44 protein-coding genes and 1 pseudogene are annotated in these 56,826 nt (G+C 46.3%); 27 read left to right on the forward strand and 18 right to left on the reverse strand.

What is annotated here, in order from left to right; genetic code table 11:
* Nucleotides 1-265: 265 nt before the first annotated feature.
* From QUA77_RS15530 to cruG, 9 genes are all read left to right on the forward strand, one after another.
* A complete protein-coding gene (locus QUA77_RS15530) occupies nt 266-883 on the forward strand; it encodes a Uma2 family endonuclease (protein ID WP_333042819.1) in 618 nt (205 codons plus the stop codon).
* 107 nt (nt 884-990) lie between these two features.
* Nucleotides 991-3,933: a two-partner secretion domain-containing protein gene (locus tag QUA77_RS15535; protein WP_333451018.1), complete on the forward strand. Its 2,943-nt coding sequence runs from the start codon at nt 991-993 to the stop codon at nt 3,931-3,933.
* 65 nt (nt 3,934-3,998) lie between these two features.
* Nucleotides 3,999-6,890: an S-layer family protein gene (locus QUA77_RS15540; protein WP_333451020.1), complete on the forward strand. Its 2,892-nt coding sequence runs from the start codon at nt 3,999-4,001 to the stop codon at nt 6,888-6,890.
* 65 nt (nt 6,891-6,955) lie between these two features.
* Entirely contained in the window at nt 6,956-9,847 is a 2,892-nt protein-coding gene (locus tag QUA77_RS15545) for an S-layer family protein (RefSeq protein ID WP_333042814.1), read from the forward strand.
* 65 nt (nt 9,848-9,912) lie between these two features.
* Complete coding sequence (locus QUA77_RS15550) at nt 9,913-12,804, forward strand: two-partner secretion domain-containing protein (RefSeq protein ID WP_333451022.1); 2,892 nt, start codon at nt 9,913-9,915, stop codon at nt 12,802-12,804.
* Between the two features lie 65 nt (nt 12,805-12,869).
* Nucleotides 12,870-15,779, forward strand: coding sequence for a two-partner secretion domain-containing protein (locus QUA77_RS15555; RefSeq protein ID WP_333451025.1), 2,910 nt, complete (start codon nt 12,870-12,872; stop codon nt 15,777-15,779).
* Nucleotides 15,780-15,897: 118 nt separating this feature from the next.
* A complete protein-coding gene (locus QUA77_RS15560; RefSeq protein ID WP_333451027.1) occupies nt 15,898-18,513 on the forward strand; it encodes a CHAT domain-containing protein in 2,616 nt (871 codons plus the stop codon).
* Nucleotides 18,514-18,691: 178 nt separating this feature from the next.
* Nucleotides 18,692-19,633: a gamma-carotene 1'-hydroxylase CruF gene (gene cruF, locus QUA77_RS15565; protein ID WP_333451029.1), complete on the forward strand. Its 942-nt coding sequence runs from the start codon at nt 18,692-18,694 to the stop codon at nt 19,631-19,633.
* A gap of 252 nt (nt 19,634-19,885) precedes the next feature.
* Entirely contained in the window at nt 19,886-21,097 is a 1,212-nt protein-coding gene (gene cruG / locus QUA77_RS15570; protein WP_333451031.1) for a 2'-O-glycosyltransferase CruG, read from the forward strand.
* A 306-nt stretch (nt 21,098-21,403) separates the two neighbouring features.
* On the opposite strand, the gene QUA77_RS15575 is transcribed toward cruG, so the two are convergent.
* The 7 genes from QUA77_RS15575 to QUA77_RS15605 all read right to left on the reverse strand — a co-directional run bounded on the left by QUA77_RS15575 (nt 21,404) and on the right by QUA77_RS15605 (nt 26,117).
* Nucleotides 21,404-23,656 carry a transglycosylase domain-containing protein gene (locus QUA77_RS15575; protein ID WP_333451057.1) on the reverse strand — a complete coding sequence of 751 codons (2,253 nt, stop codon included), beginning with the start codon at nt 23,654-23,656 and terminating at the stop codon, nt 21,404-21,406.
* A gap of 338 nt (nt 23,657-23,994) precedes the next feature.
* Nucleotides 23,995-24,117 carry a photosystem II reaction center protein J gene (locus tag QUA77_RS15580; protein WP_006635506.1) on the reverse strand — a complete coding sequence of 41 codons (123 nt, stop codon included), beginning with the start codon at nt 24,115-24,117 and terminating at the stop codon, nt 23,995-23,997.
* A 69-nt stretch (nt 24,118-24,186) separates the two neighbouring features.
* The gene (locus tag QUA77_RS15585; protein WP_015176850.1) at nt 24,187-24,309 is read right to left on the reverse strand and encodes a photosystem II reaction center protein L; all 123 of its coding nucleotides are present in this window, start codon (nt 24,307-24,309) and stop codon (nt 24,187-24,189) included.
* 9 nt (nt 24,310-24,318) lie between these two features.
* The gene (gene psbF / locus QUA77_RS15590) at nt 24,319-24,456 is read right to left on the reverse strand and encodes a cytochrome b559 subunit beta (RefSeq protein WP_006635504.1); all 138 of its coding nucleotides are present in this window, start codon (nt 24,454-24,456) and stop codon (nt 24,319-24,321) included.
* A gap of 20 nt (nt 24,457-24,476) precedes the next feature.
* On the reverse strand, nt 24,477-24,725 hold the full coding sequence (gene psbE / locus QUA77_RS15595; protein ID WP_006635503.1) for a cytochrome b559 subunit alpha: 249 nt from the start codon (nt 24,723-24,725) through the stop codon (nt 24,477-24,479).
* Nucleotides 24,726-24,781: 56 nt separating this feature from the next.
* The gene (locus QUA77_RS15600; protein ID WP_333042721.1) at nt 24,782-25,795 is read right to left on the reverse strand and encodes a photosynthesis system II assembly factor Ycf48; all 1,014 of its coding nucleotides are present in this window, start codon (nt 25,793-25,795) and stop codon (nt 24,782-24,784) included.
* Nucleotides 25,782-26,117, reverse strand: a complete 336-nt coding sequence (locus tag QUA77_RS15605; RefSeq protein WP_015176848.1) for a rubredoxin — start codon at nt 26,115-26,117, stop codon at nt 25,782-25,784. The genes QUA77_RS15600 and QUA77_RS15605 overlap by 14 nt, the downstream gene beginning before the upstream one ends.
* 162 nt (nt 26,118-26,279) lie before the next feature.
* Here QUA77_RS15605 and ndhC point away from each other — a divergent pair, with 162 nt between their 5' ends.
* The 5 genes from ndhC (at nt 26,280) to QUA77_RS15630 (ending at nt 29,854) form a co-directional block, all read left to right on the forward strand.
* Nucleotides 26,280-26,642 (forward strand): photosynthetic/respiratory NAD(P)H-quinone oxidoreductase subunit C, encoded by a 363-nt coding sequence (ndhC, locus tag QUA77_RS15610; RefSeq protein WP_006635500.1) that lies wholly within the window; start codon nt 26,280-26,282, stop codon nt 26,640-26,642.
* Nucleotides 26,633-27,358 carry a photosynthetic/respiratory NAD(P)H-quinone oxidoreductase subunit K gene (gene ndhK / locus QUA77_RS15615; protein ID WP_333042724.1) on the forward strand — a complete coding sequence of 242 codons (726 nt, stop codon included), beginning with the start codon at nt 26,633-26,635 and terminating at the stop codon, nt 27,356-27,358. The genes ndhC and ndhK overlap by 10 nt, the downstream gene beginning before the upstream one ends.
* Nucleotides 27,351-27,854, forward strand: coding sequence for an NAD(P)H-quinone oxidoreductase subunit J (locus tag QUA77_RS15620; RefSeq protein WP_333042725.1), 504 nt, complete (start codon nt 27,351-27,353; stop codon nt 27,852-27,854). Before ndhK ends, QUA77_RS15620 begins: the two co-directional genes overlap by 8 nt.
* A 150-nt stretch (nt 27,855-28,004) precedes the next feature.
* The gene (locus QUA77_RS15625; protein WP_333451033.1) at nt 28,005-29,498 is read left to right on the forward strand and encodes a hypothetical protein; all 1,494 of its coding nucleotides are present in this window, start codon (nt 28,005-28,007) and stop codon (nt 29,496-29,498) included.
* Nucleotides 29,499-29,605: 107 nt separating this feature from the next.
* Nucleotides 29,606-29,854 (forward strand): DUF4926 domain-containing protein, encoded by a 249-nt coding sequence (locus tag QUA77_RS15630; RefSeq protein WP_333451035.1) that lies wholly within the window; start codon nt 29,606-29,608, stop codon nt 29,852-29,854.
* A 337-nt stretch (nt 29,855-30,191) separates the two neighbouring features.
* Here the strand turns inward: QUA77_RS15630 and QUA77_RS15635 are convergent, their stop codons facing one another.
* The 4 genes and pseudogenes from QUA77_RS15635 to folD form a co-directional block, all read right to left on the reverse strand.
* On the reverse strand, nt 30,192-30,989 hold the full coding sequence (locus QUA77_RS15635) for a calcium-binding protein (protein ID WP_333451037.1): 798 nt from the start codon (nt 30,987-30,989) through the stop codon (nt 30,192-30,194).
* 73 nt (nt 30,990-31,062) lie between these two features.
* A pseudogene (locus tag QUA77_RS15640) lies at nt 31,063-31,212 on the reverse strand (bifunctional 5,10-methylene-tetrahydrofolate dehydrogenase/5,10-methylene-tetrahydrofolate cyclohydrolase); the annotation flags it as partial.
* A 314-nt stretch (nt 31,213-31,526) separates the two neighbouring features.
* Nucleotides 31,527-32,288 (reverse strand): calcium-binding protein, encoded by a 762-nt coding sequence (locus QUA77_RS15645; protein ID WP_333451038.1) that lies wholly within the window; start codon nt 32,286-32,288, stop codon nt 31,527-31,529.
* Nucleotides 32,289-32,361: 73 nt separating this feature from the next.
* Nucleotides 32,362-33,240 (reverse strand): bifunctional methylenetetrahydrofolate dehydrogenase/methenyltetrahydrofolate cyclohydrolase FolD, encoded by an 879-nt coding sequence (gene folD, locus QUA77_RS15650; protein WP_333451040.1) that lies wholly within the window; start codon nt 33,238-33,240, stop codon nt 32,362-32,364.
* A gap of 144 nt (nt 33,241-33,384) precedes the next feature.
* Here folD and QUA77_RS15655 point away from each other — a divergent pair, with 144 nt between their 5' ends.
* Both QUA77_RS15655 and QUA77_RS15660 read left to right on the forward strand, forming a co-directional pair.
* The gene (locus tag QUA77_RS15655; RefSeq protein WP_333061110.1) at nt 33,385-33,810 is read left to right on the forward strand and encodes a DNA-binding protein; all 426 of its coding nucleotides are present in this window, start codon (nt 33,385-33,387) and stop codon (nt 33,808-33,810) included.
* A gap of 304 nt (nt 33,811-34,114) precedes the next feature.
* On the forward strand, nt 34,115-34,537 hold the full coding sequence (locus QUA77_RS15660) for an NUDIX hydrolase (RefSeq protein WP_333042406.1): 423 nt from the start codon (nt 34,115-34,117) through the stop codon (nt 34,535-34,537).
* Between the two features lie 97 nt (nt 34,538-34,634).
* On the opposite strand, the gene QUA77_RS15665 is transcribed toward QUA77_RS15660, so the two are convergent.
* Nucleotides 34,635-35,183, reverse strand: a complete 549-nt coding sequence (locus tag QUA77_RS15665; RefSeq protein WP_333042404.1) for a LeuD/DmdB family oxidoreductase small subunit — start codon at nt 35,181-35,183, stop codon at nt 34,635-34,637.
* Between the two features lie 178 nt (nt 35,184-35,361).
* Between QUA77_RS15665 and QUA77_RS15670 the strand changes: the two genes are divergently transcribed.
* The 5 genes from QUA77_RS15670 (at nt 35,362) to QUA77_RS15690 (ending at nt 43,629) form a co-directional block, all read left to right on the forward strand.
* Complete coding sequence (locus QUA77_RS15670) at nt 35,362-36,237, forward strand: hypothetical protein (RefSeq protein WP_333451043.1); 876 nt, start codon at nt 35,362-35,364, stop codon at nt 36,235-36,237.
* Nucleotides 36,238-36,766: 529 nt separating this feature from the next.
* Nucleotides 36,767-38,992 (forward strand): ATP-binding protein, encoded by a 2,226-nt coding sequence (locus QUA77_RS15675; protein ID WP_333451044.1) that lies wholly within the window; start codon nt 36,767-36,769, stop codon nt 38,990-38,992.
* 441 nt (nt 38,993-39,433) lie between these two features.
* Nucleotides 39,434-41,113 carry an AarF/ABC1/UbiB kinase family protein gene (locus QUA77_RS15680; RefSeq protein WP_333451047.1) on the forward strand — a complete coding sequence of 560 codons (1,680 nt, stop codon included), beginning with the start codon at nt 39,434-39,436 and terminating at the stop codon, nt 41,111-41,113.
* A 224-nt stretch (nt 41,114-41,337) separates the two neighbouring features.
* The gene (gene galT / locus QUA77_RS15685) at nt 41,338-42,423 is read left to right on the forward strand and encodes a galactose-1-phosphate uridylyltransferase (protein WP_333451049.1); all 1,086 of its coding nucleotides are present in this window, start codon (nt 41,338-41,340) and stop codon (nt 42,421-42,423) included.
* Nucleotides 42,424-42,516: 93 nt separating this feature from the next.
* Nucleotides 42,517-43,629 (forward strand): M24 family metallopeptidase, encoded by a 1,113-nt coding sequence (locus QUA77_RS15690; protein WP_333451051.1) that lies wholly within the window; start codon nt 42,517-42,519, stop codon nt 43,627-43,629.
* Between the two features lie 279 nt (nt 43,630-43,908).
* On the opposite strand, the gene QUA77_RS15695 is transcribed toward QUA77_RS15690, so the two are convergent.
* From QUA77_RS15695 to QUA77_RS15710, 4 genes are all read right to left on the reverse strand, one after another.
* Nucleotides 43,909-44,160 (reverse strand): TIGR02450 family Trp-rich protein, encoded by a 252-nt coding sequence (locus tag QUA77_RS15695; RefSeq protein ID WP_242725377.1) that lies wholly within the window; start codon nt 44,158-44,160, stop codon nt 43,909-43,911.
* 759 nt (nt 44,161-44,919) lie between these two features.
* A complete protein-coding gene (locus QUA77_RS15700; protein WP_333042394.1) occupies nt 44,920-45,144 on the reverse strand; it encodes a hypothetical protein in 225 nt (74 codons plus the stop codon).
* 565 nt (nt 45,145-45,709) lie between these two features.
* A complete protein-coding gene (locus QUA77_RS15705) occupies nt 45,710-45,865 on the reverse strand; it encodes a hypothetical protein (RefSeq protein WP_333042391.1) in 156 nt (51 codons plus the stop codon).
* A 764-nt stretch (nt 45,866-46,629) separates the two neighbouring features.
* On the reverse strand, nt 46,630-48,468 hold the full coding sequence (locus tag QUA77_RS15710; RefSeq protein ID WP_333451052.1) for a caspase family protein: 1,839 nt from the start codon (nt 48,466-48,468) through the stop codon (nt 46,630-46,632).
* Between the two features lie 276 nt (nt 48,469-48,744).
* Between QUA77_RS15710 and QUA77_RS15715 the strand changes: the two genes are divergently transcribed.
* The 5 genes from QUA77_RS15715 (at nt 48,745) to QUA77_RS15735 (ending at nt 52,566) form a co-directional block, all read left to right on the forward strand.
* Nucleotides 48,745-49,446, forward strand: a complete 702-nt coding sequence (locus QUA77_RS15715; RefSeq protein ID WP_333042387.1) for a V4R domain-containing protein — start codon at nt 48,745-48,747, stop codon at nt 49,444-49,446.
* A 94-nt stretch (nt 49,447-49,540) separates the two neighbouring features.
* On the forward strand, nt 49,541-49,807 hold the full coding sequence (locus QUA77_RS15720; protein ID WP_333042386.1) for a hypothetical protein: 267 nt from the start codon (nt 49,541-49,543) through the stop codon (nt 49,805-49,807).
* Between the two features lie 170 nt (nt 49,808-49,977).
* Nucleotides 49,978-50,448, forward strand: coding sequence for a phycobilisome protein (locus QUA77_RS15725; RefSeq protein WP_333042384.1), 471 nt, complete (start codon nt 49,978-49,980; stop codon nt 50,446-50,448).
* A 50-nt stretch (nt 50,449-50,498) separates the two neighbouring features.
* Nucleotides 50,499-51,161 carry a V4R domain-containing protein gene (locus QUA77_RS15730; RefSeq protein ID WP_333042382.1) on the forward strand — a complete coding sequence of 221 codons (663 nt, stop codon included), beginning with the start codon at nt 50,499-50,501 and terminating at the stop codon, nt 51,159-51,161.
* Nucleotides 51,162-51,399: 238 nt separating this feature from the next.
* Entirely contained in the window at nt 51,400-52,566 is a 1,167-nt protein-coding gene (locus QUA77_RS15735; RefSeq protein ID WP_333042381.1) for a pentapeptide repeat-containing protein, read from the forward strand.
* A 17-nt stretch (nt 52,567-52,583) separates the two neighbouring features.
* Here the strand turns inward: QUA77_RS15735 and QUA77_RS15740 are convergent, their stop codons facing one another.
* A complete protein-coding gene (locus QUA77_RS15740; RefSeq protein ID WP_333042380.1) occupies nt 52,584-53,054 on the reverse strand; it encodes a phycobilisome protein in 471 nt (156 codons plus the stop codon).
* 38 nt (nt 53,055-53,092) lie between these two features.
* Entirely contained in the window at nt 53,093-53,575 is a 483-nt protein-coding gene (locus QUA77_RS15745; RefSeq protein WP_333042379.1) for a 2Fe-2S iron-sulfur cluster-binding protein, read from the reverse strand.
* Between the two features lie 499 nt (nt 53,576-54,074).
* Between QUA77_RS15745 and QUA77_RS15750 the strand changes: the two genes are divergently transcribed.
* Nucleotides 54,075-56,012, forward strand: a complete 1,938-nt coding sequence (locus QUA77_RS15750; protein WP_333451055.1) for a serine/threonine-protein kinase — start codon at nt 54,075-54,077, stop codon at nt 56,010-56,012.
* The last annotated feature ends 814 nt before the right edge of the window (nt 56,013-56,826 follow it).

The raw sequence follows: 56,826 nt of genomic DNA on the forward strand, positions 1-56,826 counted from the left end.
CTTTTCTTGTTTTATTGACCCTACATTAGATTCTTCTGAGTCCTTGTGTCAAGCCTAATTGAGATGCTCTTACCCTGACTTCTTGTGTAAGTTATTTAATTCTCATTCCTAATTCTCTCGGCGACAACAATTTGTATGTTTTTTTGAGTGATAGCTCAACCGCATATCCAAGGCAGATAACGCAGATCAACGCAGATATTTTAAGGATAATTTGCAATTTTTGCAATCTTGTCTTATAACGTAGTTAACACAAGAGGATTGTCTTATGATTCAGACAAAAACTAAACTAACATTTGCAGACTTCCTGCAAAATTACCCAGATGGATCTGGTATCTACGAACTTGTAAATGGGGAGATTGTCAAAGTGGAAGCAACCATATCTCATAAAAATGTGGCACGATTTCTTGTTAAGTCTTTCGACAGAGAAAGCGAGCGCTTGGGGCTTGACTATATCGTTGACAAAGATATAGTTTTAAGAACTGTAACAGCTTCAGGACAAGAGCAAGGCAGAAATCCTGATGTCGGCGTGGTTAAGGCATCAGTATGGAACAGCAATGTACGTGGCTACGGAGCCCTTACCGAACCTATCCAATTAGCAGTAGAAGTTACCTCAACTAACTGGGAAGACGACTATGTGGATAAACTAGATGAGTATCAAAGGCTCGGCATTTGTGAGTATTGGATTCTGGACTATTTAGCGATCGCTTCTAGGGCTTATCTAGGAAATCCCAAAATTCCCACAGTTTTCGTTTACTCTTTGGAAAATGGCAGTTATGTAATTCAAAGTTTTACAGGTAATGAGCGCATTATCTCTAAAACTTTTCCCGAACTAGAAATCACAGTCGAGCAACTTGTACTCAGCAGCCAAATTCAAAACATTTAGAGAAACGAGATGAGATTACACCGAAAAAAAATTATCTTGGAAAGAGTGTTTTTATGCCTCCCTTCCATTACTCTTTACTATTTTCACCCTTCTCAAAAACAGGTAAGATGCCTGTTGCAAAAATACTATATTGGACTGTAGTGTGGGCATCTTGCCTGCCCGTAAGTTACTCCCTACTGTTTGCTTTCCTGTTGCTATTTTCCTCGAAAACCTTCGCCCAAATTATTCCCGATAATACCCTGGGCCCGGAAAGTTCGCGGACAGTTCCCGATACTATCAATAACATACCCTCAGATAGAATCACTGGCGGCGCAACTCGCGGCGTTAACCTCTTTCACAGTTGGCGCGAATTTAACATCCGTGAAGGGCGGGGAGCTTATTTTGAAAATCCCAGCGGAATTACCAACATATTCACCCGCGTTACTGGCGGAAATCCTTCTAATATTTTAGGAACTCTGGGAGTTTTGGGAAACGGCAATTTATTCTTAATTAATCCGAAAGGAATTATATTCGGACCTAATGCGCGGTTAGATTTGCGCGGTTCGTTTATCGGTTCAACCGCTGACAGTATTGTGTTTAATAACGGCTTTGAATTCAGTACCACCAACCCACAAACATCTGCCCTGTTAACCGTTAATATTCCCGTTGGTTTAAGATTTAGAGACAATCCCGGTGCAATTGTCAATCAATCGACGGCTGTAGGGAAGGTAAATCTCCCAGCCTCTGCTGTGCCAATCCCAATTAGCGATCGAGTTGGTTTAGCAGTAGAACCAGGTCAAACTTTAGCACTGATTGGTGGCGACATTCAACTGCAAGGCGGCAATTTAACCGCCAGCGGCGGACAAATTTTACTCGGTAGCGCAGCCAATCCCGGTTTAGTTAATTTTGCAATGACAGCGGGGGAAAAGGGAAATTTAACTTTAAATTATGACAATATTCAAAACTTCGGCAATATTCAAATATCCGATGGAACACTCATCAACACTAGCGGCATCGGTGGCGGCAGAATAGAGTTAAAAGGTGGAAATGTCGCCCTCAGCGGGGCGCGAATTTATGCGCTGACACTGGGAAATATTGATGGTAGAGGTATCGATATCAGCGCCCAAAAGTTGCGAGTGGAAAATGGCACGCAATTTTCTACTTTGACTTTAGGAGATGGTGCAGGAGGTAATATCAACTTCCGTGCTGCTGATTCAGTAGAAATGATCGGGCTGGGAGTGGAGGGCTATCAACAGGTTGCAATTAAATATTTAGTATCGGGAACTACAGACCCATTTGACCCGCTAATGACGCTGTTTAATGCTAGTGCTGGTGCTGGTTCGGGGGGGAATATTACGATCGACACCGGCCGCCTGCTCTTCAACAATGGGGTAGTAGGTAGCGGCATTGCTTTTGGCGGTGGAAATGGCGGCAATTTAATTATTCGTGCCAATACTTTTGAGATGGTGGGTTCTGGAATTAACAACGGGACAGCTAAAGAAAGTAGCGGTGCGGGAGGAAGCATTAGTCTTGATGTCGCGAAATTAATTATGCGCGACGGTTCTATTCTGGGTAGCACAAGCTACAGCAGCGGCCCGTCGGGGAATATTAACATTAATGCTGCTGAATCAGTAGAATTGTCTAACAGCGGCCCGACAACGGTTGTGTCAACCGGAATTAGCACCCTGAGTATCGCATCTAACGGCAGGGCGGGGAATATTAACGTCGATACCAAGCGGTTGACTCTCTCTGGAGGTTCGGCGTTTACATTAGGAACGGGTGTTTTAGTTGGCAGGTTTTTGTTTTCTCAGGAGGGCGGGCCTGCTGGAAACTTAACAGTTAGGGCTACTGAATCAGTAGAAATTTCAGGCATTTCTCAACTTTTGAGCAGCGGAATTCAGAATGCGAGTGCATTGACTTCTGGAACTTTGAGTTCGAGTCGGGGTGGGGATATTCGTATTGATACGCCAAGCCTAACCGTGCGGGATGGGGGGATAGTTTCTACGAGTTCTTTGGGGGTGGGAGATGTGGGGAATATTACTGTTAATGCCGATCGCATTGAGGTCAGCGGCAGCGGAAATAATGGTCTGTTTGTCAGTACAATTGATGCTTCGGTGGGCAAGATATTTGGGACTAATCCCCAGGCGACGGCAAATGCCGGTTCGTTGAATCTGAATGCCGATCGACTAATTGTCAGAGATGGAGCTACAGTGACAGTGCAGGCTACGGGAACCGGACGCGCTGGTAATATTAATGTTGTCGCAAATTCGATCGCTCTTGACAATAAAGCGATGATTGACGGCACGACTGTATCCGGTACAGGAGCAAATATTAACCTGCAAGCGCGAGACATCCAATTGCGCCGCAACAGCCGAATTACCACCGATGCAGGCACTTCTGACGGCGGCAATATCAACATCAACAGCGACATTCTTGTCGCCCTCCCGCAAGAAAACAGCGACATTACAGCCAACGCCCGCACAGCAGGCGGCGGCCGGGTGAATATCAATGTTCCCAATGTTTTTGGTTTTACAGCAGCGAGTCGCGAACAAGTCAGAAACAGGTTGGGGCTCAGTGACGCCGAATTTGCAGCGTTGCAAGTAAGTGCTACATCTCTGCTTCCCAGCAGCGACATCGCGGCGATTTCCCAAAGTGGCGGCCCGGCTTTGCAAGGGGCGGTAACATTTAGTTCTGTTGGAGTGAATCCCGTTCAAGGTTTAGTGGAACTGCCACAAAATGTGGTCAATCCGGCTGCGTTAATTGCTGCAAATCCCTGCATCCAAGGCGCCGAGAGCGAGTTTACTGTGACGGGGCGGGGGGGATTGCCACCGAGTCCTAATGAAGTTCTCAGCAGCCATTCTAGCCAGTTTAATTGGGTGGAACCAGCGGTAGGTGGGAGTCAGCAAGTAGAAAGCCCCCTAGCATCCATAGAAGTTCGGCCAACAGAAATTATTCCCGCTCAAGGTTGGGTAATGGACGATCGAGGACAAGTAAGGCTGGTAGCCTATAATTCTATTGGTGGTGCATCTATTCGCAGTCCGAAACCGACGCGTGTTTGCGTACCTCAATAGGTACTCTTCAGGTTTTAGCTAATCCCTCGCTATTTTCCTAATACCAAATTAACCAGACTTCAAAGATGTGCCGCCAATCTTCCGCCCTATTTTTTGCATTCTTGCTGCAGTTTCCTTTCCCCGCGATCGCTCAAATCATCCCCGATAATAGCTTGGGTGCAGAAAGTTCGCGTACAGTGCCCGATACTATCAACAACTTACCCTCAGATAGAATAGAAGGCGGTGCAATTCGCGGCGTTAACCTCTTTCACAGCTTGCGCGAATTTAACATCCGTGAAGGGCGGGGAGCCTATTTTGCCAATCCTAACGGGATTGCGAATATTTTTACCCGCGTTACTGGTGGCAACCCTTCTAATATTTTAGGAACTCTGGGAGTTTTGGGAAACGGTAACTTGTTTTTAATTAACCCAAAAGGGATTGTTTTTGGTCCCAACGCTCGGTTAGATTTGCGTGGTTCATTTTTAGCAAGTTCTGCTGATAGCGTAGTTTTCGATAATGGTTATCAATTCAGCAGCCGCAATCCCGAATCAGTACCCCTATTAAATGTCAATATACCTATCGGTTTAAATTTTCGAGAAAATTCGGGTAAAATTATTAACTATTCAGCAGCACCAGCTTTTAATTTACCACAATTACCCCCAGAAATTCCGCCGATTTTCAATAAAATGGGCGCTTCAGTTGCTCCCGGACAAACTATCGCTCTAGTGGGCGGAGATATTGAATTAAATCAGGGAACACTCACTGCATCTACCGGACAAATTTTGCTGGGTAGCGTCGCTAGTCCGGGGATGGTTGGATTGGGGGCAACGCCATTTGGATTAAGTTTAAACTATGACAATATTTCTAACTTTGGTAATATTGAAATAACCAACGGCTCACTGATAAATACCAGTGGAATCGGTGGTGGCAAAGTCGATATTCGAGGTGGAAATGTCAACCTCAATAATGGGCGAATTTATGCACTGACTTTGGGAAATATTGATGGCAGGGCGATCGATATTAACGCTCAACAGTTTCGGGTCCAAGGTGGAGCGCAAATCTCCACGCTGACAGCAGGAAGTGGTGCCGGAGGCGCTATCAACATCCGCGCTACCGACTCAGTAGAAATGAACGGAATTGGATTAGATAACTATAGAGTGTTTGGTGGTAACTATACGGTATCTGGCTCTTTCGACCCTTTTGACCCACAACTTCTGCTGATAACTGGCACTAATAGCATGGGAGCCGCCGGAAACATCACGATCGACACGGGACGATTGCTGATGGACAATGGAAGCGCATTGACTACCACCACGTTAGGTGCTGGCAACGCCGGAAATATAACCATCCGTGCCGGGGTTTTAGATATGCTCGCTTCTGCAATCCACAGCGGCCCACTTTTGGGGAGTACCGGTAGGGGAGGAAATATCACCTTTGAGGGAAAACGTTTAACCGTAAGCGATGGTGCTAGTGCGATCAGCATCACCCGCGGTGAAGGAGGAGCGGGGAATATCAACATTAAAGCTTCGGAATCAGTAGAAGTGCTGCGGACTCCCACTGGAAGTCCCGTAGCAAGTTTAATTGGCTCAACTGCCAGCGGTGTGAATGGGGAAGCTGGGGACATTAATATCGACACGAAGCGGTTGAGGATTTCTGACGGAGGCGGGATTAGTTTATCTAGCGGAGCAGTTGTGGGCAACCAACCCTTGAATACAACTGGGGGGCCCGGAGGTAATTTGACAGTTAGGGCCACTGAGTCAGTAACAGTCGAGGGTTTTTCTGGAGTTTTGGCGAACGGCAGTCGGAATCCCAGTTTCATCTGTGCTGATGCCAACACTGCTAATCGGGGAGGGAGTATCAACATTTCTACACCTGTACTGACTCTGCGGGGTGGGGGAGTTATTAGCACTGCATCTTTAGGCAGCGGAGAAGCGGGAAGCATCACGATTGATGCGGGGCGTGTAGAAGTTATTGGGAATGGGGGTCAAGGTGAATTTAACAGTCAAATTCAGACTTCCGTTGGGATTGCCTCTGAGCTTATAGATCCTAATGCTACGGCTAACGGAGGTTCGTTGAATCTAAATGTCGGGGAGTTGATTCTTCGCAATGAAGGAACACTCAATCTGCAAGCTTTGGGATCGGGACGCGCTGGTAACATTAACGTCAAAGCAGACTCAATTTTTCTTGACAACCAAAGCAGCATTGACGGTAGAACGGCATCCGGTCCCGGAGCAAATATTAACCTTGAAGCACGAGATATCCAGTTGCGCCGAGGCAGCAGAATTACAACGGATGCAAGTATTTCTGAGGGTGGTAATATCAACATTAAAAGCGATATTCTGGTCGCCCTCCCGCAAGAAAACAGCGACATCACAGCCAATGCGCGATCGGCTCAAGGTGGTAGGGTTAATATTAATGTCCCCAATGTTTTTGGGTTTACATCAGTCACTCGCGAACAGGTGCGAGCGACTTTGGGATTAACAGATGCTGAATTTGCAGCGTTGCAAGTAAGTCCTACATCTTTAATTCCTACCAGCGACATCGCCGCGATTTCCCAAAGTAGCGGCCCGGATTTGCAAGGTAATGTAACATTTAGTGCTTCTGGGGTGAATCCTGCTCAAGGTTTAGTGGAACTGCCGCAAAATGTGGTCAATCCGGCTGCGTTAATTGCTGCAAATCCCTGCACGCAAGGGGCCGATAGCGCATTTACGGTCACTGGGAAAGGAGGAGTGCCACCAAGTCCTAATGATGCCCTCAGCAGCCCTCTATCGCCGTTGCCTTGGGTGGAACCAGCGGTAGGTGAAAGTCAGCAAGTAGAAGGCCTCATAGCATCCATAGACGTTCGGCCAACAGATATTATTCCCGCTCAAGGTTGGGTAATGGACGATCGAGGACAAGTAACGCTGGTAGCGTATAATGCTGGTGGTGGTGCATCTCTTCGCAGTCCGAAATCGACGGGGGTTTGCGTACCTCGATAGGTACTCTTCAGGTTTTAGCTAATCCCTCGCTATTTTCCTAATATTAAATTAACCAGACTTCAAAGATGCAGCGCCAATCTTCCGCCCTATTTTTTGCATTTTTACTGCTGTTTCCTTTCCCCGCGATCGCTCAAATCATCCCCGATAATAGCTTGGGCGCAGAAAGTTCACGGACAGTTCCCGATACTATCAAAAACTTACCCTCAGATAGAATAGAAGGCGGTGCAACTCGTGGCGTTAACCTCTTTCATAGCTTGCGCGAATTTAACATCCGTGAAGGGCGGGGAGCCTATTTTGCCAATCCCAGCGGAATCACCAACATATTCACCCGCGTTACGGGTGGCAATTCTTCTAATATTTTAGGTGTCTTGGGAGTCCAAGGAAATGCCAACTTATTTTTACTTAATCCCAAAGGAATTGTCTTTGGTCCCAACGCTCGGTTAGATTTGCGCGGCTCATTTGTCGGTGCAACCGGTAGCGGAATTCTCTTTGATAATGGCTTTGAATTTAGTGCAGCTAATTCTAATGCAGTGCCATTGTTAGCAATCAATATTCCTGTGGGTTTAAGATTTAGAGACAATCCCGGTACAATTGTCAACTCTTCCCAAACAAAGGCTCCTACCTCAGCCTTACCACCACTACCCATAGAAATTCCTGCTTTTGAAAAACTCGGTTTGGCCGTAGATCCCGGTCAAACTTTAGCATTAATTGGCGGTGACATTCAACTCCAAGGAGGAAATCTAACTGCTTATACCGGACAAATTCTTCTGAGTAGTGTCAATAGTCCAGGTTTAGTGCAATTTGAACCAACAGCTTTAGGTCTGAATTTAAACTATAGCAGTATTCAGAACTTCGGCAATATTGAAATGAACGGTGCATTTATAAATACCAGCGGATTAGGAGGTGGGAAAGTCGATATTCGAGGTGGAAATATTAATCTTAATGGTTCAGGAATTTATGGACTGACACTCGGAAATATAAATGGTAGAGGCATTGACATCAATTCCCAAAACTTGCGAGTAGAGGGGGGGTCGCAAATTTTCGCCTCCACATTAGGAGAGGGGAGAGGAAGCGATATCAACATCCGCGCTACTGACTCAGTAGAAATGATCGGGTTGGGAATTGAGGGCTATCAGCAGCTTACAGAAAATTTTCAGACATCTGGAACAGGCAACCCCTTTATTTCGCAAATTGTTCTGTTCACTAGCACTATTGGCAGTGGAGCAGCCGGAGATATTAACATTGAAGCCGGACGGCTGTTGATGAGCAATGGGGTAGTGGCTGGTGCCCCCACCTTTGGTGCTGGGAATGGCGGAAATTTGACTATCCGCGCCAACACGGTCGAACTCATCAGTTCAACGCTCTATAACGGAACAACGAACGAAAGCACTGGTCAAGGCGGAAACATCTCTGTTGAAGCGCAACGGTTAATACTGCGCGATGGCGGTGCGTTTGCCAGCTTCAGCCTTAGTGATGGAGCATCGGGGAATATCGCGATTAAAGCGAGTGAATCGGTGGAATTATCGGGTAGTCTTCCTGTAGGTCTAGGGCAAACTCGGCTCGGCACGAATACTTTTGATGGGAATGGAAAAGGTGGGGATATTACGATCGACACTAAGCGGTTGAGTGTTTCTAATGGAGCCACAATTAGTTTAACGACTGGTGCAATTTTTGGCGAAGCCGTGTTTTCTACAAGTGGGGGGACGGGAGGAAATTTAACTGTGAGAGCCTCCGACTCTATAGAAGTGAGTGGTGAGTCACGATTTTTGGAGAATGCGGGCTATGTAGCAAGTTCTTTTGTTACTCAAACTGCAAGTTCTGGTAGAGGTGGAGATATCCGCCTGTCAACACCTAAACTAACTGTGCAGAATGGCGGCGTTATTTCTGCGGCTTCTTTGGGTATAGCAGATGCAGGAGATATTACAATTAATGCCGATCGCTTACAAGTGCAAGGTATTGGGAGTAACAGTGGGTTGAGGAGTGGAATTGAGGCCTCGGCTGGTAGGGCGTTTAATGCTGTCAATTCCAATGCTAGCGGAAATGCAGGCTCGTTGAATTTGAATGCTAATCAATTGATTCTTCGGGATAGTGCAGTTGTTAATGTTCAATCTTCAGGAACAGGTAGGGCTGGCAATATTAACGTTGTAGCGAACTCCATTGCCCTGGACAATAAAAGCATAATTGATGGCACAACGGTCACTGGTTCCGGTGCTAATATTAACCTGCAAGCGCAAGATATTCAGTTACGGCGCGGTAGCCGAATTACCACCGATGCAGGTGTTTCTGAGGGCGGTAATATCAGAATTAATAGCGATATTTTGGTAGCTTTACCGCGAGAAAATAGCGATATTACAGCTAATGCTCGCACAGCTAGGGGCGGACAAGTTACGGTCAATGTACCAAATATATTTGGCTTTACAAGCCTTAACCGCGAACAAGCCAGGAGTAATTTGGGATTAACAGATGCTGAATTTGCAGCGTTGCAAGTAAGTCCGACTTCTCTAATTCCTACTAGCGATATTGCGGCGATTTCCCAAAGTAGCGGCCCGGATTTGCAAGGTAGTGTAACATTTAGTGCTTCTGGGGTGAATCCTGCTCAAGGTTTAGTGGAACTGCCGCAAAATGTGGTCGATCCCGCTGCTTTAATTGCCGCAAATCCTTGCACGCAAGGGGTCGATAGCGCATTTACCGTCACTGGCAAAGGAGGAGTGCCACCGAGTCCTAATGATGCCCTCAGCAGCGCAGCATCGCCGTTTCCTTGGGTGGAACCAGCGGTAGGTGGAAGTCAGCAAGTAGAAGGCAAAAGAGCATCCATAGACGTTCGGCCAACAGAAATTATTCCTGCTCAAGGTTGGGTAATGGATGAGCAAGGAAAAGTGACGCTGGTAGCGTATAATTCTGGTGGTGGTACATCTCTTCGCAGTCCGAAATCGACGGGTGTTTGCGTACCTCGATAGGTACTCTTTAGGTTTTAGCTAATCCCTCGCTATTTTCCTAATATTAAATTAACCAGACTTCAAAGATGCAGCGCCAATCTTCCGCCCTATTTTTTGCATTTTTACTGCTGTTTCCTTTCCCTGCGATCGCCCAAATCATCCCAGACAGCAGCTTGGGTGCGGAAAGTTCACGGACTATTCCCGATACTATCAACAAATTACCCTCAGATAGAATCACTGGCGGTGCAACTCGCGGAGTAAATTTATTTCACAGTTTACAACAATTTAACGTGGGTGAAGGCAGAGGAGCATATTTTGCCAATCCTAACGGAATTGCGAATATTTTTACCCGCGTTACGGGTGGCAATCCTTCTAATATTTTAGGTGTGTTGGGAGTTCAAGGAAATGCCAACTTATTTTTACTCAATCCCAAAGGAATCGTCTTCGGCCCCAATGCGAGGCTAGATTTGCGTGGTTCATTTTTAGCAAGTTCTGCTGATAGCGTAGTTTTCAATAATGGCTATCAATTCAGCAGCAGCAATCCGCAATCATTACCGCTGCTAAATGTCAATATACCTATTGGTTTAAATTTTCGAGAAAATCCGGGAAAAATCATTAACTCTTCAGCAGCGCCCGCCTTGAATTTACCACAATTACCCCCCGCAATCCCGCAGATTTTCAAGAACATAGGCTTAGCAGTGGAGCCCGGAAAAACAATCGCCCTAGTAGGCGGAGATCTGGAATTAAATCAGGGAACACTCACTGCCTCAACCGGACAAATTTTGCTGGGTAGTGTCGCTAGTCCGGGGATGGTTGGATTGGGGGCAACGCGATTGGGATTAAGTTTAAACTATGACAAGATTTCCAACTTTGGTAATATTCAAATAACGAACGGCTCACTGCTCAACACCAGTGGAATCGGTGGCGGCAAAGTCGATATTCGAGGTGGAAATGTCAACCTCAACAATGGGCGAATTTATGCACTGACTTTGGGAAATATCGATGGCAGGGGCATCGATATTAACGCTCAACTGTTTCGGGCCCAGGGTGGGGCGCAAATCTCCACGCTGACAGCCGGAAGTGGCGCGGGAGGCGCTATCAATATCCGCGCTACCGATTCAGTAGAACTGATCGGGATTGGATTTGAGAGCTTTCAAAACTTTGTCAAAAATTATACAATCTCTGGAAAAATCAACGCTTTTGACCCACAGATTCTGCTGGAAACTAGCACTGCTGGCATGGGAGATGCGGGAAACATCTTAATCGATACCGGACAACTGCTGATCAACAATGGAACCGTATCGGGTAGCGCTACATTAGGTGCTGGCAACGCCGGAAATATGACCCTCCGTGCCAGGGTTTTCGATCTGGTCGGTTCAGGGATCAACACCGGCACACTCGCGGGGAGTACGGGTAGGGGAGGAAATATCAGCTTTGAGGGAGAACGTTTTATCGTACGCGATGGCAGTGCGCTCATCAGCACCACTCGCAGTGAAGCACCATCGGGGAATATCAACATTAAAGCTTCGGAATCAGTAGAAGTGCTGCGGACTCCTCCTCGAAGTCCCGTAGCAACCTTGATTGGTGCAACCGCAATCAGCATTAATGGGAAAGCCGGAGACATTTATATCGACACGAAGCGGTTGAGGATCTCTGAAGGGGGCGGAATTAGTTTATCTAGTGGATCGGTTGTGGGCAACCAACCGTTGAATACAACTGGGGGGCCAGGAGGTAATTTAACAATTAAAGCTACTGAGTCAGTCAGACTAGAGGGTATTTCTGGAGTTTTGGCGAATGGCAGTCGGAATCCTAGTTTCATCTCCGCTGATACCAACTCTGCTGCTCGGGGAGGGAGTATGAACATTTCCACACCTTTAGTAATTCTCCGGGATGGAGGACTTATTTCTACTGCATCTTTAGGCAAAGGAGATGCCGGAAGCATCACGATTGATGCGGGGCGTGTAGAAATTATTGGTAATGGCGGTCAAGGTGAATTTAACAGTCAAATTCAGACTTCCGTTGGGATTGCCTCTCGCGTTAGAAATCCCAATGCTATGGCTAACGGAGGTTCGTTGAATCTGAATGTTGGGCAATTGATTCTTCGCAATGGGGGAACTCTCAACCTGCAAGCATTGGGTTCAGCACGGGCTGGTAACATTAACGTCAAAGCAGATGCAATTTCCCTTGACAATCAAAGCAGCATTGACGGGAGAACTGAATCCGGCGCCGGAGCAAATATTAACCTCGAAGCACGGGATGTTCAGTTGCGCCGAGGCAGCAGAATTACAACTGATGCAAGTATTTCTGAGGGTGGCAATATCAACATTAAAAGCGATATCCTGGTCGCCCTCCCCAACGAAAATAGCGATATTACGGCTAATGCGCGATCGGCTGCCGGTGGTCGCGTTAATATTAACGTCCCCAATGTTTTCGGGTTTACATCAGTAACTCGCGAACAGGTGCGAGCGACTTTGGGATTAACAGATGCTGAATTTGCAGCGTTGCAAGTAAGTCCAACTTCTCTAATTCCTACCAGCGATATTGCGGCGATTTCCCAAAGTAGCGGCCCGGCTTTGCAAGGTACTGTAACATTTAGTGATTCTGGGGTAAATCCCGCTCAGGGTTTAGTGGAACTGCCGCAAAATGTGGTCGATCCGGCTGCGTTAATTGCGACAAATCCCTGCATCAAAGGGGCCGAGAGCGAGTTTACCGCTACTGGGAAAGGAGGAGTGCCACCGAGTCCTAATGATGTTCTCAGCAGCAATTCTAGCCAGTTTAATTGGGTGGAACCAGCGGTAGGTGGAAGTCAGCAAGTAGAAGGCTCCCTAGCATCCATAGACGTTCGGCTAACAGAAATTATTCCCGCTCAAGGTTGGGTAATGGACGATCGAGGACAAGTGACGCTGGTAGCGTATAATTCAGGTGGTGTTGCATCTCTTCGCAGTCCGAAACCGACGGGTGTGTGCGTACCTCAATAGGTACTCTTCTGGTTTTGGCTAACCCGTCGCTATTTTCCTCATACTAAATTAACAGGAATTAAAAGATGCCCCGCCAATCTTCCGCCCTATTTTTTGCATTCTTACTGCTGTGCCCTTTCCCTGCGATCGCCCAAATCATCCCAGACAGCAGCTTGGGTGCAGAAAGTTCGCGTACAGTTCCCGATACTATCAACAACTTACCCTCAGATAGAATCACTGGCGGTGCAACTCGCGGAGCCAATTTATTTCACAGTTTACAACAATTTAACGTGGGTGAAGGCAGAGGAGCATATTTTGCCAATCCTAACGGAATTGCGAATATTTTTACCCGCGTTACGGGTGGCAATCCTTCTAATATTTTAGGTGTGTTGGGAGTTCAAGGAAATGCCAACTTATTTTTACTCAATCCCAAAGGAATCGTCTTCGGCCCCAATGCGAGGCTAGATTTGCGTGGTTCATTTTTAGCAAGTTCAGCAGATAGCGTAGTTTTCGATAATGGGTATCAATTCAGCAGCCGCAATCCCCAATCAATACCGCTGCTAAATGTCAATATACCTATCGGTTTAAACTTTCGAGAAAATCCGGGAAAAATCATTAACTCTTCAGCAGCACCAGCTTTTAATTTACCACAATTACCCGCTGGAATCCCGCCGATTTTCAATAACATGGGCTTAGGAGTTGAGCCAGGAAAAACTATCGCTCTAGTGGGCGGAAATCTTGAATTAAATCAGGGAAATCTCACTGCATCAACCGGACAAATTTTGCTCGGTAGCGTCGCTAGTCCGGGGATGGTTGGATTGGGGGCAACGCGATTGGGATTAAGTTTAAACTATGACAAGATTTCCAACTTTGGTAATATTGAAATAACTAAGGGTTCATTGATCAACACCAGTGGAATCGGTGGCGGCAAAGTCGAGATTCGAGGTGGAAATGTCAACCTCAACAATGGGCGAATTTATGCGCTAACTTTGGGAAATATCGATGGTAGGGGCATCGATATTAACGCTCAAAATTTTCTAGCCCAAGGTGGGGCGCAAATATCCACTCTGACAGCCGGAAGTGGTGCCGGAGGCGCTGTCAATATCCGGGCTACCGACTCAGTAGACATGAAGGGGATTGGATTGCCTCTGTATACAGTTTTTGCCGGTAAGTATTTGCTATCTGGATTGATCGCCCCTTTTGACCCCCAACTTGTCCTAAGCACTGGCACTGCTGGCAGGGGAAATGCCGGAAGCATTACAATCGACACCGGAAAACTGTTGATGAACAATGGAAGTGTATTGACTAGCGGCACCTTCAGTACGGGTAACGCCGGAAAGATAACCATCCGTGCTAGGGTTTTCGATCAAGTCAGTTCTGCGGTCAACAGTGGCACATATACCGGGAGTGCGGGTGAGGGAGGAGATTTTTCCTTTGAGGGAGGGCGTTTAACCGTAAGTGATGGTTCTGCTTTACTGACCATAACTCGCGACCGAGGATCATCGGGGGATATTTACATTAAAGCGAATGAAGCAGTAGAAGTGCTGCGGACTCCTCCTCGAAGTCCCGTAGCAACCTTAATGGCTTCAACTGCTGGCGGTGTGAATGGGCAAGCTGGGGACATTAATATCGACACGAAGCGCTTGAGGATTTCAGACGGAGGCGGAATTAGTTTATCTAGCGGCTCAGTTGTGGGCAACCAACCCTTTAATACAACTGGGGGGCAAGGAGGTAATTTGACACTTAGGGCTACCGAGTCAGTCACAATAGAGGGTATTTCTGGAGTTTTGGCGAACGGCAGTCGGGGCCCCAGTTTTATCTCCGCTGATGCCAACGCTGCTAATCGGGGAGGAAGTATGAATATTTCTACACCCGTATTGACTCTCCGAGGTGGGGGCGTGATGACTACTGCATCTTTAGGCAAAGGAGAAGCCGGAAGCATTACTATCGATGCGGGGCGTGTGGAAATTATTGGTAATGGCGGTCAAGGTGAATTTAACAGTCAAATTCAGACTTCCGTTGGGATTGCCTCTCGCGTTAGAAATCCCAATGCTACGGCTAACGGAGGTTCGTTGAATCTGAATGTTGGGCAATTGATTCTTCGCAATGGGGGAACTCTCAATCTGCAAGCATTGGGTTCGGCACGGGCTGGTAACATTAACGTGAAAGCAGACTCAATTTCCCTTGACAATCAAAGCAGCATTGACGGGAGAACTGAATCCGGCGCCGGAGCAAATATTAACCTTGAAGCACGGGATGTCCAGTTGCGGCGAGGCAGCAGAATTACAACTGATGCAAGTATTTCTGAGGGTGGCAATATCAACATTAAAAGCGATATTCTGGTGGCTCTCCCCAATGAAAATAGCGATATTACGGCTAATGCGCGATCGGCTCAAGGTGGCCGCGTTAATATTAATGTCCCCAATGTTTTTGGGTTTACATCAGTCAGTCGCGAACAGGTGCGAGCGACTTTGGGATTAACAGATGCTGAATTTGCAGCGTTGCAAGTAAGTCCGACTTCTCTAATTCCTACCAGCGATATTGCGGCGATTTCCCAAAGTAGCGGCCCGGCTTTGCAAGGTAGTGTTACATTTAGTTCTTCAGGAGTGAATCCTGCTCAAGGTTTAGTTGAACTGCCGCAAAATGTGGTCGATTCCGCTGCGTTAATTGCAGCAAATCCCTGCATCCGAGGGGCCGGGAGCGCATTTACCATCACTGGGAAAGGAGGAGTGCAAACAAGTCCTAATGATGTTCTCAGCAGTGCGCCAGCGCCGTTGCCGTGGGTGGAAGAGGCAGGAAGAGGGAATCAAGAAGAAGGGATTGAGATCGAGGGGGGAAGAGGTTCGAGGGAAGAAGGCATCCGGCAAGAGGAAGTTGTTCCGGCGCAAGGTTGGGTGGTGAATGCGAAAGGAGAAGTTATGCTTGTTGGATATAATCCGGGTAATGCTGCTGACTCTCGCAATCCTCGGCAGAATTCTGGTTGTGTGCCGCGTTGAAATTGTTTTTTTTTAAACCGCAGATGTAGACGGATTAACGCGGATTAACGCAGATAAAGAATAAGATTGATTAGGGTTAATTAGTGTGTGTCTGCGACTGTAATTTTATTTTTAAAATATGAAGTTTTCCCGATCGCTCCGGCAAGTAATTCTGTTATTTGTGATTTCCTGTCTGCTAGCAGTTGCGATTCCTCCCGGAGTTGCTCAGGTTAATCCACCACCAGCGGTGCAGCTTGTCCGACAAGCTCGAACTCTTTACCAAGAGGAACGTTTTTCGGAAGCTGTACCGCTGTTGCAGGAAGCGGCGGCGCAGTTTGAGGCAAAAGGCGAAAATCTCGATCGCGCCACAGCTTTGAGCAATTTAGCTGCAACCTACGGGCAGTTGGCGCTTTGGGAACAAGCAGAAAAAGCTGTAAATTCGAGTTTGTCGGTTGTGCGAACACAGACAAAAACTCCCGAACAGCAGCGGATTTTGGCTGAAACTCTCAACATTCAAGGACAGTTGCAACTCGAACGGGGGCAGACTCAAGATGCGATCGAGATTTGGACGCAAGCTGCTAAAATTTTCGAGCAAATTGATAGAAAACCCCAATTTTTTCAAGTTCAAATTAATCAAAGTCGGGCTTGGGAAATTCTCGGACTTTACCCCAGAGCTTGCAAAATGCTGTTAGCTTCCTTCAAGCTGGAAAACCAAACTTGCGAAGTTTCTGCAGCGGGTTTGGAAAGTTTGAAAAATGGCTCGGTTTCTCTCGAACAAGTCCGGGCAATTCATGCTTTAGGGCGGGTGCTGCGGGTTTTGGGACAACTGGAACGATCGCAGGATGTGCTGTCGGTTGGGCTGGAAGCGGCGCAAAAATTAGGTGCCCGGCCAGAGGAGGCTGCAATTTATCTCAATCTAGGGAATACGGTACGGGCTAAAAGCAATAAACCGGGTTTGACACCAGAACAGCGGGGTGATTGGGAACGCTTTGCCCTAGAGTATTATGCTCGATCGGCGCAGGCGATCCCGGATCGAGCGCTCCTACACATTCAGGCAAAGTTAAACCAATTGAGTTTGTTGGTCGATCGCGAAGATTGGTCTGAGGCAGAAGCTTTGTGGCGTTCCATCGAACCTCAAGTCGCTCAATTTGGCTCGAATCACGCTGGACTTTACGCTCAAATTAATCTAGCTCAAAGTTTGATGAAATTAGCTCAGTCGCCTGCGAAAACTTTGAGTTTAAGCGAGATTGACACAATGCTCGATCGCTCTGTCGAAAAAGCAAACAGTTTGGGCGACAAACGAATAAAAGCTTATATTCTGGCAGCGAAAGGCAAACTATCGGAAATCCAACAGCAGTATCAGAAAGCGGAAAATCTCACAACTGAGGCTTTGAGTTTAGCACCGGCGTTTCAATCTCCCGATATTGCTTACCAATTGTTTTGGCAACTTGGACGGATTCGGAAAGCTCAGGGAAATACAGAAGGGGCGATCGTTCAATATACTCAAGCTGTCAATATATTGTCTTCTCTGCGGGGCGATTTGGTGACAGTCAATCCCGAAGTGCAATTTTCGTTTCGGGAAAGTGCCGAACCGGTTTATCGGGAATTAGTCGGGCTGCTTTTGCAAGAGGAATCTCCCAGTCAAGCTAAATTGAAACAGGCGCGCCAAACGGTGGAATCTTTGCAGTTGGCGGAATTGGACAACTTTTTTCGGGATGCTTGCGCTGATGCTAAACCAAAGTCGATCGAGGAAATCGATCCGACAGCGGCGGTGATTTATCCGATTATTTTGAGCGATCGTTTGGAGGTAATTTTGTCAATTCCCGGCAAACCTCTGCGCCGCTACGCTACTGTGAAGTCTCAAGCCGAGTTGGAAACTGCCTTCAGACAAGCCAAAAATACCATCAGGCCTGCTTCTTTCCCCCGCAACAGGAGGCAAGCGGTTGAACAGGTTTACGACTGGTTAATCCGCCCTGCAGAGGCGGATTTGACCACTAGCGGGATTAAAACTCTGGTATTTGTTCTCGACGGTTATTTGCGGAATCTGCCGATGGCGGTGCTCCACGACGGTGAAAAGTTTTTGGTAGAAAAATACAGCATTGCTTTGGCGCCGGGATTGCAACTGCTGGCACCGAAACCGCTGAACAAAGTCAAGTTAAAAGTGCTTACCGCTGCCCTCTCCGAAGCGCGTCAAGGCTTCTCGGCTTTGCCGGGGGTGAAGGAGGAAATTCAACAAATTGCAGCCGAGATGCCGGCGAGTTCGCTGCTGAATGAAGATTTTGTCAGCGGGCGGTTGCACGATCGAATTAAAGCTTTGTCTTACCCGATCGTCCATTTGGCAACTCACGGTCAGTTTAGCTCGAATGCAGCGGATACTTTTATTGTGACTTGGGATCAGAAAGTGAATGTTAAGGAGTTCGATCGACTGCTGCGAGCCCGCACTGGTGAGAAACAACAGCCGATCGAACTTTTGGTTTTGAGTGCTTGCGAAACTGCTTCCGGCGATAACCGCGCGGCTTTGGGTTTGGCGGGGGCCGCAATTCGATCGGGTGCCCGCAGCACCGCCGCCACCCTTTGGCAAGTCAACGACGAATCTACAGCTATCTTTATGACTGAGTTTTACAAGCAACTGGCTTCTTCTAAAACCAGCAAAGCTGAAGCCCTCCGCAATGCTCAATTAACTCTGTTGCAAAACCAACAGTATCAGAATCCGTATTTCTGGGCACCTTTCGTGCTAGTGGGCAATTGGCAGTAATCTTCGATCGGGAATGGGGCATCGGGAATTGGGCATCGGGAATTGGGCATCGGGCTTGCAGTCAACTGACAACAGTCAACAGACAACAGACAACTGACTGAAATGCAGTTGGTTTTTTGTTAAAGTTTGTAAACTGTTAAGAGTGCTTTCTGCATCTAATATTTTTTCGAGGAGTCCCATGAAGCAACTTTTGATTGCTGAGCGCTTTTGCCTGATTGCCCACGTCTTGTCAATGGCTTTTGGATTGGCAGGGTTGCTGCTGATTTTACCCCGTCCCGAATTGGTGATGAGTTTGCCACCAGCAGGGCAAACGCTATTCCAGTGGGGGATGGCTGGGGGTGGAGTAGTTTATATCATCTTTGGTGCAGCAGCAGTTGCTCTGTATGCCTTGCGGACGTTGGGTTGGGGTGCAACTCTGGCTTTTTTAGTGCCTTCTGTGTTTTTGTCGTTGAGTAGCGAGTTGTTGGGAACGAGTACGGGTTTTCCCTTCGGCCACTACCACTATTTGAGCGGTTTGGGTTACAAAATTGCAGGGCTGGTTCCGTTTACAATTCCCCTGTCGTGGTTTTATCTGGGATTGGTTTCATACATAATTGCTCGCGCTGGATTAGCTGGCGGTAAAGGTGAACTCAACTGGGTGCGCCAAATAGGGGCGATCGCCCTGGGTGCTTTGCTGCTAACAGCTTGGGATTTTGTACTAGATCCGGCGATGAGTCAAACTTCTGTGCCTTTTTGGGAGTTTGAGGAACTTGGGGCTTTCTTTGGGATGCCTTACCGTAATTTGGCTGGCTGGATGGGTACGGGGGCGCTATTTATGTCTGTAGCAGCTTTCTTGTGGAGAAAAACACCGATTAAATTAGAGCGATCGGAATTGGGTTTGCCCTTAATTGTTTATTTGGTAAACTTTGCTTTCGGAGCAATTATCACTGTAACTTCGTTGGATTCTCGGTTCTGGTTCCCGACATCGCTAGCGGTGCTTCTGGGCGTAGTTCCGGCGATCGCGTTAAGCTGGATCGCTAAACCCGCAGCAGGTGACGTAACCCAAACAATGCCGTCTTTGGATACATCTGCGATCGCGGCTGAAATTCCACCTGAGCCCGTGGGCGTTTTGCGTAAGTAAGTTGCTAATGAGCAACCCCGGCTGATTTAGCAAAAATTTACACTAAATTTTGAGCTAGTTTAAAAACCCGGTTTCTACAAGAAACCGGGTTTTTCAGCGGCGATTTTTTCATTCCCAATTCCTGTAATATGTTTGAGGTCAAAATTTTATTAAATTTTTTAAATTGATATTAGTTACCAAAAAAATGAACTGTAAATAAGCTCCCAATCCATATCCAGTCAATCATTCCCAATTCTTCAATTGTTTAATAGTATGGTTTTCCCGATCGCCCCTCACTTGTTCTCCCAACCGCTGACAACTATCATCCCTGTCGCACTCCTGCTGCTGCAATTGCCCGCTGCAGCCCTTCTGATGTCGCGCTTAATTAAAGGCCCATCGCGTATCCCGCCCCTGGAACCCGATTCGCCGACGCTGGATTTGTTAGGTTCTTGTACGGCGGTAGTACCGACTTTGAACGAAGCCGATCGCATTTCGCCTTGTTTGGAAGGATTAAGCAGCCAAAGTTACGAACTCCGAGAAGTAATTGTGGTTGACAGCTATTCGGTAGACGGAACCGGAGATTTAGTCAAAGCAGCAGCACAAAAAGACCCCCGGTTTCGCTTGATTAACGACGATCCGCTGCCGGCGGGCTGGGTAGGGCGTCCCTGGGCGCTGAATGCAGGTTTTTTGGCAAGTTCCGAGAAGTGCGAGTGGATTTTGGGGATAGATGCGGATACTGTGCCGCATCCGGGTTTGATTGCGAGTTTACTCAAAACGGCGAAAGCTGGAAATTACGATTTGATTTCGCTGTCGCCGCAGTTTATCCTCAAGTATCCGGGGGAGTTGTGGCTGCAACCTGCTTTGTTAATGACTTTGGTTTATCGGTTCGGGCCCACGGGCACTGGCGGGGATGTGCCGGAACGGGTGATGGCGAACGGTCAGTGTTTCTTGTGTAAGCGCGAGGTTTTGGTGGAATTGGGGGGCTATGAGGTCGCGAGGGGTTCGTTTTGCGATGATGTGACTCTGGCTCGCTATGCGGCTGCTAAGGGCTTTAAGGTGGGCTTTTTGGATGGGGCTAAAGTGTTGAAGGTGCGGATGTATGAGGGGGCGATCGAGACTTGGAATGAATGGGGTCGATCGCTCGATTTGAAAGATGCTGCTTCAAGCGGTCAAATTTGGGGCGATTTGTGGCTGTTGCTGGCGGTTCAAGGTTTGCCGGTGCCGATTGTGTTGTGCTATTTGCTGTTTGGTTCGCTGCCGCCGGTTGGTGTATTTCCCCACTTTTGGATGTTGGGATTGAATGTATTTTTGGTTGCAGTGCGATCGGCTTTGTGTTTGGCGATCGCACCTTCTTACGATACAACTGGGGCATCGGGTAAATGGCTGTTTTGGCTGTCACCTTTAGCCGATCCGTTGGCGTTTTTGCGAATTCTCATTTCTGCTTTAAATCAGCCTACTCAGTGGCGCGGCCGAAAATATGAATAATGATTAAATTTTGGCTATATATTTTAAAAAACGAAAATATGTGCGATCGCTGTGGAGACGAACAACCCAAGCCCTGAAAAAATCCTCGCTCAGTTAATCTTAATCAGCCTGGGAATCAATAACGTATTGATGTCATTGCTCGCGGGGATGGTTAGCTGGCGCGCCCTCTTAGAAAAGCAATCGCAGCATCTATTTTTTTTTCAGGGATTCTGCGTTTAGGATTCGGAGATTGAGTTGACAAGCTGTACCGCATTTAAATTGTATATTTCAATTCCGTATCAAAATTCGTCCAATCCCCGCATCCACTCAACGTGCCACCTGCCGCATATATTCCCCCCACAACTGAGCGGCATTTGAACTACCTCCCCCAGTCGGAGAATTATCATCATTTCCCAACCAAACTCCTGTTACCAGTTGCTGACTCGGAATATAACCGACAAACCACAAATCTCGATTATCATTAGTCGTGCCTGTTTTTCCAGCTTCTCCCAACCCCAAAGCAGCACTGCTACCCGTACCTCCGCGCACAACACCTTGCAGCATATCAGTCATCGTATCCGCTACGGCTTCCGAAACTAACTGCCGATTGGCAATGCCATCTTTTTGATAGTCATAAATCACCCGGCAACTGTTAAAATCATTTCTATCTTTGCAATCGCTGCTGTCAATAATTCGCTTAATTACGTGGGGACGGTTTCCCAAACCCCGATTTGCCAAAACCCCGAAAGCACCCGTTAATTGCAACACATTAACTTCACTTTCACCTAATACTAAACCAGGGTTAGAACGAAGTTCAGATGTAATCCCTAAACGTCGGGCCATTCCCACTACATTGTCTAAACCGACATCCTGTGCTATTCTCAAAGCAATTGCATTTTCCGACAATGCTAAGCCGCGATACATATCAGCACTGCCGCTAGTTCTTTCGCAACCACTATAACTTTGTCCGCCCCAGGAAAGGGGGGCGCAAGAATAAGTTTTATCGGCTGAGATTCCCCGTTCCAGGGCGGCTGCATAGGTGAAAATCTTAAATGTAGAACCGGGCTGTCTCAAAGCTTGAGTAGCCCGATTAAACTGACTTTTCAAATAATCTACGCCCCCAACTAAAGCTAAGACTTCTCCGGTTGTACTATTGAGAGTAACCACGGCTCCTTGAGAAAAACCTGCACTGGCTCCCGCGTTTTCAACAGCATTTCTGAGGGAACTTTCCGCCAACTTTTGCAGGCCGGGGTTCAAACCTGTTTCTACAATAAAATTGCCTTCTCGGGCTAACTGCTCCCCCAGCAAAAACTCCAACTCGTCAAATACATAACTGTAGAAATAAGGAGCGATCGTACTTTGCAGATATTGGCGGGCTTTAGGATTGATCTCAATTCGCGATCGCCTCGCGCGATCGGCTTCTTCCTGAGAAACCGTCCCCATAGCCCGCATCCGTTCGATTACTCGATCGCGGTACTGTACCGCCAACTGATAATTTTGAATCGGATTAAAACTGTTTGGCGCAGGCAAAATGCCCGCCAAAGTTGCCGCCTCTGACAAAGTTAAATCCTTCGCCGACTTCCCAAAATAAAAGCGAGCCGCATCCTCAAAACCGTAAAGATCAATTCCCAAAAACACGCGATTCAAATAAGTCAGCAACAGCTCGTCTTTGCTGTAATAATTCTCCAGTTTCAACGCAACTACAGCTTCCCGTAACTTGCGTCCCGCCGAATCTTGAGTTCCCACATAATCTCGAAACAAACTCCTCGCTAACTGCTGCGTCACAGTGCTGCCACCTTCGCGAATTCCTCCCCCGCGAACATTAGTCAAAAGCGCGCGCAAAACTCCGATCGGATCTACCCCCAAATGCCAATTGTAGCGGCTGTCTTCCGAAGCAAGTACCGCCTTGGATAAATAAGGCGAAAAATCCTGCAATTGCTTTAATTCTAAGTGAGCGTTATTCTGAGGAGGACGCAGGGGAGTTTGCCCATCGCGGGCGTAAACAATCACGGGGCCGTTGATACTTCTCGGCAGAGGCCGCACTTGAAACTTTGTCGATTCCATCCCTACCAACACGGCAATCAAAGCCGTGATTCCGCTGACGCCGTAAAAGCTGTAACGCACCAGTTCCAAATACCAAGGCGGCGGATATACGAATTGAATTCTGACCGCAGCGGCTAGTTCCGGCGGCCCTAAAGTGAACACGTCTCCGTGACGCAGGGACATACTTTTAACTCGCCTTTTGCCGCTGTAAATGCCGTTTGTGGAGTCTTCATCTTTGATGACAAAAGGAGTCCGCCGCCGAGTATCGCGCGACAGGGATAAGTGCACGTGACTGACAACGGGATTGCGAACTACAATATCTGAAGATTTTGACGATCGACCTAACAAATATCGATCGCCCAACAGCGGATAAACCTCAGCTTTAGCTGCACCCGCATCCTGTACCCAGAGTTCGGGTACTTTGGCGTTTGGTTTCAGCGCTAGCTGGTTAAAATTAACCTTGGCAATAGTCTGGACTGCTTGGGTAATCGCACCCAAGACGGTTTGAGGTTTGCGGGGCGGCGGCGGTGGGGTCATATTTCGCTGTGCACTACGATCGAGCGATCGGCTCTTGCACCATTCTACTCGCAACTTTTGGCTAATTTCACGATCTGCCCACACTCTTAAGGCGATCGTCAGCTAGTGGTGATCGATTTTGGGGTTATTGGTGAACCCGCTGCCGCGAGGAGTTTCTTGAGCAAATCTCCACCCAACCACCAAAAATCCCCCTCTCACCAGATGATTTTATTCTCATAAACTGGCAAAAAAACCCACACTATCTATAACAGTTATCCCCGATTTACCCACACAATTCGCATAATTAAAACCCCCCTTTTTCAAGGGGGGTTAAAAGCCAAAAATCAGCTTGATTCTCCTTACATCGAAGAACCCAAACCGGCATAAGCACCGTAGAAGAAAAGACTCACAATGCTCAGAACACCGAGACCAGCGACAGTAGCTACCAGCCACAAAGGAATTCTTCCACTTTCACTAAACATAGCCATCACCTCACTAATTTACAGCTAAACAAATTCGATGGAACTATCGAAAGCCAACTCAGACACCAGTTAATTAAAGAAATAACTGGAAAACAAAATACCCAAAACAAAAATCAGCAACAAACCCAAATACAAAGAAGTCCGGTTTAACTCAACAGGCTGCTCGTTGGGATTAGGAACGCGCTCAGGCATTGTAAACTCCTATCGTTGAATAAATTGCATTGCTGCGATCGCGCCCAAAAAGAAAATTGTTGGGACACCTAAAGTATGAACTGCCAACCAGCGCACCGTAAAAATCGGATACGAAATTGGCTCATTATTTGGGGTTCTGCTCGTCATTTTTCCAAATCCTTGTTAAATTACTTGGCAATGAACTGATCTACTTGTTTCTTAGCTTCAAAGCGATCCGAGATAATCGGCACTTCTTCCCGCTGCGGTGTGAAATACTGGTTAGGGCGAGGAGTGCCGAAAGCATCGTAAGCCAAACCCGTTTGCACAAACAGCCATCCAGCAATAAACAAAGCCGGAATGGTGATGCTGTGAATTACCCAATAACGGATACTTGTAATAATGTCCCCAAACGGACGTTCTCCAGTTGTACCAGCCATTTAGAATCCTCCTTTCAACAACAAATTGACAGACAATCTCTATTACTATTCTACTATCAAGCCGCTTGCGCTGAACCTTGATATTTAAGTAGAGTACCGCTCGCACCGATCACAAATCCGCGATCGGGGCCCATAAAGACAATCCTGTAAAAATTAGCCGGAACATCTTCAACTTCGCGGTCTTTTAGCCAAGTTTTCCCGCCGTCCAAACTGCACAGCAAATTGCCGCCGCCGCCGGCTACCCAAACTTCATTATCAGTCCGGTAAGCCATGTCCAGCAAACCCCAACTCGCCTTGCGATCTGGAAAAAACGGTTTTCCCCAACCTTCAGGATTGGACGGGTCGCTAAACTGAATCTGACCGCCGCGGGCGAGCATCCACAAACGCCCGTCCTTGGTAAAGCCCATATTTTGCAGGCGGCGAGAACTATTGCGGTTGTGAGGTTCCCAAGCTTCTTGTCCGGGTTTCCACACCGAGTAGAAATTGCCCTTCGAGGAAACCGCAACATACTGCCCGTCTTCAGAACGGTTGATATTGCGAACTACCCCAAAAGAATCCTGCACGACAGCTTTCCAATTTTTGCCGCCGTCAGAAGTCCGGTAAATCGCCCCGACATCGGTCGTCATCTCGGCGGAATTCGGGCCCAAAGCGGCGATCGTACTCGGAGAACCGGGCAACTGAGAGCTCAAAGCAATCCGCGTCCAAGACTTGCCCTCATCGTTTGTGTGGAGCAAAACAGAAGGCTGGCCGACAATCCAGCCTTCTGAACCGGAAAAACTCACCGACGCAAAACGCGACCTCGGATCGTCGATATCCAGTGCTATAGGCTTCCAGCTAGTGCCACCGTCAAGGGTTTCGAGCAGAGTCGCCTCAGAACCCACAACCCAGCCGTGCTGAGGATTGCCCGTAAAGGCAATATCCTGCAAATTAGCTTCCGTCGGCAAGGAAATCACTTGCCAGGGGTTGTAACTCACAGAACCGATGGTGCTGCAACTCGTACAGATGAGCGCAGCGGCCAATAACATTACAATTCGTTGCCAAAATCTCACAATCGTTTTACTGCAAACCATACATACTAAGTAACAACAAGAAACCAACGACCAAGCCGCCAAAAATCAGCAAACTTTTCTGACCTTCGGTCATGCCGTTGACACCGACACCGTAGCGCTGATTTGCTTTAAATCCCGATACCCCTTCCATCTGACCGAGATTTTGAAACATCGATTTGCGCGCCCCGCAAACGGGACAGACCCAAGTTTGGGGCAAATCTTCAAAAGCCGTGCCCGGGGCAATGTCAATTTTGGGATTTCCCTTTTTCGGCTCATAGACGTAGCCGCAGGCGCGGCACTCGTGCCGATCGAGGGTTTTGGTTTCAGTAGCTCGATCGCTCATAGCTCCAAAAGAGTAGGTAAGCTAATCTTAAAATATACATTAAAAATTATTGCAGAAGATGGACGATTAATCTCAACCAACTCGTAATTTTAGCTACCCAAAATCTATATAATGTAACAGACAAGTTACAGAACCCTTTCACCTAGGCAGTAATTATTCACCGTGTTTGCACTCAGCGGCTACGAGTATTTCTTAGGCTTCCTGTTAATTTCCAGCCTAGTCCCTATCCTCGCCCTCACGGCGTCTAAGGTACTGCGGCCCAAAAGTCGTCCCTACGACCGACGCACTACCTACGAATCTGGCGTCGAGCCGATCGGCGGAGCCTGGATTCAGTTCAACATCAGATATTATATGTTCGCCCTGGTCTTCGTCATCTTCGACGTAGAGACCGTCTTCCTCTATCCTTGGGCGGTTGCTTTCAACCAGCTAGGACTGTTGGCTTTCATCGAAGCCTTGTTTTTTATCACGATCCTCGTTATTGCTCTTGTCTATGCATGGCGCAAAGGAGCCTTGGAATGGTCTTAAGTTCTGACAAATCACAAAAACCTCTAATTGTCAACCCCGCAGAGCGCCCGCAAGTCACATCCGAATTATCAGAGAACGTCATCCTGACAACAGTGGATGACCTCTACAATTGGGCGAGACTTTCGAGCCTGTGGCCGCTTCTTTACGGTACCGCTTGCTGCTTCATCGAATTTGCAGCTTTGATCGGATCGCGCTTTGACTTCGACAGATTCGGCTTAGTACCGCGATCGAGTCCGCGACAAGCCGACCTGATCATCACCGCCGGCACAATTACCATGAAGTACGCCCCCATCTTGGTGCGGCTGTACGAACAAATGCCCGAACCAAAATACGTGATCGCGATGGGTGCTTGCACCATCACCGGGGGAATGTTCAGCGTAGACTCCACCACAGCAGTCAGAGGCGTTGACAAACTGATTCCCGTAGACGTGTACATCCCCGGCTGTCCCCCCCGCCCAGAAGCGATTATTGACGCAATTATCAAACTGCGGAAAAAAATCGCCAACGATTCCATGCAAGAACGGGCCAATTTGCTGCCAACCCACCGCTACTACACCAGACCCCACAAGATGAAAGTAGTAGACGACATTTTAGATGGCAAATACTTGTCAGTTCCCGGCCGGATGGCGCCACCGAAAGAATTGACCGAAGCAATGGGAATGCCAGTACCACCGGCTTTGCTTGCAGGACAAAAACAGGAGGTAAACCGTGGCTGAGACAGAAACCTCAATTGTTGAAGCCGGGAAGGTTTCCCAGTGGTTGACTGAAAATGGCTTTGAACACGAAGCTTTAGCGGCCGATAATTTGGGCGTGGAAATATTAAAGGTCGATCGAGACTTCTTAATTCCGATGTCAACAGCACTGTACGCCTACGGGTTTAATTATATGCAGTGCCAGTGCGCCTACGACCAAGGGCCGGGAGAAGATTTAGTCAGCGTCTACCACTTGGCTAAACTGACAGATAATGCTTCCAAGCCTGAAGAAGTGCGCGTCAAAGTATTCATTCCCCGCGAAGATCCCAGAGTGCCATCAGTCTACTGGATTTGGAAAGCGGCCGACTTTCAAGAGCGGGAATCCTACGATATGTACGGCATAGTATACGAAGGACATCCGAATCTGAAACGGATTTTGATGAACGAAGATTGGGTAGGCTGGCCGCTGCGGAAGGATTACATTTCCCCGGATTTCTACGAACTGCAAGACGCTTATTAAGGGAGTTTTGCGAGGGCGGGTTTGAGCATAAAATTGGACTTTTAAAGTTGAGTTTTATGCAAAACCCGCCCTCTGTTTTTTTATTAACTGCTTCCTAGCCTCTGCCTGGGAACCGCTGTCCAACAACGCTATTTTCAAAAAAGTATTAGTATGGTTTACGAAACTTCTGGTTTAATAGCTTTACTAAGTATCGTAATAATTTACCTGCAACTTCGCAGGGGTAATAACAAACTAGAGGATAACAGGCTCGAAGCACAGACACTTGAGCTTAGGCAAATAAACCAGCAGTTACAACAAGGAAATAACCTATTTACCGCCTTTATAGTTCAAATCCTTGCAAGATTTAAGCAAACAGAGGCAGAACTCAAGGCAGCTATTACTGAGAACAATTCTTTGAAGCAGACGGTTCAAAGGCTACAACAACAATTAGCAAGCGTTGAGAGCGAAAGAGATGAAGTAAGGAAAATTTCAACCAATCTTCGTATTGAAAATGTTTACTTTCAACAAAAAGTTGAAGAACGAGAAGCTCATAAAAAAGTTCTTATTCAAGAATTGGGTGGTTCTCTCAGCAGTCAAGATATAGAGTTTATAACGTGGGAATTTTTAATCGAGAAAGTTAAACAGGTTACTAGGCAGCTTAATGAAGTCATAGCCCAAAATCAATCACTCATTAAAACAAATAGGGATTTACAGCAAGAAAGAGACGTTTTGAGGAGAGAGTTAAATCAAGTTAAAGATAATAATACTAGATTGACGCAAGATAATCTACAACTCCGAGCTAGCAAAAACTCTTTAGAGTCAGAACTAAGACGAGCACTAGACCGAATTCAACCTTTAGAGATAGATAATAACCAGCTAGAGCAAGAAAAAAACCAATTAGAAATAAAACTTTATGAGTTAAATTCATTAAACTCCAATTCACGTCAATTAGAAACAAAAGTTAAGCAACTAGAAGAGAATGCCAGAGAGCTAGAAAAAGCCAAAATAAGTTTCGATATACAGCTTAAGGACGAGAAAAATAGAGTTGCACTTCTTCAGCAAGAAATTGAGAGTTGGAGAATTACAACTCCGGATGAGGAAATTAATCGGCTGCTGGCAAAAATAGCTCAACAAGAGGATCTCATAAAAGAGCTACGAGAAGAAATTGAGAGTTTGAGAATTATAATACTAACTCCGCATAAAGTAATAATAAATCCGGATGACGAAATTAATCGGCTGCGTGTAAAAATAGCTCAACAAGAGGATCTCATAAAAAAGCTACTTGCAAGAATAGCTCAACTACTAGAGGATCTAATAAAAAGACTAGAGGATTTAATCAAAAAACCTGATGTAATAAGTTTATTAAATGATTATAATGATTTAGTTTATTTCGTCCAAACATCTTTAGGAGCTTCAGGTATAGAGGAATTAAATGATTGGGAAAAAACGGAAGATTTTTACATAGAACTTATCAGTAGACTTTGTTTTATTGATACGATACTCGTAACTAAGATTAGAGCCTTGGAATGTGAATTAAATTTCGTTTATCATGAAAATATTTCTGAGGTTTTAGCTGTTAGCTTTAGCTATCCAGGTAAATTTTTGTTTTGGAGTAATGGCGAAATGTGGTGGGAACTAAGTTATTTCTTCAATAGTAAGTTGTAATTAAGAGTTTATCAATCTCACAGATGAGTTCCAACGATCGCCAAACAAAACTAGAATACGGGATGTTCAGACACCGTATTATAATGTAATGTCTGGAGGTAATAAGAGTGGCAAAGAATACAATTAAATTACTAGATGTCGTTGCATTGACAGTTGACATTCCTGAATACAATCTGTGGCGCGGACAAGTAGGGACTGTAGTTGAACTGTTGGCGGATGGTGCAGCGTTGGAGGTTGAATTTAGCGATCGCAACGGACGCACTTATGAATCTGTCGGGCTGCATCCAGAGCAAATCATGGTGTTATATTTTGAGCCACCATCACCTGATATCAAACCCGAAATGGTTACAGCATAAGCCGCCCAATAACTTGCAGACTTTATAAAAAATTGGATTTCATGTTGATAAGTGGTATACGCTCAATAATCCGGGGTAAATCGATCGTTCAACGATGAAGATCAAATGACGCAAAATAGTTCCTGAGTGGGCAGTCCGCCCCGAATTATTGAGCGAATACGAATTTCTCAACTTGGAATCATTCCCTCTCTACTGTTATTAGCGAAAAATCTTCTCTTCATCCCTTGGGCTTGTCTTAGCAACTATAGAATAATTGCTCCCCCTATTTATTGAGCCGATACCCTATATTCATGGAATACGCTGTAAGTATGTCAGTCCAGCAGTGATTGTCCTGAACTTAGAAATCCTGAACGGAAACAATCCTGCTTTGTAGTTCATTAGGCGTTACATTGTCTACAAAACCTAAAATCGTGTTAGAATTTCTGACTCTGATTAGAGTTCCTGAATAAACTCCGGTAATTCCGCCTCTGGGTTGAGTTGCTGAAGCAGATCCACTTGCGTCGGCCGGACCTGGAGGGAGTAATGGTTGTAAAGCTTGCGGCAGATCGAACGTATATGTTAATGCCACATTCTGTACTGGCTCCAACACTATATCATTGACCGTTAAGTCACTCGCTAATCCAATGCGATCAATATCAGGATCAAAACTTTCGATTATATCACTAGAATTGATATCTGTATTGGCAGGATCTATTTCCAGAACGCATAAATTATTGCCAAAACCACAACTTAAGAAGTCTCTGCCCAAGCCACCAACCAGAGTGTTATTCCCCTCTCCGCCGTCTAAAGCATCGTTGCCTCTACCCCCAAATAAAATATCATCGCCAGCCTCTCCAAGAAGAAAATCAGCATCTAGACCACCACTGAGGGAGTTATTCCCCTCCTGTCCATACATTGCATCTTTTCCTTTTCCCCCAAATACTGAATCATTGCCTGCAAAACCTATGAGAATATCTTCCCCTTCATTTCCCAGGATTAACTCGCTAGCCCCTGAGCCATTTACTGTATCATCCCCATCGAGCGCCCAAGCTCCTAAAGGGAAGTTGGCTAAATCTCCAGGAAAAAGTTGAATCAATTCCGAGGTGTTGTCGCCAATTAAGCGCAATGTCCCTGATGGTTCGGGTTTTAAAGCCATAGTTAAAATCTTTGTGTTTTGGTAGATTACTAACCCTACTTGAGCCAATACTGGCTCACAAGTTGGTCATAATTCAATTAGAACCGTATTCAATATAACTCGAAACGGTATTTTCCAAAAGCATATCAACAGTCACCGGCCCGATTCCTCCCGGCAGCGGCGTGATAAATTCGGCTACTGTTTTAACAGCATTAAAATCAACATCTGGGGCCAAACGACTCGTAGCGTCTGGATTGACAACGCCGAAGTCGCGTTGGTGCTATCTTGAATTCCTCACGCTAAATCTTAGTGATTAGTGATTTCGATCCGAGATTGAAATCGCTACTACACCAACTTTCGTCCGCCTAGGCTGACTCAAAGAGTAAATAATTTTACAAGACTTACGCTGCATAGTCAATTTTTACACTACCCATAGTAGTAAGGTGCGAAATACGCACCCTACTACTAGCATTTCTGCGTAAGTTATGTAAATATCAGGAGTTAATTTGTGGCTAACAATATGATAAGTTTGTCAGGCCACCACTGATTGTCCTGAATTTAGAAACTCTGAACGGAAACAATCCTGGTTTGTAGTTTATTAGGCGTTACATTGTCTACAAAACCTAAAATCGCGTTAGAATTCCTGACTCTGATTAGAGTTCCTGAAACAACTCCGCTAATTTCGCTGAGAAAAACTGGAGGAACCAATAATTGTAACGCTTGCGACACATCGAGCCTATATGTGAATGTCACATTGTCTACCCGCTCCAACACTATATCATTCACCGTTAAGCCACTCGCTAATCCAATGCGATCAACATCAGGATCAAAATTTGTTATCGCATCACTAGAATTGATATCTGTCGTAGCAGGATCTATTCCCAGAACGCATAAATTATTGCCCCTGCCACAAATTAAGTAGTCTCTGCCCAAGCCGCCAACCAGAGTGTTATTCCCCTCTTGACCGTCTAACAGATCATTGCCTCTACCCCCAAATAAAATATCATCGCCTGCTCTTCCATAAATCAAATCAGCATCTAGACCACCACTGAGGCAGTCATTCCCCTCATGTCCATACAGGCCATCTTTTCCTTTTCCCCCAAATACTGAATCGTTGCCTACAAAACCTCTGAGAACATCTTCTCCTTCATTTCCCAGGATTAACTCGCTAGCCTCTGAGCCATCTACTGTATCGTCGCCATCGAGCGCCCAAGCTCCTAAAGAGAAGTTGGTTAGAGCTTCAGGAGAAAGTTGAATGAATTCCGAGGTGTTGTCGCCAATTAAGCGCAATGTCTCTGATGGATCGGGTTTTAAAGCCATAGCTAAAATCTTTGTGTGTTGGTAGATTACTAACCCTACTTGAGCCAATACTGGCTTACAAGTTGGCCCCAATTCAATTAGAATCGTATTCCATATAACTCAAAACGGTATTTTCCAAAAGCATAGCAACAGTCATCGGCCCGATTCCTCCCGGCACCGGCGTGATAAATTCGGCTACTGTTTTAACACCATTAAAATCAACATCTCCGGCCAAACGACTCGTACCGTCTGAATTGACAACGCGGTTAATACCGACATCAATTACTACTGATCCTGGTTTGACCATATTAGCTGTAATCATTTCTGTGCGGCCGACTGCAGCTATTAAAATATCGGCTTGATTGGTAATCGATTCTAGGTTTTGCGATCGCGAATGAGCTACAGTAACAGTACAATCGGCTTCTAATAGCATCAGCGCCATCGGTTTACCTACCAAAATACTGCGGCCCAAAACAACGGCGTTTTTTCCTTTCAAATCAATCTGGTATTCTTGCAATAACCGCATCACTCCGGCGGGAGTACAACTCCGCAAACCTTCCTCCCCACGCACGAGACGGCCTAAATTTACAGGGTGAAGTCCGTCAGCATCTTTATGGGGAGCAATTTGATACAGCAGGGAAATTGCATCTAAGTGTTCTGGTAGCGGTAATTGAACTAAAATGCCATCTACTCGATCGTCCTCGTTGAGTGCACGAATTGCAAGTTCTAGTTCGGCTTGAGTAGCATTTGCGGGGTAATGCTTGCCGAAGGAAGCTATGCCAACTTTAGCGCAGGCTCGCTCTTTATTGCGAACATAGGCTGCGCTAGCTGGGTTGTCGCCCACCATCAGCACCGCAAGTCCGGGAGGACGCCCCTTTTGAGGTTGTAAGGCGCGGACTCGATCGCTCAGCTCGGTTTGAATCTTTGTCGCTAAAGCTTTGCCATCTAGTATTTGAGCAGTTTTGGCATCCATTGTAGACTCTGGGTTAGGGGCTGACGACTTTAGATTTTAGCTTAATCCCCGCCAAGGACTACACTAGAGAAATTTCTTACTTGCGATCGATTCTTGGGATTCTGTTAAAGTAAGTCGTATCTCAAATCTCAAATCAGTTGACCAATGACTACTGCAATTAAGCAAGTTTGGGTTCAAAGATTCTGTACCAGCTCTTTATCGCTAATCCTCGCCAGCGGTTTTTTCAGTTGCGGCAATTTACCCATGTCTCAACTTAATCTTGGCTTTAATGTGGCTAGCATTGGCGACGTTCAACAAAAGCGGCAAGTGGATGCTGAAGTTTATCTTCGGGGGAAGGTAGAAAATCGCGCTCCGTTTGTGGGGAATGCGGCTTATCAACTTCAAGACGGTACGGGTACGATTTGGGTTTTAACTAACCAAGTTTTGCCCCAGCTTGGCGATGAAGTCTTGCTGAAGGGAGAAGTCCGCTACAAGAGTATTACTCTGAAGGAATTAGCCGGAAAGGATTTAGGTGAAGTTTATGTTGAGGAAATGGAACAATTAAAGCGCACTCCAGCGGCAAATAAATAAAAATACCAATATGCTAATTTGTTTCAAGGATTAAGTACGTCCATTTCATAAAAATCAAAATTTTGTACTTGCGCCCAAGCGAGGTGGGTATGTTTATTTGTGTTGAAATTTTATAGACGATAATATCGCAGTCGGGGCGGGTTTATCGGCTCTTTTGTTTATATTACAGATTAGGGTAAACCTGCCCCTACTACACCACATTCTCCTCTTTTTCCTCGATAACTTCTTTCCTTTTCCTTCTATACTCAATATCCAGCGGTTAAATCCGTCAAATCCCATACATTGCTTGTGACCGAACTTTTTTATGACTAAACTTCACGTTGCGATCGCGATTTTGTACCAAGACGGCAAGTTTCTCTGTCAGTTGCGAGACGATATTCCTCACATCAGGTATCCCGGACAGTGGGCTTTGTTTGGCGGACACTTGGAACCGGGGGAAACGCCGGAAGTTGCTCTAGTGCGGGAATTATCAGAGGAAATTGGCTATGCTCCTCCAAGTATTTCTTTTTTCTGTTCCGATGTCGAAAAAGATGTGGTTCGCCACGTTTTTCACGGACAACTTAGTGCGGATGTCAAGGATTTAGTTTTGCTTGAAGGTTGGGATATGAAGTTGTTGACACCCGATCAGATTCGGGCCGGCAAATGCTTTTCTGAGCAGTCAGGAGATGTGCGACCTTTTGGGATTGCTCACCAACGTATTTTGTTAAATTTTATTGACTCGATTTGATAAAATTGGCACGCACCCTACATTGCATGGGTTTGAGCAGGGAGATACTCGTAAGGTGCGCCCGGGCGTGCACCCTACATTGCAGGGGGTTTAACTGTTAAGAGCGAGCAGCAATCATCCCCGTTTGGCGCGCGTAGTCAAACAACCCTCCGGCATCTATTACCGGGCCTACTTCTCCTAAAGGTTTGAGCGAGAAAGTTCGATCGAGAGTGTGGTTGACAATTACCTCTGCTGTAAAATCGATCGTCACTTCTTGCCCCGTTACAAACAAGTCGCAGAGCCGCTCGACTGATTCGATCGGGTACAATTCGCCAGTAGCCGAGCAATTGCGAAAGAAAATGCGTGCGTAAGACAAAGCCACCACTGCTGTGACGCCGGCGGCCCCCAGAGCGATCGGAGCGTGCTCCCGCGAAGAACCGCAGCCAAAATTTTCGCCCGCTATTATAATCGGATACCGGGTTTTCTGTTCACCGGATTCGATAAACTTACCGTAGCGATCGGGCAACCCAATCATCGCGTAACTGCCTAGTTTCTCGTACTCATCCGGCTTCGAGGGAACCAGGGTCAGGTATTCGGCAGGGATAATTTGATCTGTATCGATGTTGTCGTCTACAACAAAAATTTGACCGCTAATTACTTTACCCATAGTTTATTTCCTGTTAGCCTCGCTCGATGCTGTGGTGATAATTTTAAGTGGATCGGTATGCAAGATTTGCATCTGTTTATTTTAACCTGGCAGTGTCAGTGATAACCTGTATGAGTAAAAATTAGATCCGAGACTTTGGGTTAACAATTAACAGATTGCTAAGCGTCAAGATAGTTTTATGGCAAATCCAATAGATGACATTGCTCGACAAGCTCGCGAGGGCTCGGTTGCATCGATTATTCAAATCCTTAATGACGAACTGGCACAGATAGGGGTCAGGGCCCGAGCTGTGTTTGCAGACGGGGTGCTGCAACTGCTGTGCGAAGCTGCAACCCCCCAACTCCTCGAAGAGTCTAGTTTGGTCGATCGAGTCCGAGACATTTTGGAACGCATTTCGCCCCGCAATATTCGCCGAGTTAACATCAACAGCCGGCTTGTTCGAGAACACCAACTGCTGTGGCTGGAAGAAATTAGTCGCGATCCGGATAATCAACTGTTGTGGTCTCAAGAAATTAAACTCCGAAAGCCGAATTTGTTCAAGCGTTTAGCCACCGCCCATCACGAACGCCAAGCTTTCTCCGGCAAGCGGGCTTTGCCGAGAATGGCTATACCTCCATCGATGCAGCAACCGCGGCAATTTCAGCGCGGTATCGTCGGCGGCATCAGCTTGACCGTGCTGTTGCTTGCAGCAGTGGCCGCCATCCACAAAGGACTTAATTCCCAAGTGCCAAACAGCACACAAGCCAGTTCCCAAGCAGTTGCCAGTGCCCCTTCCTCGGAGGCAAAACCTGCTTTGAAAATTTCTAAGGAGACTGTTAATTCTGCAGTTGACTCTTTTGCCAAAGCAGTGCGAGTAGCCGAACAAGCAGCCACCCAAGGCAAAACCGCTCAATCTCGCCAGGATTGGTTAGTCGTAGCTGCTAAGTGGCAGCAAGCTTCCGATTTGATGGCCGCCGTGCCTTCCAAGCATCCCCGCTATACAATGGCTCAGAACCGGACGGCACTTTACCGCCAAAATAGCGATAAAGCCCAACAGGAAGCACAAAATAAGTAAGGAGGTAAGTCTGATAAATTTAACCCTAGAGTTCGCCGCGCTGCTCTAGGTGTTGTGAAAAATGAGTTTTTGAGCAAAAACTCGAAAACTCTTAGCTATGTTATGAGTGATAATTTGGGGATTTTGAATTTTTGCGATCGGCATTATTCGATCGGCGGATTTGTATCACAATAAAAATTTGTTAGGATCACAAACTTAAATAGGAAACATCACACAGTAAGAAGAGGGGTGTCACTAAGCGGTCTCTAGAAAAGCTTCATACTACTAATAACCGTCAAAATTAGCGGGAATGCGATTGATAATCATTCGGTAAAGGATGGTAAAGTTCATCCCTTACAGATCCAAGGCTAAAAAACAGGAAAATAGAACTCGGTCTGATCTGGGTATATTTTTACATATCGAGCGACCCGCCGACCGGCTGCACAAACACAGAAAGCAGGCTCATAACGGTCAAGCCGACAGTTATGGATAGGTTCTAGATTGGCAGCGGGAGCCGGCTCAAACATCTTAGAATAAAGGCTTGGTTGCCATGATCGATCGCCAGGGAAATCAAGACTTTACTTTGATCGACCGATCGCCGTCAGAGTCTTGCACTTTGCATTTACCCCAAATCGCAGAACCAGTCTCAGTCCCAAAATTTCTGGATCGTCTTATGCAGTTCCAGGTCGATCCTGCCCTTATCGGGCCACAAATTTCCCAAATTCTCGCGACCAGCTTTGATCGAGAAATCCTGCTGATGCAAATAGCCAATACTTTGGGGGTTGCATGGGGGGCAGATTTCTGTGTGGTTACTGCTGTGGTTGACCAGAAAGTAGTACATCCGAATGCTTACTGGCAAAATAGGAGCAATCTCCCCTCTGTTGCCGGTGTTGCGGATTCCACTGAAAAACCAGAACACCCCCAAACTACAGGATTAAAACTGCCTAGCAGATCACTCGAACACCCCGCTTGGGCAAACGTGCTAGCAGACGGCGAGATAGTGGCGATATCCGACTCTCTTGATATTCCGGCAGCTTCCTCGCCCAATTCCCCTGTGACACCGCTGCCTTTTCGGGCAATTTTGGCAGGGCCTGCGCGATTTGGAGGGGCTGTAAATGGCATGATGATTGTTGGTAAGTCGCAACCTCACGAGTGGTCGGTAGCCGATCGGCAGCGCCTTGAAGCAGCATCAGACGCGATCGGCAGCGCGATTTCTCACCTTCAAAAAACTCAAGAAATTGCCAGCTTAAACGAACAGTTACAGCGACAAGCTAAATACAAAAATCTACTCAGGTCAGTTGCTGCCTCGATCCACACAAATTCAGAAGTCGATCGAATATTGCAGCAAGTTATTGAAAATACCGTCGATATTCTGGAAGTAGATATAGGCCAAATCCTGCTATTGAAATATACAGATCCTCTATTTACAACTCGCTCCCCCAATAAAACTCCCAAAGCGAAAGTCGAATTAGTTTGTGAATCAGTTGTAAAAAAAGAGCCAAATAAACAGCCAATAGCACAAAGCGCGATCGGCAAAAAAAGCTCAACATCCAAAACAAAAAACAAGGATAAAACTGCTAATTATAAATCCAATATTCCCAACTCAAAACCAAATAACTCTCCAGCTTTTTGGCTGTCAGAATCTAATTTGTGCCACCAAGCATTCCACAGCGCACCTAAACCCCTAGCCCTCGCTGACGCAGGCGCATTAATCGGCAAAGAACAAGAAGCAGCCACAGAAATTTTGAAACTCCAAGGCATTCGCGGCTTGCTGCTGGTTCCCTTCACGGGCGGTAGCTGCCAGGAAACAGTTTTGGGTTTCTTGGTTTTGCAGCATTCCAAGCCGCGCACTTGGAACCCGGAAGAATTAGAAGTTCTCGAATCAGTCAGCGCTCAAGTGAGCAAGATGATTATCCAAACTCAAACGCTTAAGGAATTGCAAACCGTAGTTTTAGACAGAACCTCTCAGTTGCAGCAAAGTCTCGACGTGCAGGGGAAACTGTACGAACAATCTGCCAATCAGCTAGAGCAAATGCGGAAATTGAAGCTGGTTAAAGACGAGTTTCTCAGCACTCTGAGTCACGAGTTGCGTACCCCTTTAACAATCATGAAACTGGCGATTCTGATGCTCAAACAAGCTGAACTGCCGTCAGCGAGTCGGACTAAGTATCTCGAAATTCTAGAACAGCAGTGTTCTAAGGAAACTGCTCTGGTTAACGATTTGCTAGCCCTCAAGCAGTTTGAGCCTCAACAAGTCCCGATTTCTCTAATCAAAATCGATCTCAACCGTTTATTTCAAGATTTAGTTAGGGATTTTGAAAAACAGTGGGCGGATAAGCAATTGACTCTTAAGGTGGATTTGCCTAAGTTGACCCCTTGCTGGGAAACTGACCCGGACATTCTCAATCGGGTACTGCTGGAGCTGCTGACGAATGCTGGAAAATACTCTGCTTCTGCAACGGCGGTAGTTTTGGAGGCGTCTGAGGCAGCCGGCTATATTGTCCTGACCATTTCTAATGTCGGGCGCGGCATTTCTGCGGCTGATTTGCCCCACATCTTTGACAAGTTCCGCCGTGGCACTGGCATTACTGACCAAGCTATCGCCGGTACGGGTTTGGGTCTGGCTCTGGTAAAGTGTTTAGTGCAGCACTTGAATGGTACTATTGATGTATCTAGCTGTCCGACAGAAAGTTCAGAATCTGACAATTTGTGGCGCACATCTTTTACTTTGACTCTGCCGCAATTTGCAGCGGAACTCTGTAATGTAGAAGAATAGTTCGGTTGAGAACCTGCTGGGAATTGGCCGCGAACAGGCGAAACTAGAAGACTTGCCAGAAGAGAGAAATTGGGAAATGTCGTAAACACTACCAAGTCCTCTGTTTTGAATTGTTTGTCTGGTTGCCGTCTAAATTGCCGGTTCTCAATTGCTGATTTTCCCCAGAACTTATATTATGTCTGGTTATTGGCCCGTAATTAGCGCGTGTTTGTAGTGAGTGCGACTGTCCTATATTTATGAATTAATCAGGACTTGCATTACTTACTAGGAACTTAATTATAATTGTATAGTCGGAGATGGTATTACGCAGTATAGACCAAAGAAACTGAGTTTTTTAACTGTTTCAAAGGCCTGCAATCCGTCTTTTTGTACAAGCCGGTTTCTGCGTCTTGGATTGTCCCTAAAAATTGTCACGGTGCATGGAATTCGATAGCCAATATTATGCTCACAAAAGCTGCACCTAAAACCCTGCGTTGGCAACGTTCTAAATATTCGCCACTGGCACGGCAAATAGACATTTTTGCAGCGGCGGGAAAGTTTATGTTTTTTTTGTGGTGGGACGCACTGCTGCAAAATAATTCGCCTCATACTAGAAGAATTCGCGCTCATTGGTTGGTCAATACTTTGCTGAATTTAGGCCCGACTTTTATTAAGATCGGTCAGTCTCTATCGACTCGTGCGGATTTGCTGCCGCTGGAGTATGTGAAGGAACTCGAACAGTTACAGGATCGGGTTCCTCAGTTTAGTTCCGAAGAGGCGATCGCTCTTGTAGAATCAGAGTTAGGCAAGGATATTTATGCTTTGTACCGCGATTTTGACCCCTCGCCTCTGGCTGCTGCGAGTCTGGGACAGGTGCACAAAGCAAGGCTGCACACCGGGGAAGATGTGATTGTAAAGGTGCAGCGTCCGGGTTTGGAAAGTTTATTTGATTTGGATGTGAAGGCGGTGCGCCAAGTGATGCGTTTTTGCGATCGCTATTTGCCTGGGACGCGCAAATATGACCTGGAATCTATTTATCACGAGTTTTTTAAGATTTTATATCAAGAAATTGACTACGTGCAAGAAGGTAAAAATTCCGATCGCTTTAGCCATAATTTTCGAGAATATCCTCAAGTTATTGTCCCGAAAGTCTACTGGCAATACACGACTAAAAAAGTGCTGACTCTAGAATACGCACCCGGCATTAAGGTGGACGACCGCATTAGTTTAGAGGCGATAGGAGTGGATATTGTGAAGCTCAATCAACTCGGAATTTGCTGTTATTTAAAACAGTTGTTAATTGACGGTTTTTTTCAAGCTGACCCGCATCCCGGAAATTTGGCGGTGACAGAAGATGGTAGCTTGATTTTTTACGATTTTGGGATGATGGCTGAGGTGAAGTCTCTGGCTAAAGACCAAATGGTCAAGACTTTTTTTGCTGTGATGAGAAAGGATACTGACGAGGTACTCAATACTTTAATTTCGATCGGCTTGGTTGAGCCGATGCCGGATATGATGCCAGTACGCAGGTTAATTGCTTTTCTGTTGGATAAGTTTATTGATAAGCCGATCGACTTTCAAGCTTTTAATGAAATTAAGAACGAACTTTACATCATGTTCGAGCAGCAACCGTTTCGCTTGCCTGCAGAAATGATGTTTATTGTCAAGTCCGTGACGACTCTCGACGGCATAGCTAGAACTCTCGACCCTGATTACAATTTTCTAGCATCCGCTCAGCCTTTTGTCAAGAGTATTGCAGTGAGCAAGGGGCGGGGAAATGCGATCGGAGAATTGGCAAAGCAAGCACGGAGTTTTATTACATATAAGTTACGACAGCCAAGCAAATCGCAAGTTTTTCTCAACCGTTTGGAGCAGCGAATTGAAGAAGGCGAAATGCAAATTAGAGTGCGGAATCTAGAGAGCGAAAGAGCCTTGAAACGCATTAACTTAGCCCTGAAAACTCTAATTTTCGCTTGTTTGACTGGTTTTGTGTTTTTGTCGGGTGCAGTGCTGCTAGTGGGCGGATATCAAACGGGGGCGATCGCAGCTTTTGCGGTTTCGGGATTCGGTAGCTTGTTTGTGTTGCGCTCCTTGTTAGATTTGTTGGTTAAGGAAAAGCTCGATCAAATGGTGGATCGATAAATATAGTGGGTAATTGGGAATTGCGATCGTAAGCTGCTACGCATTTAAATTTAATCCAGATCCGAGCTCTCCGGCCCGTTCTACAATAGCAGACGGTAGGCTGACGTTGGTACTGCCAACTCAAGTTTTTAACATAATTTGCGACTTTAGGTAGGGGCGGATTCTCAAAGCACGAAGTTATACTCCTAACATATATTAAACGCGATCGCCCGCCCCTACAAAAAATGTACGCCCAAAAATTGCTAAAACCAGACGGCCGCCCACTCACACTGTACAGCCGCTATCCAATCCCAGAAGGTATCGCGGCCGTAAGTCCCAGCAATGAACCCGTAGAGGCAAACCCCCACTTTCGCTGGCATCCTTTGCGGGGGGAATGGGTAGCATACGCCAGCCACCGTCAGGGAAGAACTTTCATGCCGCCGCCCGAATACAACCCGCTGGCAGCTACAATTAACCCTAAGTTTCCGACAGAATTGCCGCCGGGAGATTACGATGTAGCAGTGTTTGACAATCGCTTTCCCTCGATGACTTTGCAAGCAAAAAATGCACCTGTAAATATTGTCGAAACTTTGCCCGCCAAAGGCATTTGCGAAGTCGTTGTTTTCACTCAAGATCCGCTGGCTTCCTTGGGCGCTTTGGAGTTATCTCACTTGGAATTGCTGTTAGAAGTGTGGGCCGATCGCACTTCAGTTATCGGTAGCAATCCTGAAATTGAATACGTCTTGCCCTTTGAAAATCGCGGCGTTGAAGTCGGAGTAACTTTGCACCATCCCCACGGTCAAATTTACGCTTATCCGTTCGTGCCACCCGTGCCGGCACGGATGTTAGAATGTCAATCGGTTTACTATCAAAAAAACAGTAGCGGTTTGCTGCAAGATTTGATTCAAAAAGAGATTTCCGACAACCAGCGAATTATTTATTTAGACGAAGAGGCGATCGCCTTTGTCCCCGCTTGTGCTCGCTACCCTTACGAAGTGTGGATTGCCCCGATCGCCCCCGCTGCTACATTTATCGATTTGACGGAAAAACAGCGGCAATCACTCGCTAAGGCCTTAAAAACAGTCACCCTCAAATACGACGGTTTGTGGCATCGCCCGTTCCCTTATTTGATGGCTTGGTTTCAAGGACCCACAGACGGGAAACCCCATCCAGAAGCGCATTTGCACGCCCAATTTTATCCGCCCTATCGATCGAGCGATCGGCTAAAATACCTCGCAGGAACCGAACTCGCCGCCGGAATGTTTGCCAACGACGCTTTACCCGAAGAAAAAGCTAAAGAATTGCAAGCCGTATCTGTCAATATAAGCTGAAACCCATTTAAATTTTCAAGTAAAGTTTGATGCAATTATTGTGGGTGGACGTCCCGCCCGCCCAAAAAATACAATTTATATGCAATAAAGCTAATGATAAACTCATTTAACCCAGAAGTTGAAAGCAAACTTGAATTCATCCGCAAAGCCTTAACCGACACAAAAGCGATCGCCCTTCGCTTGCGCGGTACAGACTGGTTTGCCTGGGCCACAGCGGGCGGTTCCCATACAGTATTGCTAACCGCAGAAACAGGAGTTGCAGAACTTTTAATTACCGCCGAAACAGCTTGGGTTCTCACCGATGAAATCGAAGCTCAACGCTTGCAAGATGAAGAATTGCCAGCCAACTTTCAAATGCACATCTATCCTTGGGCAGATGTCGCACAGCGCGAAGCTTTTGTCAAAGAAATTACTGGTGGCGGTAACGTCATGAGCGATCGGCCAAATGCCCAAGAAACACCAATAATCGCATCTTTACAGTCTCGCAAACAGACAATGATGTCCAGCGAATTAGAGCGATACCGGCGAGTCGGGCGTTTAGCGAGCGAAGCGATGACAGAGGTACTTTCCGCAGCCAAACCAACATGGACAGAATATCAGCTAGCCGGAGCCGGTGCAGAGGCTTTGTGGGCGAGAGGTTTGCATCCAGCCCTGACATTAGTTGCTGGAGAAAGGCGTTTGCCACTGTACCGCCACGCCACAGCAACCGCCGAACAAATTGGACGACAAGCAATGTTAGTATTTTGCGCTAGGGGATGGGGTTTGTATGCAAATTTAACCAGATTTGTCTGTTTCGATTTTCTTGGGGAAAAGCATTCAGAGTTGCACCGACAAGTCAGAGAAATTGAAGCAGCGGCGCTAAATTTGTGTCGGCAGGGAGTAACGCTGAATTCGGTTTATGATACGCTTAAAACTGCTTACGAAGAGCACGGATATCCTCAAGCAATTGCGGAACACCATCAAGGCGGAACTACCGGATATTTGGCGCGCGAAATTGTGGCGAATCCGGCTACTTCAGATATTTTGGGAGAAAATATGGCTGTGGCTTGGAATCCGAGTTTGTCGGGAGCAAAAATTGAGGATACGTTTGTACTTCACAGCGATGGAACGTTGGAAAATTTGACTTTTGATCCGAATTGGCCGAGTGTAGAAGTAGCGGGAAGGTTGCGCCCTGTGCCGTTGGAAATATGGGACGATCGACCTTAGTCATTTTAACTTATCGCTTTAGTAGAGAAAAAAAGTACACTACCCTACAAAACGCATTAAATTGAGTTCGGATCGCCGTACTTAATGTTTTGTTACATACTTAGGATTTTTCCCACGGACTTACTTAAGCAAAAACGCTGCCACATAAGGGTTTCCAGCACTTTTAGTTATGTAAAAGATTTTTCAAAACCGGGAAAGTCTCACTCCGTATTGGTTTGGATCGGAACGATAGCAGCAGGCGGCGGAAGTTCCCCTCACTTTACCCCACAGCCCTGTCTTTTAGTCTGCTGTTTCTAGTTCCTCTAATTCTTGCGTAGACTGCCATCCAGCTTGCCAGAGCGATCGGTCTTTGAGCTGTGCGGCGTTCAGCCAAAAACGTACATTTGGATCGCAAGCCGCCACCATTTCTGCAAATACCCATTTACCTTCGTTTTTTCGGTTAACGACTTGAAAGTGTCGCCACCCCCAAGTTTTTTGGTGTGAAGTCCATCGGGAACCAACTAAATAAGGAAATTTTTGTTTTTTGCTCACAGTATTTTTGTAGAAAAATATATTAGAAAGCAAGTGAATTGTAATATAGCCATCCTAAATCCTTTGTGTAATTCTTGTAGGGGCAAACCCCCCGTGGTTGCCCCCATGAGGCAGGGGTAGGCAAAGAAAGGCCCTATCCCTACATCTTTGTACGACTCCTGCAAGGGTTGCTATAACTCGTTCTGTTTGATGATATTAATTCCCTATTAAAGCTCGTCAAATCCTCTCTCCCTCTCCCCTTCTCTCGAACATACCAGATAATATAGAGCCGCTGCTGCTTACATGAGAGTTCACCTAAACTCTATCTGCAAGTAGATGCGTTTATTGTAACTTGCAGCAGTTTCTCGTCGGGGTTCAAAAGTAAGGGCAGTTCAATGACTGCCCCTGTAATTAGTTATACCTATTGAATAGGATAGTTTTTCAGGCGATCCACAAATAGCAAATTTACCCAGTACCAGCTAAATGGTGAATCTCAAATCTAAAAGCAAATAACCCAGGTTATAGTTGTGCAGAATAATCCCTTCTGTGAAACTTACTCAAATCTACTTTTAGAGCAGGTTTGACGTTCACTTCCTGCTTCTACCAAAGCGGTCGGCCGCTTCTTGTCCACAGGCGTGTTTTCGAGCCCAACTTTCCCTACAAACATTTTTTCAATCTTAATCGTGTTTCATTGATCCTGTACAGCTCAAGAAAAACGCACTTTTAGGTAAGATTGACTAATTTCTTTGATTCTGTCGCTACGTCTTGATTACTTCCCTGTTAAGGCTTTTGGCCCGATAAGTCCAGAGGAAGTTGGGGAAGCCGGAGGCGAACCGCATTTGTTTGCAGCCAGAGAGTGATGGCGTGCTTCCGTTGCGGAGTCACGTACTCTCCCGGTCGGATCACGCCAGCACAGACGCCGATGTTTTTCATAAGGGTTTCTCGCTCCGATGAACTTGCACCCTGTAGCAACCTGACTTGGGCTTTGATAAAATCCACGTTCATAGCTGAAAGTAAAAGTAAGTAAAGAACTCAGTTAAATAGCGATGCTTTGCTTCCGATTGTAACTCTAAAACCACTTGGTATGAATCAAATTGATTCAACATCCCCAGGATGGGGATCGGCGCGTCTAGAGCTAGCCAACTTTATTTACTTTATCTGTTTTTGCTAACAAAAGTGTCACTATGCTAGCAGTTTTGGCAGAATTATTTATAGTTAAGAACTGTTACAAATTTGGCTCGATTTCCACAATACGGCAGAGTTTAGTGCTAACGCTACTTTTCTGAACTCAAAAAGTTCAGGATTGTCTCCAACGCCTTGCCTTCCTAGGTTTTACACTCCCCGATTGAGAAGCGATCGCTCCGGGAACATTCCTCTTCGATCGCCCCTCTTAACACCCGGACACCGCCACCTCACCCTATTGATTTAGATCGTCTCGTAGACTTAGCTGTGAACTATAACTTCAGGCATACGTGTTGTTACCGGGGCTACAATAAGCGACCAAGTTTGTATTCTTGTTTCTCAAGGAAATATTTTTTGGCTTTTTTTGCAAAGCCCTTATTTGTGTTAATTAAGGCAGCTTTGTGAGCTCCGGGCAAACGAAGACTCGCAGCTTGAAAATCCAGATATTTTGTGCTGTGTGGCGGTGCATCTGTTTCCTGAATTCCTTGGGGGCGATCGCTCCTCCGCGAGAATTGCCAGTAACGGCTAATTTTGTATAATTCATAACAGATGGATACCTGCTAATAATTTTAAAACAGCACAAGTTTAAACAGTCTTCGAGCCCTCGATCGCTCCTAATAGCCCACAAAGAGAGATAAAAACATTAACTATGCATACCCTATTTTTAAGGCGATTTTGCCTTGGTCATTTGCCTTATATAGGAATTCACTATAGCCAAATTTGCTTGTTACTTAAGTTGAATTTAACTATAAATTAAGCTGAAAAACCTACAAAATAAAATACAAAAATTAACTTTTTTAATTGGTTTTAAACTTATCTAACTTAGAAAATTTGTTTTTTTTAACCTAAATTAGACCACATTTATTGTTAAAAAAAAACTCATTTTTGACGGTGTTCGTGCCGATTTAGGGAACTTTGGACGTGAATTTAAAATATTAATTAACAGGGGTTGCACAATTTGAGGCATTGTGGGGAATAGGGTTAGGCGTCCCGCCTGCTTTGAAAATACACGCCTTCGGACTCATGGGCTCATCACAAAAAAGATTAAAATCCTCCCGCTATTATGCAACCCCCATTAACCAGCTCATACGAGATATTTCACTCTACAAAACAAACCGACCAGGCAACATATAAAATCCCCTCCCGCAGAAGCTGGGAGGGGAAATGGTGAATAAAATTATTGGTTTGAAATTATCGATATGTAGGTCTCTTTTTGCAGTATCAAGAGGTATCGATCAAGCTCACGACCGATGTTGGTCAGTCGCTAAGATAATTTCTCGGTGGGAAACCGAGAAATTATCAACTAAATCAACCTTTTTTCGGGCGTTGCAGCTTAGTTTTCCAATTGGCGATCTCCTTCTGAGCAGGCTGATAACTCTTAGTACCCGACGGCACCAGCGAAGCAGCTTCAACTGCCTCTTTCAGCTTTCCTTGAGAGCCGCGCAACTGAGCAATTTTGAGAATACTTTCGCTCCACTGTCCAATTAACTGTTGAGCTTCTTCATACTTCGGCTGACCGGGTTCAATTTTATTAGCTTGCTGGATGCCTTTACTGTAAGAAGAGGCAACCCCCCGCTTAATTTGACCCTTAGCAGCCGATAGCAAAGCAGCATTTACATCCTGGTCTTTGGATAGCTCCTCCCACTGAGCGATCGCCTGTTTCGACTGATTGTAAACAGGCTGATTGACATCAGGCATCAATTTAGCCGCCCCGATCGCCCCCTGGAAATCGCCCCGAGCAGCCCGCCCGTTAGCTATATCCAAAATTGTCAAACTCCAGCGCTCAATATCCTGCTGAGCCTGCGGGAAGAGCGGATCGCTCGGCGGAATCGTTCGAGCCTTAACCACTGCTTTATTAAAACTAGAAGCCGAACCATCCTTGAGGAAAGTTTTCGCCTCAGCCCACACCTGCTGGCTGGATGGTGGCTGCTTGGTTCCAGTCCCTGCTTGCACCGCCCGCGGTTGGTTCTGCGACCCCCCAATACCAGTAAATTTTTGAGATCCAGAGTTTTGGGCATTTTCAGCAGGTGATCGAGGATCTCCTTCCTGCTGACCAATAAAAATTGATTTGTTCGTCACAAAAACACCCAACAGCAGCACCAAAGCCGTAGCTGAACTCCATAAAACTAGCTGCTGCAAAAATGACTTATCCGACCCCCCGTTATGCTCATCCTCCGGCTTTTGCAAGTTCGGTCGATCGCCCCCCCCATCAGCAGCGGCCACAGCATTTGGCTGCGACACAGGCGGCTTCTCAACAGGCAAATCCTGAGCGTTGCGAACTGCCGGAGGCAGATCCATCCGAGCCGTAGCCGTCGCCATTTGCGGGCGATCGAACCCATCAGCCGTACCAACCGTCATATTGCCGTTGCGTCCGGCCAACGCAGCAGTTGGTACCCCTGAAGCATCCGGCAAAATCACCAAATTAGCCTTTCCCGGAGGATTCACCACCATCAAAGGTTCTTGTTTCGGACGCAAATGGTGGTCACACAGCTCCGGCAGTCGATCGCTCAAAAAACGGTCTAAACCCTTAATGGTCGTGCACTGTCCCGATCGCAGCCCCTCCAAAAGCGCCGTCGTAAAAAACCCCTGACGCAAAGCCGAAGTTTCCCGCGAAACTTGATTCGGGCGGCAAGAAAGCACCGTTGGGATTTCCAGTTCCCGTGCCAGCTCGACCGTTTGAGAGCCGATGGTTTCCCCCGCTTTCACAATCTGGCTGCGGTTCATATCAACCAGCACCAATACCGTTTCCGTAGGAGCGTTTTTCAGAGTATTCAACAGCAACTCTACCGGAATCCCCGTACCCTGAATGTCAGCCGGATTGCCGTCAACAGGCATCAAATAATCCTTACCTTCATAGCTGACACCGTAGCCGCTAAAAAAACACCAGAGTAAATCTCCTTGTTGCACGTGTTCCGCGCAGAGGCTTTGGGTCAATCTCAGAATATTTTCCCGATTTGGATATGTAGATTGACCCCACAGCGACGGCGAGCTATCGGTCATCAGCAGACATCCATCCGGCGCAAAACCCGCCTCCTCAGTCAAAAAACCGTACAGGGCCTCTGCATCCTCTTGGGCATAACTCAAAGGCTGGAGTAACTGATATTGATTGATGCCTATTGCAATACAAGCGTGATTTTTCATCCCCATATGCCCTATATATATAGTGGACAGCTTGCACAAAACGATAACACATAGCCGTTTAAGGTTATACCCACTTTCGTCACCACTCACAGAGCAGTTGTCCGAAGGCAGAACTCCCAACAAGCCCCCTAATTTACCATCTTAAAATCTTTAATTTTTATATTGCAGTGAAAAATTATACCCTGTGCCTGCCTTTAGAAAAATAAAGTTAAATTGGATACACAGGCCACTCTATTTGACTCTAATTTTCACCAAACTACACCAAAAAGGAATAACCCGCCAATGGTCTCTACCGCCAAAAAAGAAATCTCCCCCCACAGCGAATCGCTACTGAAGAAAAATCATCCTAAAACTCACAGCCACTATAGGTTTCAGGATTTTTTTGCCTTCGATCGCCAGATGGGTACAATTGACGACTGGAATGAGTCGCGTAACATTTTTACCAGCGAAGACTTCATTATCGGTTTAGTGGAGGGACTCGAAGAAGAAGTCGGCCCCGCGTCCTCTGTCATCATGTATACTATTGGTTGCCAGTGGGGACTCCAAGATTCCGAATTTTTTCAAAAATGGTTTAGTGCCGAATACAGCCAGAACATTCGCCAGTCAAATCTCATGTTTCTGCTAGAAACTTGGTGGTGGCCTTTCACGGCTCAAGGTTGGGGTCGCTGGGAAGTGGACATGAGCGATCGCAAACACGGCTGCATCTTCATCAACCTCTTTGACTCAGCAGTTGCTCGCACATTGGGAGACGTAGGCAAACCGGTTTGCCACCTATACGCCGGTTTGTTCGCCGGTTTCTTCGGCTCTTTAGTCAAAAAGCCTCTGAGCTGCATAGAACTCCAATGTTACTCAATGGGAGAAACCTATTGCAAGTTCCTGCTTGGCAACCCAGATAAAATTGATGCAGCAGCATTCTGGCTCAACGAAGGTGCCAACGCCCGCGATATTCAAAATCGACTGCAACACGGTGAAATATTGCGGTAAACAACCTGGAAAGGCACATCCCCTGCCCTGCCTTTCCTCCCACCAATTTCGCGATCGAAAGTGCGATGGTGGATTTCTCCAGGCAGGAAGAAAGATGAAAAGTCAAACTTCATGGTTGGACCAATCTGTCCAAGAATTCTTTGGTCACTATAATTGGCTGGGAAAATCTTTAGAAACCCCAAATGGCTCGACCCCCGGTCAACTTCTGAGTTTAACCCAGCCAGTAGCAGACTTTTTTCAAGCTATTTCTTGGGAAGGAATTCCGGAAGTAGGTGCCCTACCCCTACCGCCACCCTTGCCAGTAATTTCTATTTCTGAACAAGCCGAAGTCACCATTGATGACCTATTCGACCTGTTTTAATCTGTGTAGGCAATAAAAAATGAAAAATAGGGCCATCCCTCATCCCTTTTCCCTCACCCCTCTTTCCTCATCCTTCAAAATCCATTAGTTAAATCCGTTAAATTCCGTACCTTGCTCGTTGCCGAACTTCCTTCCTTTTATCAATTACCGATTACCACTTAATTAAAATCATGCACCCTGAGATTGAGGCGCTGCTGGATCAGGCCGAAAACCGCTTTTTAAAAGGCGAAGAACTCATAGCTTTTAAGCGTCAAGCTGTAACCCTTGTCCAGCGCTTAAAAATTTACGAATTTTTACGAGAGAAGGAAGCAAGCATCTTCCAACCAGTAGCCAACAAGCTACAAGAAACGTTCCCCGACGAAAAACAAGAAACCTTAGAACGATCGCTCAAACACTGGGTGTTAGTCTTGCGGTACTGCGCTATGGCTATGCTGCTGAACGATCGAAATTTTCTCGAACAGCGCCTTGTAGACTGGCTTTCCGGCATAGTCGCAGCCCACCAAACTCAAAAAATCGAAGCAACTGTTTGCAATCTGCTGCAAACTCGTTTAAAAGAATTGCTTTCCGAGCAAGCCCGGGCTATATTGCAACCATTTTTTGACCAAGCACAGTCAATTATTATTGACCAAAATAATAAATAATCCGCTTTATTTCCAATTTCCAATTCCCGATTCCCAATTCCCAATTCCCGATGATTAATATTGCCGACTTACTCAAACAGCCCCGACTCCCTGGGAACTACTTTGCCAGCGATGCCTACGTCCGAGGCGACCTCGAACTCGGCCTCCTCGAAAACCGCCGGGGTGATCGGCTCTTAGCACTCCCAGAAACACTGATTCAAGCCATTTATATCGGCTTAGAACAAGAAACAGGTCAAGCCTCCCGCCTCGTACTTTTCAACTGCGGTCGCTGGTGGGGTAAAAACTTCTACGTGCGTTTTTGCGAAGAAGTCAGCGAATACTACGGTCAGCCAGTTTCTGAAATGGAAATGGTAGAATTTCTTCAGTCCTTACAGCAGTGTTGGAAAACTCATGGATGGGGAACATTTGAGTTTGACCCCAGCTATTCCGAACATGGATTTTTAATAGTAAAAATTGCTAACTCTCTTTTTGCTAAAACAGCTCCCAAGTCTAAGCGACCAGCCTGTTTTTTAGAAGCAGGTATTTTAAGTTCGTTCTTTAGTCAGCTTACGGGTCGAGAACTTCACTGCCTGCAAACATCCTGCGAATCATTGGGTTCGGACTGCAACCGCTTTATTTTAGGGCTGCGCGATCGCCTCCTACCTGCAGATTCTATGGTCGAAGAAGGAAAAGACCATGAAGCTATTCTCAGTCAACTTTTCCAGAAAAATTGACTTGTTTGACAGCTATTACTTTGTTAATAGCTGTCAAATCATTTTTTTTTAGCCATATTATCCCCCGTCTCATCAAAACTGTGAGTTAAATTATAAAAAAGCTCCTAAGTTAAAAAATCAGGTTTTAGCAATTTAAATAAAATCTGATTATAACTAGCAGCTAGAAAATTCATAACTTACTCTAGAAATTCATAAAATTTAAAAGCAATCAAAACCTCAAACATTTTGCTAGAACTTAATGGACGCCAATGAACTTCTAACTCGATATGCAGCCGGCGAAAGAGATTTTAGACTGGCAAATCTGCGCGGCATTGTGTTGAGTCCGATCGATTTATACCGTTCCAGCGATGCCCCAACTCTTATTTTGGCAAACCTCAACCAACACCAGCAACGACCCTACTTAATCGGTGCTAACCTCAGCGGGGCCGACCTCACCAAAGCCCATCTGAGCCGAGCCAATCTCAGCAAAGCTGACCTCAGCGGAGCCAATCTCACCGGCGCCAACCTCATGGCAGCCAGTCTGAGTGGAGCCAATCTCCTCGAAGCCAATCTCACCGGCGCCAACCTAGCCGGATCTCATCTGAATTGGGCAAACCTGACCGGAGCAATTCTTCCCAATGCTAATCTCATAGGTGCAGATATGAGCGCCGCTAACCTCACAAAAGCCGTTCTCACTGAGGCAAATCTCAGTAAAGCCTATCTGATTAAAGCCAATCTCAACGGGGCCAACTTCAAAGATGCTTACTTAAGTCTAGCGAGTCTGAAAGAGGCAGACTTGACCGAAGCACAGCTCACCGGAGCCGAATTATCCAAAGCCAACCTAGCCGGAGCCAACTTAACCCGTGCTAACCTCAGCAAAGCCAACCTGTTGAAAGCTAATCTCAGACGAGCTAACCTCACTCAAGCCTATTTAAATGGCGCCTGCTTGATCGGATCAGACCTTAGCGAAGCTTGCTTGGATAGAGCCAATTTGTGCAAAGCAGACCTCAGCAAAACCTATCTGAGAAACATTACTTTGAATGGCAGCCACTTAAGTGGTATTAACCTCAGCGGGGCAGACCTCAGCGGTGTAGACTTGAGCCGCAAACTTTTAACTGGAATTAATATGGCAGAGGCATTGTTGAACGAAGCCAACTTGAGCGGTGCTTATCTGATGGAAGCTAACTTGAGCGGGGCTAACCTCAGCAAAGCAAACTTGAGTTTAGCCTACCTGCTCAATGCCGACCTTTCTAATTCTTGCCTGCATGAAATTAACTTGAGCAAAGCTAACCTGAGTAAAGCCAACTTGCAGAAAGCTGACTTGACAGGAGCCAACCTCCGGGGAGCCATTCTCACTGAGGCGGATTTAACAGGAGCGAATTTGATAGGAGCCACTCTTCCTAACGGCACAGTTTATCGGCGTTAACTTCTCAATCCCCTTGATTATTTGCCGAGTAAAGTGCGGTTGATGTCCAGAATCGGAAAAAATAGGTTCCTTTCTTCTACCGTGAGATATTGTTTTAGAACCTTTTTCATCACATCGTAGGTCACGGTCGCACTATTTCTAACTTGAACAGCGCCTAAAATAGTTTGCAACCAAAGTAGTAGCCGATCGCGCAACCGTTCAGTATCATTAATCAACAGTGCTGCCGCTGAATGCCTCAACACCCGCACAATATCTCCACGGCACTTTTCAGTCATATCGTTAGCCCCGCGCCGAAATAAACTAGGGTCTAGAGACAGCATTTGTGCTTCCACTTGCCGCATAATGTCTGTTTCAGAGGCTTGAATTTTTTTATAAGCACTCATCCGGTGATTCAAAGACTGAAAGTAGTCTTTCAAAAATTGGAGTTCTTCTGCACTGGCGTAGCGTCCGTCTGTTTCCGTGCTCAAACGCGCAAGTTGGCTCAACATAGATTTTTCTCTACTACTAAAATACAAAGATATCAGTTTTAAGCTTCTTTAGTCCGAACTAAATACTGTCCTACTTGAAAGCGCGTTTCATTAAGCTGTGTAACGATAGAACGAGTAATTAACTTTCCCGATTCTACAACTACTTGACCCGTAATTGGGTGTAATAAATCTTGCTGGGCCCGGCGGCCTATCAGAGCTTCGACATTTTCAATAGCATTAATGTACATCCCCGCAGGCAACTGTACAACCACACCCTCGCCCATAATTTGAGCCTGACAAGCAAGTCGCGAATTGGCTCTAGCCGTAGTAATGACTTCCAACGTCCTTCTCTCGCGGCGGTTCATGTCCGACAAGCCTTCCATGCCTTCTTTAATGTAAACATGGCAGGTAGCGCACATTCCCCGTCCCCCGCATTCCTTGAGAACGTCTAAGTCTTTGGAAAGTAAGGCAGACAGGATATTTGATCGGGTTTCGACTGCTATTTCCTCCGCAATTGGATCTAGTTTAATAATTTTAACCATATTGATGTTTGCTCCTGTCAAGTTCAGTATTTAGCAAGTTACGATCAACTTATTTAAAGCGCAAAAAAATTTGGCTAACACTCAAAAAGGTTAAGATGCCTTGACGACAGCATCGGCTTCTGGCTCTCTAACCCCTAGGGCATAACCGCACTTCTGTTTTGGTCATATCACTGTACCCTCGCCCCGATTCCCCAGCTTAGCCTTGAAAAGCTAAAACCTTAGATACTTTCTGCATGGCATTGAAAAAACTGTAATAGTCGCGATCGACTAAAATAGCAGCCACAGGTAGTTCCCGATCTGACACCCGAATCCGGCAAGATTTATAGTCCCGAAACTCAAGGATTTTAATAAGTGCGACTGTGCGATCGCTCTCAAGGAGGCTGAGAATGAACCTGAGATAACATAGGCTGTACCTGGCGAGCGATTCAAAAATTTGAATTTTTGTCAGAATTATTTACATATTTTAATACTAGCTCAAGCTTTTTCTATAATTAGACCGATGCAACATTCTAAGTACCGCATTTTAGGGCTAGTCGGACAAGGACAATTTGGTCGAGTCTTTTGTGCCAGCGTTCGAGAAGCTCCCGCCCAGGACTCCCGCCTCACCAGCCAACTGGTTGCTCTCAAAGAACTTAGTCATCAGAAAGCCCCAACTAGCGAATTCTTGCGAGAGCTGTGGTTTCTGATCACCTTGCAGCACCCCAATATTGTTACCTGCCGAGCTCTAGAACACACAGCTACAGGCAGGTACTTGGTGATGGACTACTGCGAGGGAGGAACCCTCCGCAACCTGCTCAAACAAGAGCGCCCCTTGCGTCTGCTCGAAGGTTTACAGCTAGTCATGGAAGTTTTAGCCGGCTTAGACTACGCCCACCGCCGAGGCGTAGTTCACTGCGACATCAAACCCGAAAATATCCTCCTCACTTTAGGAGCAAAAGGTTGGTCGCCCCGGCTTTCTGACTTTGGCATCGCGCGTCGGCTGCCAGAAATTGGTACCACTCGCCTCCACCAAGAACTTTCTCCCGACGCTACCGTAGGTTCCCCCGCTTACATGGCCCCTGAGCGGTTTTACGGTCTTTTTTCCCCGATGTCAGATATATATGCAGTAGGAATTCTGCTATTTGAATTGCTAATGGGCTACCGCCCTTTTGGGGGAACCCCCGGAGACTTGAGGTGGGCGCACCTGAATCAACGCTTGCAATTTCCCGACGCCATCCCCGAACCTTTGCAAGCAATAGTCAAAAAATCTTTAGAAAAGCTGCCAGCCCGCCGCTTTGCCAGTGCTTCGCAAATGGCTCAAGCTCTGCGACTGATCCTGTACGACCCCGCTGTCAGACAATTGGGCGACTGCATTATTCCCTGGGAAAATCCCACAACCAGTGGTGATAAAAGTCTGAAGTCGGAAAGTGACTCTTTGCTGGAAGTTGAAGAGGAAAAAGCATCACAGTCGGCTATTAATTTACTTCGGACTGTGCGCTATTCGCTTTCGCAGCCAAAGCCACTGATACTTCCTGCACCGTTGACCGCTTTAATTGCTACTGAAACGTATCTCTATGCTGCTGTAGGTACAGAGGTGAAGGTTTTGTCTCAGCCGGGAAAACAGCTATTTACAGGAGAAATGTCTATTTCTATTTCATTAATGCCGGAAATCGTGCGCGGCATTTTACCTGTTTCCAACGGCTGTTGCGTTCTCACTCCGCAAAAACTTTACTGGCTCAATGAACACTCTTGGGAGCCTCAATGTTTGCTGGATATGGGTTGGAGGCAAGGTCCAGATCCTTTAAAAGCTGCTGTAGACTCTCATGGCAACTGGTTGACAGTAGCGGTTCCCGGCGAACTGCGTTTTTATTCTTTAGCGGGAAACAGCAGTGCGGGTGATCGCGAAAAAGCCCTGAAGCTGATCGCTACTGTGCCGTTACCAGAACACTATTTACCAGAATTAATTTTTTTGGATCGGCGACACGTTTTAGCAGTTTGGCCCGACAACGAAGCAAAAAATCCCCAAACTATTTTTAGAGTTTACACTCGCCGCGGCACGCCGGTGGGTTCTGTGCGGTTGTCGGCCAGCGTGGGACAGATGCTGTTGACACCTGAGCCTTATACTTTGCTGGGAATTCCTCAAGGTGGTAAAGCGGCGGTGCTGTTGATGAAATTGTGGCCGTTCAAGGTAGCGCGAATTCCTCTTGAAACTTTGCCCGTGTCTGCTTGTGTCGCTAATTGGGGATGGGTGTTGGCAGATGTTGGGGGGCAGATAGAAGTGGTAAACAGTCAAGGGATTCAAGTAGGAAGTTTTAGCAGCCCTGCCTCACCCCGGGCGATAGCTCCTTGGGGGAATAGAGGTTTGGTGATTGCTGTCAATACTGAGGAAGAGAGTCACTTGCACTTTTTAGATGTAGATGTTGAGGATACCAACTCGCGCTCGCTTATCAAAGGCTGATAACTGCGGTAACTGAAGGAGTTTAAGGGTGTAATTCAGGAGAGTGTATTTGCGGGCGATCGATTCCTGGGAGTTTGATCAGGGTTAGAGTACCGTGTCGTGTCAACTTCTGGATTTTGAATCAGAGGAATTGTTAAGGGCGATCGGCTCAATTTGAGACCCAAACGTCCCTCAGTAAAGTCCAAGAAATGCAGACACCATTATATATATGACTCATGCACCAGCCTGCTTCTGTCATCCTAACCCCATGATGCAGCCTCACACCTTACACTCTAACCTTGCCTTAGATCGAGTCCCAGTAAGCCGCATCATCATATTGAACCACTGAATTCTTCTAGCCCTGCGTGGGAGAGAGTCTGCCCCAAAGCCGTATTTGGGCCCAAAAAAAGACCCCATATTTATAAAGAGGAGTCAGCCAGCGGAGGTCGGAGCAGTGAAGGAAAGCCGAAACCCTTGGTGTGTATAGGTTCAAAACAAAGTCAAAAATATTTTCGCAAAACGCTTGACAACTCTGGGGAGAGTTGATACATTAATAAAGCGCCAGAAGAGAGGCGGTTCAAACAACCGCAGATTAAAGGCAAAAAACTGAACCTAGAAAAAAGAATAGTTTGAAAGCTTAAAGCACTATTAACCTCGTCAAAAAAATCAAGATAGAGAGTAAAAGCATCGCTAATACTCAATATCGCAAACAACGAGAAAAAAGTCAAGGGAAAAAAACCAGCCATTGTGCTGAGTGAAAAGAACTTGATATAAGCCAAAAGAACTCAACAACACGGAGAGTTTGATCCTGGCTCAGGATGAACGCTGGCGGTCT

Source organism: Microcoleus sp. K5-D4 (genome assembly GCF_036704575.1).
In the GTDB taxonomy this organism is placed as follows: domain Bacteria; phylum Cyanobacteriota; class Cyanobacteriia; order Cyanobacteriales; family Microcoleaceae; genus Microcoleus.

Coding starts and splice junctions, on each gene's coding strand:
- QUA77_RS15535 (WP_333451018.1), top strand. CDS start 991: ATGCCTGTTGCAAAAATACTATATTGGACTGTAGTGTGGGCATCTTGC.
- QUA77_RS15605 (WP_015176848.1), bottom strand. CDS start 26,117: ATGAGCGATCGAGCTACTGAAACCAAAACCCTCGATCGGCACGAGTGC.
- QUA77_RS15600 (WP_333042721.1), bottom strand. CDS start 25,795: ATGGTTTGCAGTAAAACGATTGTGAGATTTTGGCAACGAATTGTAATG.
- QUA77_RS15715 (WP_333042387.1), top strand. CDS start 48,745: ATGGTCTCTACCGCCAAAAAAGAAATCTCCCCCCACAGCGAATCGCTA.
- QUA77_RS15625 (WP_333451033.1), top strand. CDS start 28,005: ATGGTTTACGAAACTTCTGGTTTAATAGCTTTACTAAGTATCGTAATA.
- QUA77_RS15665 (WP_333042404.1), bottom strand. CDS start 35,183: ATGGGTAAAGTAATTAGCGGTCAAATTTTTGTTGTAGACGACAACATC.
- folD (WP_333451040.1), bottom strand. CDS start 33,240: ATGGATGCCAAAACTGCTCAAATACTAGATGGCAAAGCTTTAGCGACA.
- QUA77_RS15740 (WP_333042380.1), bottom strand. CDS start 53,054: ATGTTGAGCCAACTTGCGCGTTTGAGCACGGAAACAGACGGACGCTAC.
- cruG (WP_333451031.1), top strand. CDS start 19,886: ATGGTTTTCCCGATCGCCCCTCACTTGTTCTCCCAACCGCTGACAACT.
- QUA77_RS15585 (WP_015176850.1), bottom strand. CDS start 24,309: ATGCCTGAGCGCGTTCCTAATCCCAACGAGCAGCCTGTTGAGTTAAAC.
- QUA77_RS15560 (WP_333451027.1), top strand. CDS start 15,898: ATGAAGTTTTCCCGATCGCTCCGGCAAGTAATTCTGTTATTTGTGATT.
- QUA77_RS15720 (WP_333042386.1), top strand. CDS start 49,541: ATGAAAAGTCAAACTTCATGGTTGGACCAATCTGTCCAAGAATTCTTT.
- QUA77_RS15540 (WP_333451020.1), top strand. CDS start 3,999: ATGTGCCGCCAATCTTCCGCCCTATTTTTTGCATTCTTGCTGCAGTTT.
- QUA77_RS15545 (WP_333042814.1), top strand. CDS start 6,956: ATGCAGCGCCAATCTTCCGCCCTATTTTTTGCATTTTTACTGCTGTTT.
- QUA77_RS15735 (WP_333042381.1), top strand. CDS start 51,400: ATGGACGCCAATGAACTTCTAACTCGATATGCAGCCGGCGAAAGAGAT.
- QUA77_RS15670 (WP_333451043.1), top strand. CDS start 35,362: ATGGCAAATCCAATAGATGACATTGCTCGACAAGCTCGCGAGGGCTCG.
- QUA77_RS15580 (WP_006635506.1), bottom strand. CDS start 24,117: ATGTTTAGTGAAAGTGGAAGAATTCCTTTGTGGCTGGTAGCTACTGTC.
- QUA77_RS15660 (WP_333042406.1), top strand. CDS start 34,115: ATGACTAAACTTCACGTTGCGATCGCGATTTTGTACCAAGACGGCAAG.
- QUA77_RS15575 (WP_333451057.1), bottom strand. CDS start 23,656: ATGACCCCACCGCCGCCGCCCCGCAAACCTCAAACCGTCTTGGGTGCG.
- cruF (WP_333451029.1), top strand. CDS start 18,692: ATGAAGCAACTTTTGATTGCTGAGCGCTTTTGCCTGATTGCCCACGTC.
- ndhK (WP_333042724.1), top strand. CDS start 26,633: ATGGTCTTAAGTTCTGACAAATCACAAAAACCTCTAATTGTCAACCCC.
- QUA77_RS15680 (WP_333451047.1), top strand. CDS start 39,434: ATGCTCACAAAAGCTGCACCTAAAACCCTGCGTTGGCAACGTTCTAAA.
- QUA77_RS15725 (WP_333042384.1), top strand. CDS start 49,978: ATGCACCCTGAGATTGAGGCGCTGCTGGATCAGGCCGAAAACCGCTTT.
- QUA77_RS15730 (WP_333042382.1), top strand. CDS start 50,499: ATGATTAATATTGCCGACTTACTCAAACAGCCCCGACTCCCTGGGAAC.
- QUA77_RS15655 (WP_333061110.1), top strand. CDS start 33,385: ATGACTACTGCAATTAAGCAAGTTTGGGTTCAAAGATTCTGTACCAGC.
- QUA77_RS15750 (WP_333451055.1), top strand. CDS start 54,075: ATGCAACATTCTAAGTACCGCATTTTAGGGCTAGTCGGACAAGGACAA.
- QUA77_RS15530 (WP_333042819.1), top strand. CDS start 266: ATGATTCAGACAAAAACTAAACTAACATTTGCAGACTTCCTGCAAAAT.
- QUA77_RS15705 (WP_333042391.1), bottom strand. CDS start 45,865: ATGAATTATACAAAATTAGCCGTTACTGGCAATTCTCGCGGAGGAGCG.
- psbF (WP_006635504.1), bottom strand. CDS start 24,456: ATGACGAGCAGAACCCCAAATAATGAGCCAATTTCGTATCCGATTTTT.
- QUA77_RS15555 (WP_333451025.1), top strand. CDS start 12,870: ATGCCCCGCCAATCTTCCGCCCTATTTTTTGCATTCTTACTGCTGTGC.
- psbE (WP_006635503.1), bottom strand. CDS start 24,725: ATGGCTGGTACAACTGGAGAACGTCCGTTTGGGGACATTATTACAAGT.
- QUA77_RS15690 (WP_333451051.1), top strand. CDS start 42,517: ATGATAAACTCATTTAACCCAGAAGTTGAAAGCAAACTTGAATTCATC.
- QUA77_RS15645 (WP_333451038.1), bottom strand. CDS start 32,288: ATGGCTTTAAAACCCGATCCATCAGAGACATTGCGCTTAATTGGCGAC.
- QUA77_RS15635 (WP_333451037.1), bottom strand. CDS start 30,989: ATGGCTTTAAAACCCGAACCATCAGGGACATTGCGCTTAATTGGCGAC.
- QUA77_RS15675 (WP_333451044.1), top strand. CDS start 36,767: ATGATCGATCGCCAGGGAAATCAAGACTTTACTTTGATCGACCGATCG.
- QUA77_RS15550 (WP_333451022.1), top strand. CDS start 9,913: ATGCAGCGCCAATCTTCCGCCCTATTTTTTGCATTTTTACTGCTGTTT.
- QUA77_RS15710 (WP_333451052.1), bottom strand. CDS start 48,468: ATGGGGATGAAAAATCACGCTTGTATTGCAATAGGCATCAATCAATAT.
- QUA77_RS15745 (WP_333042379.1), bottom strand. CDS start 53,575: ATGGTTAAAATTATTAAACTAGATCCAATTGCGGAGGAAATAGCAGTC.
- QUA77_RS15700 (WP_333042394.1), bottom strand. CDS start 45,144: ATGAACGTGGATTTTATCAAAGCCCAAGTCAGGTTGCTACAGGGTGCA.
- galT (WP_333451049.1), top strand. CDS start 41,338: ATGTACGCCCAAAAATTGCTAAAACCAGACGGCCGCCCACTCACACTG.